Source organism: Pseudomonas sp. PDM13 (genome assembly GCF_025685765.1).
In the GTDB taxonomy this organism is placed as follows: Bacteria; Pseudomonadota; Gammaproteobacteria; order Pseudomonadales; family Pseudomonadaceae; genus Metapseudomonas; species Metapseudomonas solani.
The window spans coordinates 1-57,671 of the sequence record NZ_JAOTQU010000027.1 but is presented as its reverse complement, the minus strand read 5'-3'; the positions used below and the strand labels follow the sequence as shown (position 1 = coordinate 57,671).

34 protein-coding genes and 1 pseudogene (1 of these 35 running past the window's edge) are annotated in these 57,671 nt (G+C 65.9%); 28 read left to right on the top strand and 7 right to left on the bottom strand.

From position 1 onward, the window contains the following. Both OEJ36_RS24455 and OEJ36_RS30490 read left to right on the top strand, forming a co-directional pair. On the top strand, positions 1–6 hold the 3' portion of the coding sequence (locus OEJ36_RS24455; RefSeq protein ID WP_263403728.1) for a hypothetical protein. 867 nt of this gene lie to the left of the window's left edge; the window shows 6 of its 873 coding nt (coding positions 868–873); its start codon lies off the left edge, out of view; its stop codon occupies positions 4–6. A 1-nt stretch (position 7) separates the two neighbouring features. After that, positions 8–1,222 (top strand): annotated as a pseudogene (locus OEJ36_RS30490) (calcium-binding protein); the annotation flags it as partial. 72 nt (positions 1,223–1,294) lie between these two features. Here the strand turns inward: OEJ36_RS30490 and OEJ36_RS24445 are convergent. Continuing rightward, positions 1,295–2,119, bottom strand: a complete 825-nt coding sequence (locus OEJ36_RS24445) for a hypothetical protein (protein ID WP_263403762.1) — start codon at positions 2,117–2,119, stop codon at positions 1,295–1,297. A 57-nt stretch (positions 2,120–2,176) separates the two neighbouring features. On the opposite strand from OEJ36_RS24445, the gene OEJ36_RS24435 reads away from it, so the two are divergent. The 8 genes from OEJ36_RS24435 (at position 2,177) to OEJ36_RS24400 (ending at position 16,809) form a co-directional block, all read left to right on the top strand. Further along, entirely contained in the window at positions 2,177–8,410 is a 6,234-nt protein-coding gene (locus tag OEJ36_RS24435) for a calcium-binding protein (RefSeq protein WP_317891602.1), read from the top strand. Between the two features lie 137 nt (positions 8,411–8,547). Continuing rightward, positions 8,548–9,219: a hypothetical protein gene (locus OEJ36_RS24430; protein WP_263403727.1), complete on the top strand. Its 672-nt coding sequence runs from the start codon at positions 8,548–8,550 to the stop codon at positions 9,217–9,219. Positions 9,220–9,837: 618 nt separating this feature from the next. Further along, positions 9,838–10,467 (top strand): hypothetical protein, encoded by a 630-nt coding sequence (locus tag OEJ36_RS24425; protein ID WP_263403726.1) that lies wholly within the window; start codon positions 9,838–9,840, stop codon positions 10,465–10,467. 74 nt (positions 10,468–10,541) lie between these two features. After that, entirely contained in the window at positions 10,542–11,492 is a 951-nt protein-coding gene (locus tag OEJ36_RS24420; RefSeq protein ID WP_263403725.1) for a hypothetical protein, read from the top strand. A gap of 872 nt (positions 11,493–12,364) precedes the next feature. Continuing rightward, on the top strand, positions 12,365–13,093 hold the full coding sequence (locus OEJ36_RS24415; protein WP_263403724.1) for a hypothetical protein: 729 nt from the start codon (positions 12,365–12,367) through the stop codon (positions 13,091–13,093). Between the two features lie 58 nt (positions 13,094–13,151). Then, positions 13,152–13,556 carry a lysozyme inhibitor LprI family protein gene (locus OEJ36_RS24410; protein WP_263403723.1) on the top strand — a complete coding sequence of 135 codons (405 nt, stop codon included), beginning with the start codon at positions 13,152–13,154 and terminating at the stop codon, positions 13,554–13,556. Positions 13,557–13,726: 170 nt separating this feature from the next. Then, positions 13,727–14,512: a hypothetical protein gene (locus OEJ36_RS24405; RefSeq protein ID WP_263403722.1), complete on the top strand. Its 786-nt coding sequence runs from the start codon at positions 13,727–13,729 to the stop codon at positions 14,510–14,512. 83 nt (positions 14,513–14,595) lie between these two features. Beyond that, positions 14,596–16,809: an ankyrin repeat domain-containing protein gene (locus OEJ36_RS24400; RefSeq protein ID WP_263403721.1), complete on the top strand. Its 2,214-nt coding sequence runs from the start codon at positions 14,596–14,598 to the stop codon at positions 16,807–16,809. A gap of 5 nt (positions 16,810–16,814) precedes the next feature. On the opposite strand, the gene OEJ36_RS24395 is transcribed toward OEJ36_RS24400, so the two are convergent. Beyond that, a complete protein-coding gene (locus OEJ36_RS24395; protein WP_263403720.1) occupies positions 16,815–17,552 on the bottom strand; it encodes a substrate-binding periplasmic protein in 738 nt (245 codons plus the stop codon). 46 nt (positions 17,553–17,598) lie between these two features. Continuing rightward, positions 17,599–18,171, bottom strand: a complete 573-nt coding sequence (locus OEJ36_RS24390; protein WP_263403719.1) for a DUF4124 domain-containing protein — start codon at positions 18,169–18,171, stop codon at positions 17,599–17,601. Positions 18,172–18,356: 185 nt separating this feature from the next. Here OEJ36_RS24390 and OEJ36_RS24385 point away from each other — a divergent pair, with 185 nt between their 5' ends. The 6 genes from OEJ36_RS24385 to OEJ36_RS24360 all read left to right on the top strand — a co-directional run bounded on the left by OEJ36_RS24385 (position 18,357) and on the right by OEJ36_RS24360 (position 25,936). Further along, positions 18,357–19,397, top strand: coding sequence for a cytochrome-c peroxidase (locus tag OEJ36_RS24385; RefSeq protein ID WP_263403718.1), 1,041 nt, complete (start codon positions 18,357–18,359; stop codon positions 19,395–19,397). A gap of 126 nt (positions 19,398–19,523) precedes the next feature. Further along, positions 19,524–20,087: a sigma-70 family RNA polymerase sigma factor gene (locus tag OEJ36_RS24380; RefSeq protein WP_263403717.1), complete on the top strand. Its 564-nt coding sequence runs from the start codon at positions 19,524–19,526 to the stop codon at positions 20,085–20,087. Next, complete coding sequence (locus tag OEJ36_RS24375) at positions 20,084–21,028, top strand: FecR domain-containing protein (protein WP_263403716.1); 945 nt, start codon at positions 20,084–20,086, stop codon at positions 21,026–21,028. The genes OEJ36_RS24380 and OEJ36_RS24375 overlap by 4 nt, the downstream gene beginning before the upstream one ends. A 105-nt stretch (positions 21,029–21,133) precedes the next feature. Beyond that, positions 21,134–23,566 carry a TonB-dependent siderophore receptor gene (locus OEJ36_RS24370; RefSeq protein WP_263403715.1) on the top strand — a complete coding sequence of 811 codons (2,433 nt, stop codon included), beginning with the start codon at positions 21,134–21,136 and terminating at the stop codon, positions 23,564–23,566. A 5-nt stretch (positions 23,567–23,571) separates the two neighbouring features. After that, complete coding sequence (locus OEJ36_RS24365; RefSeq protein WP_263403714.1) at positions 23,572–25,119, top strand: alpha/beta hydrolase-fold protein; 1,548 nt, start codon at positions 23,572–23,574, stop codon at positions 25,117–25,119. Positions 25,120–25,183: 64 nt separating this feature from the next. After that, positions 25,184–25,936, top strand: a complete 753-nt coding sequence (locus OEJ36_RS24360) for an AAA family ATPase (RefSeq protein ID WP_263403713.1) — start codon at positions 25,184–25,186, stop codon at positions 25,934–25,936. Between the two features lie 36 nt (positions 25,937–25,972). Here the strand turns inward: OEJ36_RS24360 and OEJ36_RS24355 are convergent, their stop codons facing one another. Then, entirely contained in the window at positions 25,973–26,752 is a 780-nt protein-coding gene (locus OEJ36_RS24355; protein ID WP_263403712.1) for an AraC family transcriptional regulator, read from the bottom strand. 276 nt (positions 26,753–27,028) lie between these two features. Between OEJ36_RS24355 and OEJ36_RS24350 the strand changes: the two genes are divergently transcribed. The 7 genes from OEJ36_RS24350 to OEJ36_RS24320 all read left to right on the top strand — a co-directional run bounded on the left by OEJ36_RS24350 (position 27,029) and on the right by OEJ36_RS24320 (position 35,064). Continuing rightward, positions 27,029–28,657 carry an APC family permease gene (locus tag OEJ36_RS24350; protein ID WP_263403711.1) on the top strand — a complete coding sequence of 543 codons (1,629 nt, stop codon included), beginning with the start codon at positions 27,029–27,031 and terminating at the stop codon, positions 28,655–28,657. 23 nt (positions 28,658–28,680) lie between these two features. Continuing rightward, positions 28,681–29,694 carry an Ldh family oxidoreductase gene (locus OEJ36_RS24345; protein WP_263403710.1) on the top strand — a complete coding sequence of 338 codons (1,014 nt, stop codon included), beginning with the start codon at positions 28,681–28,683 and terminating at the stop codon, positions 29,692–29,694. 40 nt (positions 29,695–29,734) lie between these two features. Next, complete coding sequence (locus OEJ36_RS24340) at positions 29,735–30,661, top strand: 4-hydroxyproline epimerase (protein ID WP_263403709.1); 927 nt, start codon at positions 29,735–29,737, stop codon at positions 30,659–30,661. A gap of 44 nt (positions 30,662–30,705) precedes the next feature. Then, entirely contained in the window at positions 30,706–31,653 is a 948-nt protein-coding gene (locus OEJ36_RS24335; RefSeq protein ID WP_263403708.1) for a dihydrodipicolinate synthase family protein, read from the top strand. A 55-nt stretch (positions 31,654–31,708) separates the two neighbouring features. Then, positions 31,709–33,286, top strand: a complete 1,578-nt coding sequence (locus OEJ36_RS24330) for an aldehyde dehydrogenase (NADP(+)) (protein WP_263403707.1) — start codon at positions 31,709–31,711, stop codon at positions 33,284–33,286. Between the two features lie 4 nt (positions 33,287–33,290). Further along, complete coding sequence (locus OEJ36_RS24325) at positions 33,291–34,553, top strand: FAD-dependent oxidoreductase (protein ID WP_263403706.1); 1,263 nt, start codon at positions 33,291–33,293, stop codon at positions 34,551–34,553. Positions 34,554–34,632: 79 nt separating this feature from the next. Further along, positions 34,633–35,064, top strand: coding sequence for a hypothetical protein (locus OEJ36_RS24320; RefSeq protein ID WP_263403705.1), 432 nt, complete (start codon positions 34,633–34,635; stop codon positions 35,062–35,064). Between the two features lie 76 nt (positions 35,065–35,140). On the opposite strand, the gene OEJ36_RS24315 is transcribed toward OEJ36_RS24320, so the two are convergent. The 3 genes from OEJ36_RS24315 to OEJ36_RS24305 form a co-directional block, all read right to left on the bottom strand. Then, positions 35,141–35,935 (bottom strand): hypothetical protein, encoded by a 795-nt coding sequence (locus tag OEJ36_RS24315; protein WP_263403704.1) that lies wholly within the window; start codon positions 35,933–35,935, stop codon positions 35,141–35,143. A gap of 116 nt (positions 35,936–36,051) precedes the next feature. Continuing rightward, the gene (locus OEJ36_RS24310; protein ID WP_263403703.1) at positions 36,052–36,357 is read right to left on the bottom strand and encodes a cyclic-phosphate processing receiver domain-containing protein; all 306 of its coding nucleotides are present in this window, start codon (positions 36,355–36,357) and stop codon (positions 36,052–36,054) included. 4 nt (positions 36,358–36,361) lie between these two features. After that, a complete protein-coding gene (locus tag OEJ36_RS24305; RefSeq protein WP_263403702.1) occupies positions 36,362–36,955 on the bottom strand; it encodes a hypothetical protein in 594 nt (197 codons plus the stop codon). Between the two features lie 175 nt (positions 36,956–37,130). On the opposite strand from OEJ36_RS24305, the gene OEJ36_RS24300 reads away from it, so the two are divergent. The 5 genes from OEJ36_RS24300 to OEJ36_RS24280 form a co-directional block, all read left to right on the top strand. Further along, positions 37,131–38,522, top strand: coding sequence for an aspartate aminotransferase family protein (locus tag OEJ36_RS24300; RefSeq protein WP_263403701.1), 1,392 nt, complete (start codon positions 37,131–37,133; stop codon positions 38,520–38,522). 80 nt (positions 38,523–38,602) lie between these two features. After that, positions 38,603–38,725: a hypothetical protein gene (locus OEJ36_RS24295; protein ID WP_263403700.1), complete on the top strand. Its 123-nt coding sequence runs from the start codon at positions 38,603–38,605 to the stop codon at positions 38,723–38,725. Next, positions 38,726–39,436: a thioesterase II family protein gene (locus tag OEJ36_RS24290; RefSeq protein WP_263403699.1), complete on the top strand. Its 711-nt coding sequence runs from the start codon at positions 38,726–38,728 to the stop codon at positions 39,434–39,436. Positions 39,437–39,621: 185 nt separating this feature from the next. Beyond that, positions 39,622–52,065 (top strand): non-ribosomal peptide synthase/polyketide synthase, encoded by a 12,444-nt coding sequence (locus OEJ36_RS24285; protein WP_263403698.1) that lies wholly within the window; start codon positions 39,622–39,624, stop codon positions 52,063–52,065. A gap of 1 nt (position 52,066) precedes the next feature. Then, positions 52,067–57,671, top strand: a 5,605-nt coding sequence (locus OEJ36_RS24280; RefSeq protein WP_317891601.1) for a non-ribosomal peptide synthetase, incomplete at its 3' end; no start/stop codon positions are given.

The following is a 57,671-nucleotide window of genomic DNA, read 5'->3' as shown; positions in this document are numbered from 1 at the left end:
AACTAATATGGCGGCAGTAAATTGGCAGTCGGTGGAGAATTACATAGATGTTAAGTCTCCGCTGGTTGATAGCGTGACAGGCACGGATTGGATCAGTTTTTTTGACGCTTTGGGGTGGATGGAAAATTCTGGCGGGTATGGCGGATATGGTGGTGCTGGCAATGGTTATATAGGTATGTATCAAACCGATACTACCCAGCTAAATTACATACATTTTTTCACTACAATAGGTAGAGATCTACTGGGGGTCAGCAGTGCTGCTCAATATGAAAGCAGCCCAATAGCGCAGGATTTTTCTGCAATTATGTCTTTTGGAGGGTTACCGCGTTCATCTGCTTCTACGGCATTTGTGGGTAGATATACTGCAGTTAAGCTTGCTGCTAAGTCATATCATCAGGATTTGTATGATGGTTGGAATTCAATTGTAGGTCGCGAGATTACGATTAATTATGTGGGGGCCAACAATGTTGTTGTAGGTACTCATGTTGTTAAGTTTACAGAGGCAGCAATAAGTGTTGGCGCGCATTTGATAGGTCAGGGAGCAATGGCGACCGCCATGGCTGCGGTCTATGACGAATGCTTTGGTCAAGATGGGCAATTGGTCTCGAGTGTGGCTAATCTTAGTTCTGCTGATTATGCAGATGATAATGGTGTTGCTTTCACGGCTTTCATGCTTTTGATGCAGGATTTTGATATATCTCCCTTGATAGATGCTGGTAATTCTTTGGAGGAGTTTGAGGGTTTTGCTGGTCAGTTAATTGCTCATCGGCAGGAGAAGATAAAGAAATATATTTTAGATAATGATAGTGAAATAAAATTAATTCCGGGTGATCGATATAGGACTACAGCCGCTGCCTTGGTTTCATCACTAGGCTTTTCCTCTGAGGAAGTTTCTAATGTGAATGGTGTGGTGGTTATCACTGCTGGAGATGCTAATGAGAATACCGAGGAGTCAGATTTAATATTCACTATTGACGATGAGGGGGCGCTTCTCAGAGGTGCTGGTGGTGACGATACAATCTATGGAGGGCTCGGAGAAGATGTCATATATGGCGGAGATGGAGCTGATACTGTAAAGGCGGGAGATAAGAATGATCAGGTTTATGGCGGCGATGGGAAGAACAAGCTATTTGGTGAGGATGGATCGGACTTAGTTGTTGGAGGGGCTGATGCTGACTATCTTGATGGGGGGAAGGGAGCGGATACCCTCAAGGGCGGAGGGGGGCGCGATATTTACATTGTCGATGGTGAAGATACCGTCGAAGATGATTCGCTCGGAATGGGAGCAGTCATTCTAGGTAATAAACTCCTTACAGGGGGGAAGAGGAAGGAGGACGACCCAGAGAATGAGTATAAGGGGGGCGGAAACATCTATGTCCTGAACGGTACCACGCTGGTTATAAATGGTGGTCTCACGATCAACCAGTTCAAGAATGGTGATCTGGGCATCAATCTCGAAACCGAGCCAGAAGAGGAGGAAGAAGAGGAAGAAGTCCCCGACACCAATGAAGGCGAAACCAGAACCTCGCCTATCGTCATCGACCTGGACGGTGACGGGATCGAGACCAAGAAAGTGGGCTCGGCCTATTTCGACCTGAACAATGATGGCTTGAGTGAACGAAGCGGTTGGGTCAGTCCTGATGATGGATTGCTCGTACATGATCGCAATGGGGATGGGCGCATCAGCAATGGCGCAGAGCTGTTTGGCAACCACAGCATCCTCAACAATGGCAAGACTGCCGAGAATGGCTTCCAGGCACTGGCCGAATACGACAATAACGGCGATGGATTGATCAACTCCGATGACGCCTCGTATTCGTCGCTGCAGGTGTGGCGCGATCTGAACGGCAACGGCATCAGTGATGCGGGTGAACTGCAGAGCCTGGCCGACGCGGGTGTCGTTTCTATCAGCACTGGCTATACAGCCTCTACCCAGAAAGATGCCAACGGCCATGAGTACCGACAGATCGGCAGCGTAACCCTGGCAAATGGAGCGGCCTCCGTTGCGGCGGATGTCTGGTTCAAGGTCGATGGGGCCCGCCGTATCAACAGCGGCGATATCGTTCTGACGCCCGATATTCATTTCCTCGCCAACGCGAAAGGCTTCGGCAACGTTCATGACCTGCACCAGGCCATGGAGCTGGATCCTGCGCTCAAAGGATTGCTTGCCCAATACGTGTCGGCTACCGATGCAGCCAGCCGCGATGCACTGCTCGATAACCTTATTTACCGCTGGGCCGGTGCTGCTGATGTCGACCCTTACAGCCGTGACCCCAAGAAGGTCTACAGCCATGTGATGGATGCGCGTCAGCTCGTCACCCTGGAGAACCTGGTGGGGCGGCCCTACCTGGGCACCTGGTGCTGGGGCGAACGCGACCCGAACCCCCATGGGCAGGCGGCGCCGATCTTGGTGGCCGAGTACCTGGAGTTCAAACGCTTCACTGCTGCGCAGATTCTCGCGCAGACCGAGTACGCAAAAGAGCTGGACATCATCAAGTCGGCGTTCGGCTCCGATGCGCCAAGCATCGTTGTTGACTGGAACTCGTTGCAGGGCAAGCTCAACGGGCTGCTGGCCAATGGTGAACAGGAGCGCATTCGTGGCGTTGTAGCCATCCTTACCGATCTCGGTACCTACTCGCCCAGCTATCGCGCCAAGCGCGACGCCGCCTTCCAGGCCATTGCCGCATCCAACGTAAATCTGGCGACGTATTTCGACTTTTCCAAACGTATCGGTACCGCGGGTAATGACACGCTTTACGGTGTCGAAGCCGGGACCATCTTTTACGGGCAGGAAGGTGACGATCGCCTGTATGGCTATTCCGGCGTCGACAGCTATCACTTTGCTCGTGGTCAAGGTAACGATGCCGTTCTCGACCGTGGCGGTCTGGACCAACTGGTGTTCGGTTCGGGTATCAGCCAGAGCGACCTGGTGTTTTCTCGGAACACCACCACCGTCTGGATCAACGTCAAGAACGCGGACGGCAGCGATGCCGGCTCGGTGCGCATCGACAACTTCTTCGACTTCGATGGTTCGCTGGCCTATGGCGCCATCGAGGCGATCCGTTTCGTCGATGGCGGAGGCCTGAGCCAGCAGCAGATGCTCGACCTGCTGACCGCATCGTCGCTGACCGCTGGCAATGACCTGGTGTTCGGCACCGCCGCTGGTGACAGCATCGATGCTCTGGCCGGTAACGACAGCATCCACGGCCTGGGTGGCCACGATCAGCTCTCCGGCGGTGCCGGCGATGACGTGCTGATGGGCGACGATGGCAATGATTCCCTGGTCGGCGGTGTCGGCAACGATTCGCTTGTCGGTGGACGCGGCAACGACACCTACCTGTTCGATGTCGGCCATGGCAACGATGTGATCGATAACGCGGCCGATGCAGCCGGCGGCAAGATCGACCGGGTGGTGTTCGGCGCGGGGATCGATCCCGCCGCCGTTGGCGTGAAGCGCAATGGCAGTGACCTGCTGCTGCAGACCTCGGCCACTGACAGCGTGCGGCTCACCAATTACTTCAGCGCCGAAGGTACCAATGGCATCGCTGTCGACCGCATCGAGTTCCACAACGGCACGGTCTGGAGCATCGCGGACGTCAAGGGCCTGGTGTTGCAGGCCACTGCCGGTAACGACCTGATCGAGGGCTACGTGACCAACGATCAGCTCTCCGGTCTGGCGGGGGACGATCGACTGTTCGGTTATGCCGGCAACGACACCCTGCTGGGCGGCGAGGGGCGCGATACCCTTGACGGTGGCATCGGCGATGACCGGCTGTTCGGCGAGGCCGGTGACGACGTGCTGGAGGGTGGCGAGGGCAATGACTACCTGGATGGGGGAGAAGGCAACGATCGTATCGACGCGGGTGTCGGTGACGATACGCTGGTCGGCGGTGCCGGCAACGACTACCTCAATGGCAGCGCCGGCCGCGACACCCTGCAAGGTGGCGACGGCGACGACACTCTGGTGGGGGGCGCCGGTGATGACTTCCTGAGCGGTGGCAAGGGTAACGACCGCCTCGACGGTGGCAATGGCACCAACAACTACCTGTTCGCCCGGGGTGATGGCCAGGATGTGATCGTGGACGCCTACGAGGGGATCGTGACCATCTACCTCGCGGACCTGCCCCTGGAAACCCTGGTCTTCCGCCGTAATGGCACCAGCCTTGAGGTTTCGTTCCCGGACAGCCCGGCTGACCTGATCTCGCTTTCCGCGTTCTTCCGCGAAGAGGTGCCGCTGAGCGGTATTCGCCTGCGCTACGGCGATGGGCTGGAAACCTTCATCGCCGCTACGCAACTGCGCCAGCTCACCCTGGACGGTACTGCCGCGGGCGACCTGATCAACGCCTATTCCACCGACGACCTGATCGACGCACTTGGCGGGAACGATACGGTCTACGCGGGTGCTGGCAATGACACTCTGCGAGGCGGCGAAGGGGACGACCTCCTGGACGCCGGGGTCGGCAACGATCTCGTCGAAGGCGGCCTTGGCAATGACACCCTGTTGGCCGGTGAGGGCGATGACCTGCTGGACGGTGGGGCGGGCGACGACCAACTCGAAGGCGCCGCCGGCAATGACCAGTACCGGCTCGCGGCGCATTGGGGTCATGACCTCATCATCGACCGGAGCGGTACCGACAGCGTTCGCTTCGACGGTGTGGCACCGGAGGACCTGCTGCTGCGCCGTGACGGCGAAGACCTGGTGGTGACCCATAAGACCACGGGCGACAGCGTACGGATCCAGGGACAGTTCTCCTACCAGGCTGGGCAGCCTGGTGTGTACGCCATCGAGCAATTCGTCTTCGACGGCGGCCTGGCCTGGGACTTCGACACCCTCAAGCTCAAGGCACTGGAGGGCACCGCTCATGACGACGCCATCTACGGCCATGCCGACGACGATGTGATCGACGCGGGCCTGGGCAACGACCTCGTCCAGGCGGGCTTCGGCAACGACCAGGTGCTGGGTGGTGACGGCAACGACACCCTGCATGGCGAAGCGGGCAACGACACGCTCTTCGGCGGTGCGGGTGACGACCAGCTGTACGGCGAAGAGGGCGAGAACCAGCTCTCCGGCGGCGATGGCAACGACTCCCTGTTTGGTGGTTACCAGGCCGACTTGCTGGCCGGCGATGCGGGCGACGACCTGCTCGACGGCGGCGATGGCAACGACACCCTGCGCGGTGGCGAAGGCCATGACTCGCTGATCGGTGGCGGCGGCAATGACCAGTTGTTCGGTGACGCCGGCAACGACACCCTGCAGGGCAATGGCCTGCTCGACGGCGGCAGCGGTGACGACCTGCTGGAAGGCTACGGCGAGCTGCTGGGCGGCGATGGCAACGACACGCTCCATGGCCAGGGCTCCGACACCCTGGTTGGTGGGGCGGGCAATGACCTGATCGTCGCGCGCAACGACGCCTGGAGCGGCAACGCCAGCGTTATCGAAGGCGGCACCGGCAACGACACGCTCTACGGCTCCTTCGGTGACGACACCTACCGCTTCAACCTCGGTGACGGCCAGGACCTGTTGATCGAGCGCCGCGCCAACGAGGCCTTCAGCAACATCACGCCGAGCTTCGACACCCTGAGCTTCGGCGAGGGCATCAGCGCGGCGGACCTGGGCTTCCACCGTCGTGGCCTGGACCTGATCATTGAGCACGCCAACGGCACTGACCGCATCACCGTGCAGAACTGGTTCAAGGAGCCCACCGACCACTTCAAGCTCGACAGCCTGACCTTCGCCGATGGCAGCTCGCTGAGCCAGGCAGATGTCGAAAACCGCGTGATCCACCACGGCACCGACAACGCCGACAGCATCCTCGGTTACCGCAACCTCGCCGACACCATCCACCTGGGTGCCGGTGACGACAAGGCCTGGGGGCGTGCCGGCAACGACACCATTCTCGGCGAGGGTGGCAACGACTACCTCGAAGGCGAGGACGGCGATGACCTGATCCTCGGCGGTTCCGGCAACGACCAGCTTGACGGCGGTGCAGGCGCCGACCGCCTCATCGGCGGCACTGGCGACGACAAGTACGTCTACAGCCTGGGCGACGGTGCGGATGTCATCGACAACACCGGTGGCGGCAACGACGGCGTGTTCTTCTCCGGCGGCATCACCCAGGACCGGCTGAGCTTCCGCCGTGACGGTGACGACCTGCTGATCCTGGTGGACGGTGATGCACAGCAGTCGGTGCGTGTGCTCGGGCACTTCCTCGGTGGCGACAAGGCCATCAGCTATGTGCAGCCGGAGGGCGGTTTCATGCTCACCGCCGCGCGCATCGGCCATATGGCTGCGGCCAACGGCGTGGCCGGTGGCTACGAGGCGGTGATCGACGGCGGCACGGCGGCGGATCGCCTCTCCGGCTACGACGGTCGCGACCTGCTGCGCGGCCTGGCCGGCAACGACACCCTGTTCGGCATGGCCGGCAACGACCAGCTGGAGGGCGGTGACGGCAACGACTACCTCTCCGGCGGCAACGGCGGCAATGCGGGTTCCGGCGACGATGTGATCATCGGCGGCGCGGGCAACGACGTGCTGGACGGCGAGGACGGCAACGACCGTCTGGTGGGTGGCACCGGTGACGACAAGTACTACTACCGCGCCGGCGGCGGCAAGGACGTCATCGACAACACCGGTGGCGGCTTCGACGGCGTCTTTGTGCTCAATGGCGTGGCCCGTGCGCGCCTGAGCTTCCACCGCGACGGCAATGACCTGGTCATCCTCGTCGACAAGGACATGGCTCATCAGCTGCGCATCACCAACCACTTCCTGGGCGGTGACTCGGCCATCGACTACGTGCAGCCGGACGACGGCGGCAGCTACCTCACCACCGCGCAGATCGCCGGCATGATCACCGCCTTCCCGGACGGCACCGGCACCCCCGGCCCGGTGGACCCGGAACCGACCGACCCGGGCACGCCCACCGACCCTGGCACCGGGCAACCGCCGGTTCCCGGCCTGGGCGGTGCCGACTCGCTCACCGGCACCGCCGGCAACGACGTGCTGATCGGCGGTGCCGGCAACGACACCCTGGCCGGCGCGGCGGGCAATGACCGCCTGCTGGGCGGCGTGGGTGATGACACCTACGTCTACACCGCCGGGCTGGATGTGATCGAGGAAGCGGGCGGCGCAGCGGACACCCTGCGCTTCGCCGGTGGCATCACCTACAACCAGGTGGGCTCGGGCCTGTCCAAGTCGGGCAACGACCTGATCCTTAAGGTCAACGGCAGCACCACCAACCAGGTGACGCTGAAGGACTTCTTCCTGGGTGGCGACAACCTGGTGGAAACCTTCACCTTCGAGACCGGTGGCCAACTCACCGCCGCGCAGATCTTCGGCGCGTTCGGTATCGCCATGCCGACACCGGTAGCGGCCTTCGACAACACCGTGCAGGGCACGGCGGGCAACGACGGCGCCCTCAACGGCACCGCCCAGCGCGACCTGCTGCTCGGCTACAACGGCAACGACTCGCTGTCCGGCGGTGCCGGCAACGACCGCCTGGAAGGGGGAAATGGCAACGACACCCTCGTCGGTGGCCAGGGCAACGACACCCTGCTCGGCGGTCGCGGCGACGACACCTATGTCTTCAGCGCCGGCAGCGGGCAGGACGTCATCGACAACACCGGTGGTGGCTATGACACGCTGCGCTTCGAAGGCATCACCTACAACCAGGTGGGCAGCGGCCTGACCAAGAGCGGTAACGACCTGGTGCTCAACATCAGTGGCGGCACCGACAAGGTCACCCTGAAGAACTGGTTCCTGGGTGGCGACAGCGTCGTCGACGTGATCACCTTCGCGGCCGGCGGGCAACTGACCGCTGCCCAGGTGTTCAGCGCCTTTGGGCTCACCAACCCCGACACCGTCGGTTCGCCGAACTACCTGAACGTCCCGGACGACCGCAGCTTCGGCACCGTCCTGGCCGGCCAGGCGGGCGATCAGAACATCCTCGGCTCCTCGGACGCGGACCTGATCGACGGTGGTGCGGGCAACGACACGCTGCGTGGCGGCAAGGGCAATGACTACCTGATCGGCGGGGATGGCAACGACACCTACCGCTTCGCCGCCGGCGACGGCCAGGACGTCATCAACAACCTGTCGAACAAGCCCGCCGACAACGATGTGCTGAGCATCGAAGGCATCACCCGCGAGAACCTCTGGCTGTCCCGGCAGGGCAACAACCTGGTGGTCGACGTGCTGGGATCGGCCGACGCCATCACCGTGCAGGACTGGTACGCGGGGGCGGCGCAGAAACTGGACGCGGTGCAAGCCGGCAGCTCCACGCTCTACGCCAACCAGCTGGACAACCTGGTCAACGCCATGGCCGCCTTCGGCGCGCCCACGGGCGGGGAGATGAACCTGTCCCAGGCCCAGCGGGATCAGCTCAATGTGGTGATCGCCGCCAACTGGCAGTGAGTGTGAAGATGTAGCGACTGGAGCAGCCCGCCTTATGGCGGGCTGTTTTCATGTGGTTTTCCCGCTTATGCGGTGTGTTGTTTGATGCAGATAGCATATTTTCACTTTTTCATTGAGTCGATGCTGTAGGTAGGTTTATGCGCTATCGGTTTTTCTTGGTGCTACTGCTTTTAGGGGCGTTCTCTGAAGGCTCTATTGCTAACCAACATTCGCGCTGGGGAGTTTGCAATGATTTGCATGAGTATTCTAAGGGCGGAGGGATAACCGAAGAGAAACTCTCTCAGTGGGTGCATGGGCTGGATAGGCCTGATTCAGTTGAAATGTCTGCTGGGAGAGCGGTTCGTATTCAGGTTGAGGCATCGACTATTGGCTTGGCAGAAATTGATGAGCTTACTTGGAGTGGGGTTGATCGCTCTGTGAGTAACCTGTATTCCGGGGTTTGGCGGGCTTTTTTTATGTCCGTGGATATAGATAACGATGGAGAAAATGAACGGGTGGCGATATATCGCAAATCCGGAATTTTTGGGCAGGCTTATGCGTATGTGTTGGCTGATGGGGATGAAATAAGTCGGAGCTATTTAGGGTCGGATGGTCGCCCTCTTGCGGTGGGTGGGGAACTGTTTTTTTATGAGGGTAAGGTCTACTGGCTTCAGATTGATCCTCGTCTAGATAAAAAATATAAAGCCCATGTGAGTGGTTGGAAGAGATTCATAAGGGTTTATCGCGCTGAGAGAGGAACAGGGTTGCCGATTTTAGTTTATGGGGTTCATGGTGAGTTGTGCGAAATTAGCATTAAAGAGAGTGGGTGAGTTTGGGGTGTCAGAATGTTAATAGGGAAGAAGGTGTGTCGGTGCTGGGCGGTACGGATGCTTTCTGCCGGTTCTCCAGTTTCATGGAGTAAATTTATGCCTTATTTTTTCGAGAAAATGAATAGTGCCGATTGGGAGAAAGTGCATCTCTGATGCAAGCTGTGATCCTGTAAAGAAAGTATGGCTTGAGATAAATGGTTTTTCTAATTGGGAGAGGTCGTTCTGGGTTGTCGATAGGCATAACGATTATTACGTTTTCCCTTGCGCGAGTGGCAGGGATAGTTCGTGTGGTGCATCATTTTACGTTTATTTGAATGGGTTGATTCAAGAGGTTTATGTTGATGGCTTGTTTGGGGATTTGGTTGAGTTCAGAGGTGGGCAGTTGCTCGCAGCAGGTAAAGTAAGGTTTTTAGCTTTTCTGAAGACTGCCTTACCTGTTTTAGGTAGGTATGGAGTGGGTGCGGATAATGAATTGGATAAGATCAATCCGGTGTTCAAAGACGTATAAAGCCACCCTGGGTGTCGTATGTGGGAGGATGCCTGTCTTGATGTTGATTGTTTTGCTGAGGTGCTGAATTGTCTGTTCTGCTTTTGGGAGTGAGGTTGACCAGATTTAGAGTGAGCCTGATTGCCCTCTCGGTCATCGCTGTATTGACTGTTTTATGGGGGCGATACAATCCGCTTCCCAATGATGAATTCTACATCCGGCACTTCGAATTGAATCGTGCGGAGATTGAGGCGCTGGTCTACGAATATAGGCACCGAGTTGAGCGTGGCCGTGGTCCGTGGGTGCGACAGGATGAGAATCGCAAGCGCCTTGTTGCTGCTGGGTTAAGGCAGATTGGTGAGACCTCTCCAATGTGGACCAGTAGACCTTATTCAAGGCTGTTTTACCGGAGATTAATTCAGGATGATGCGTTTCGCGAGGCGGAGTGCGGTCAGTTACTGCAGCGGTGTCACTCTATAATTGTGGATGTCGGTGCTGAAGGGAATGAGAAAGAAGGTTTCGCTGTGATTCTCTTGGGTTCTGGTTTTTCTCTTGTTCGGAAAACGCTTGTGTACTTTCCAGTGATGCCCAAGGTTGAGGGAAGGCGCTTTCAGTTGCCCGTTCATACTTACCCTGTTGATAGGTATGCTCGGTTATTTGAATCCCTGGATGACACGCCTCCAGATTGGGAGCGGGGGGAATGTGTTTACAGAAGGATAGAGCAAAACTGGTTCATTGGATTGTGTCGCGTTGAAATTTAAAGTTGGTAGGTGCAACCCGATTGGGTTTGGCCGACGCCAGTGTGCCTTTTTGAGGCCGAGTACGTAGGAGACGTATGTTTATTGGATTTGGAAGACCCAGGCTTGCCGCTTCTTCATGGGGTCTTCTTCATTTAATGGGCCTGACATTTTTCTTGCTGGCCTCAAACGCTCTGTTTGCAGCGAAAGCTGAAAAGGTGTTGACCACTGAAGAAGTGCTCCACGGAAATGCCTTCTATTCGGACATCAGGAAAGCGGTCCTGGTGAAGGGCGGGGCGAAGATCGAGTCTCTTTTATCGACGAGGCGGCCAGCGGGTTTTTATCAACTGGCGGGTGTTCGGGACGAAGCGCTTTGTGCCGAGTTCCTGGAGGACATGAACAAAGAGGGTGTATCGGCGGGCAATCTCTTTGAGTGGCTCTCCAGCTCCAGTCGCAGGTTGGCTTTCCAGCCACTGGAAGAGTCCAGAGCGATGCCTGAATGGACGGGGGTGGAGCGCGCCTTGGAGTACGTGTCGATGGACGTGGATGGCGATGGATCGATTGAGCAGATCTACAGGAAGACCGGAATCATCCAGGAGCATGGAACTCAGCAGTTGATGATCACTGATGAGGCCCTTCATGAGAGCCCTGACAAGCTGCGTTCGTATGGCCCTGACTGCTTGAAGTGGCAAGGCAAGAGAGGCAGGTGTGGCACCGCAGCCGGGCTTATTCAGCATGTGATGAATCTACCGGCGAACAGCAGGCTGGCGGAGGAATGGGTTTCCACCAGGCAAGAGCCGATTTTACAGGTTACGGGCGATGCGAAGTCCGGGCAGTCGATATATGGGCGGCAGAGGAATCGCTTGGTTAGAAATGTGGGATTGAGCTTCAGCACCTATTGGGCGGTGTACAGCCTGCCCAAGGGGGTAGTTTTTGTATCGGTACCGACACGCACCTTTGCCCCACCTGAGCTTCTTGTATTTTCAATGCACCGAAACGGCTCGCCTGAGTTGCAGTGCATTGTCATGCCTGTTGCCTGGGAGAAGTGAGTGGGTTATCACGGCGCTGCTTAATGGCGTGCAGGTAGAGTGATCCATTTGTTCGTGTGCTCTGATGCTTGGAAGTTGTCATGGCCCCATCTTGGGTGGTTTTTTGAAATTTAGGGCAATGCATGTGTATTGATCGGGTGCGTTTATACGTTTTCCTTGCATTTTCTTTCTTTCCTCTTGTTGGTGCCGCTGTGGATGTTGGGCCTGGGCTCAGGGGGGGGGACAATAAATATGCCCCTATATATGGAGATATCAACGGGTATTCGGTTTATCTGCATTATTGTCTGCCTGATTTCTCACCCGAAGGGGAGGCAGGGTGTGGTGGGGGCTTGCCTGGAAAGAATCCGCGAGTGGTTCAGGTTGAATACAAAAATTCATTACTGGATGGGCGGCCTCTTTTGGAGGGAGGTGGATGGTTTGAGTACCCCTTTCCTGTGAACGCTGATATTCAAGGTAAAACGCTATACCCACGTCAGTATGAGGAGCGTGCACGGACTGTAGTTAGCGGGAAAAAGGTTTTTCGAGCAGCTAAAGATGGTGATGTTTTTCCCGGGCTTGCCAAGTATGAAAGTGATGCAATGCCAGAGGGGACCAGATGGTGGGTCGTAGAGGACTTGGATGCCTACAGGACCCGTCTTGGTAATCCTTATATTTTTTTGTGTAATCGCCACTCCTGTACCCTAACTCTAGATGTGGGGCGTGGTTGGGAAGCTCAATTCGAGTTTGCGGAGTCGGCTCTGTCTGACTGGCAAGGTCTTATAAGGAAAATTAACTCTTCCACAGCGGACATAGTGGGGATGATCAATTAGGTTCTGTTGAGGAAGTGGGGCGTTTTCTTAAGTATTGCGTGCTCGGGTCGAGCAGGGGGATGTATGAGTTTCAAGGTGCTCTGCGGAGGGCAGCGTCTATCGGTATCTGGGCATGGAGAGACCTATTCCGGTCTGACGATCTTGCTTGTCTGCCTTGCCCTGGTTGCATGCGGAAAGGAAAGGCCCGCGACCCATACTCCCGAGTACCGGGCGGCGCATGGGATCGTCGAGGGGGCGGCCAATACCATTGAAGTCAGCGGAGTGTCATTCCGAATACCGAACGACGTGGAGTTTGACGTGTATTCGTCTGAAGACATCCGCCCGGGCAAGGCCGATGAGTTGAGCTTGCTGCTGTTTATCGACCAGGCGGGCATTCACAAGGGAAATCCCGTCCCAACCGCTCGGAACAGCAGGGTCATGGTCGATATCCTGAAAATGGGTGATCCCAACGGAAAGACCTATTTCGAGGCGGAGAAGGAGGAAGCCGAGACACCTGTTGCCCGTCCAACACTGGGCCTTATCGAATATCCCCTGAAAGGGCCTGCCGCAGAGGCTGAATACTCAGGAGCCTATGTCTATGTGCCAGCGGATGGGCCGCGCGGGAATGGCCGGGAGTTCTTTTGCAGTGTGGCCCGGCCAAAGGATCCAGTCCTGAGAAACGGTGATTGCAACGCGTACTACTACCTGGGTTCAGGGCTGCAGGTTCGAGTTCTATTCGAGTACAGCGCGCTGGTGAACTGGCGCGTGATCATGGAGGCGGTCCGCAGGGAAGTGAGCGGTATCCAGATGTGATGCGACGTCGCGAATCCGTTTCATGACAAGAACTTGCACATTGAGGAGCTCCAAACGAATGGATATGCGCACGACGTTGATCACTCTTGTATTCGCGGTTTGCGGGAGCGCGCAGGCCGAGGAAGCCGGGGGTGAGGTTGCGGGTTGCTTTAACCTGAGCAGTGATCAGGTGGTGATGTGCGTCGAGCCTCTTTATCAACGCTCAGAAGATGAACTCAATGCGACAGTGCAAGGTATTCGCACTCGTTTGAAGGTGGACCTCCAGTTGTTTGATGCGGCCCAACATGCCTGGCTGGAGTTCCGCCGCCGCGAATGTGCTGTCCAGTCAGTGGGGGCTCGGGGTTTTCGTGACCCGGAGAGCCAGCATGCGCTGTTTCTAAAGGCTTGCCAGGTGGAGTTGAATGACACGCGCATTCAGGGGCTCAGGCGGATCCAGCTGTCCTGTGATAACTGCCTCCACTAGGTCGATGAGCCTGGTGCAATCGGGTCAGGCGGCTCATGAAGGAAGTTCGTCGGGAAGTGGAAAGCATCGAGCGATAGATCTTCGGTATCCACCTGTCTCGGCTGTTGCCACAGGACCGGTTTCGATGTGCTGGCAGGAGCCGGCGCTTTACATGCAGTCAAGGATGATCAATGTCAGTTTCAAACAACCGATTCGGAAAGCGATTACTTGCGGCTGTACTGGCCGTTGCGCTGGTGCCGTTGCTGTCACTTGCCGTCTATTCCTTGTATCGAGTCCAGCGCCTCGATGGGGGTATCTGCATGGCGCTGGATCGTGCCCTTAGCCCCGAGGAGCATCGCCAGGCCTTGCTGCGCAGCCTGGTGCGCCTGGCAATGGAGAACAGCCGCACCCATGACGAGTACCTGGGCGGGCAGAAGCTCAAGACCGGTGTCATCCGCAATCCGCCACGCTATGACTTCCCGACGCTCATGGAGGCGTTCTCGCACAACGACCGCTCGTTCGAGGCGAACTTCTCCATCGAGCCGATTGCGCCGCGGCGCCCCGGCTTCGACCCGCGCAGCCTGCATGAACCCTACGTGCTGGTGAGCTACCGGAAAGATGACTCAGGCGGCGCCAGCCTCCTGGATACCCGCCGAGTAGAAAGGCTCGATTCGGTCGCCACGGCGAAGCTGGACTACAGCCCGAGCCTTTATGAACGGTTCCGTGGCTTCGGTCGGCACTTCTATCGCGTGAGCTACACCTTCCTCGATACGGAATGCTGCGACAGTGCGCATGCCGGCGAGCCGCACCCGGACTACCTGGCGAGAAAGCGCCGCGAATACTGGGAATGGCGGGAGTCCTTCGACCGTGGCCTGGTCGACCACCAGTGGAGCGTTGCGGCCTCGAACTGTGGTGAGGTGCTGACCGAGGAGGATGAGACGGGAGCCGGAACGCGTGATGCCAGACGGCTGTTCTGATTCATTGCCGGCCCGGGGTTTAAAGCGCTATACAGCGGCCCTGATTTACTTCTGCACTCGAACGCTCGATACAAGGATGTTCCATGCGCTTCATGCCGTTGCTTTGTCTTCCCCTGATGCTTTTGCTCGGCGCCACACAGGCCGCCGAAGAGCCAGCACGCCCGGCGCTGGTAAGGCCCTGGTTCACCCCGGTGCTGGTCGAAGGCAAGGGTGCGCTCTGCGATGAGGCCATCAAGGCTGCCAAGGCCCATTTCCTGTCGCCGAAGCGCTGGGCGTCGTTCGAGCTGCCTGGGGCGGAGCAAGTGCAGCCTTGGGGCGATGATCTTGCCAATGCGAAGGGGCCGATCCACGTTCAGGTGTATACCCATAGCGGTTGTGGCAGCGCATGCGAACGCTATCAGTACGTGGCAAGCCGAGGGCCTGAGCCGAGCCGGGAGCAGTTGGAGGCGATGGCGAAAGGCTCACCCGCCCCAGCTGCCGACATCGCGCTGTTCAAGGGCGCGGATAAACGACTCTTCAGCATTGCCAGCGGTATCGATGGAAAGTCCGACACGGTCGAGATCAACCAACTCAACGATGATCTGACCTGGACGGCATGCAGGATCAGCACGGCTCCAGCGGTGGACAGGGTGGCGGATATCGTTCCTGCCGAGCTGCGTGCATCGGTCCGCGAGCTGAGCGCCCGCACATCGAATATGAGGCAAGGGGCGGGAAACTGGTGCGGCAGCCTGCGGACCCATGAGCGCTGGAGCGAGCGTATCGGGGCCAGGCTGCAGGAGGTCTATTACCGGCCCTGGGCGGTACGGGACGATGTCGGTGACGGCTCCTATGAGCAGGATCTGAGCAACCTGCAGCTCTGGGCGGCCACGGGTGTTGCCGAGTACAAGGCATACCGGGTCTTTCTACAGCAGATGACCAGCAGCCAGACGGTGATGGCGGCGTTCTACCAGCGGCGCTTCGGCTGGAGCGACGGGCAGGCCCGTACCATGGCTCGCCAGGCACTGGAGGGAGCGATCAGCAGCGGCATCCGCTTCTACATGTATGAACCCTTTCCCAAGGACGAAACCGCCCTGCGCAACGCCATCCTCGCCCATCGCCCCATGGACGAGATCCGTGCCATCGAAGGCCAGGTCAGCGATCTGTCCATCGCCATCGAGTACCCTGCGGCGCTCGAGTACCTGATCGAGCGGGGCGCCGACGTCAACCAGGCCAACGCCTTCGGCAAGACGGCGCTGATGTACGCCGCGCACTACGACCAGCCCGAATCCGCGCGCATCCTGCTGGAGCAGGGTGCCAACCCCAATGCGGTGACCGTCATCCCCGAGGACGACTGCTACTACAGCATCACCACCCGCAATATGACCGCGCTGCACTATGCGGCGCGCTACGCCTCGCCAGCGCTGGTGCGGCTGCTGGTGGACAACGGTGCCGAGCCTTTCATCCAGGCGCATCGGCCGGACGAGGAAGGGCGTACGCCCCTGGATTGGCTGCACCAGTACACCGCCGCGAATGCCGAGGAGCCGAACCCGAACATTTCCCCGGCCCAGGTGGCGGAGGTGGGGGCGCTGCTCAAGCCACCTTCGGACGAGGCCTTGCAGGCGCGTGCCAAGCGGCTGGTGCTGGAGGGCGAGAAGGCCTATGGCGCAGGCGACCTGAAGCTGGCGCTGCGCAAGCTGACCCTGGCGATCAATATCCAGCCTCACAACGAGCGGGCCTTGAGCGACCTGTCACTGGTGGCGCTGCGCGATGGCGAGCTCGGCGTGTCGCTGCAGGCCGGGCAGGCGCTGATCGACAGCAGCAAGGACGCCAAGCTGGTGGCCAATGCCTGGTTCAACCAGGGGCTGGCCTGTGACGCGTCGGGCAGTTCCTGGCCGTTCTACAACGGCACTTATTACTGCCGGGCGGGCGCGGTGTATGCCTATTACCAGGCATTGAAGGCCCACAGGACGGAAGCACGGGCGGCCAAGCTGTTGCAGGCGGTGCAAGCCGTCCCGGGAGCGACGGTGCACGGGCTGCAGTTCGATGGCGTTGAGGTGCGCATGGTGCAGAAGGACGGGCCGGATTACGCGTCCCGCTACCTCTACCTGCTGCACCCCCGCAGCCTGGTGATTCCCGCCGAACGTATCGGCTGGACGCTTTCCAGCCAGAACGAGGGGACAAGGACTATCACCCCGTCACCCGCCGGGCGTGAGGAGCTGGAGGGTGATTGGACGCTGACGGTGCTGCAGAGCAAGGAGAGCGTCGATTTCAAGACCCTGTTCATCCGCCCGGCACAGACCGGCAGCGCAACCCTGTAGGAGGGCTACCTCGGCCCACCCAGCCACTTCCGCTCCAGCTTCACCAGCCGCCCATCTGCGCGCACCTTCTCCAGCGACTGCTGCCAGCGGGCGACGATGTGGGCATCGGTCTGCCGGGAGAAGGCGATGTAGCTGCCCTGGTGCATCACCGGCGCCACGTAGCGCAGTTGCTGCGGGGCGAGGCCTTCCTCGCGGGCCAGGGTGGCGACGCTGAGGGTGTCGGCGGCCACCAGTTCGGTACGGCCCAGCCGTAGCAGGCGCATCATCTGTTCGGGGGTGTCGACGCCGTAGAGGTTGGTGAAGCCCATTTCCTGCAGTCGGCGGTAGACCAGCCATTTGCGCGGCATGGCGATGTGCTGCACCTTGCGCGCGTTGTCCAGGCCGGCGATGGCGGGGGTGTGGTCGGCGAGGGCGTAGAGCGCGGTTTCCACCTCCAGCACCGGGCCCACCAGTCGGTAGTCGGCCTCGCGTTCCGGGGTGCGCAGGATGGTGAAGACGGCCACGTCCGGACCTTCGCGGGCGATCACCAGGGCACGCAGCAGTGGCAGACGCTCCAGCTGGATGCTGTCACCGGTCTCCCGGGCGAGTTCGCGCACCAGGTCGACGGCGAAGCCCACCAGCTCGCCATCGCGCTCGAAATGCAGGGGCGGGTGGTTGTCGGTGAGCAGGCGCAGTTCGGTGGCGCCAGCGGCCTGGATGGCGAGCGCGGCGCTGAGCAGCAAGCGGGTGAAAAGCCCTTTCATGAGGCGGTCTCGAAAACTCTTGGGTTCAGCGTAGCCGGGCGATGCGCTACCTGACGCGATAGAGCACCACGGAGCCGAAGTCGATCAGCCGGCCAGGTTCGTAGCGCTCGATCACGACCTTCTCTTCCCAGCGCTTATTGCGGAAGGAATCGGGCTCATGAATGTAGGTCAGCAGATTGCCCTTGAGCCTGAAGCGGACGGTGATCTTCACGCGATCACGGATTTCCATGCCCTTGCGGTCCATGCGCACGGTGCTGGAGCCGAACACCCAATAGCCGCGCAGGGGCGAGTCGAAGTCCAGGTCCGACCAGGTGCCCTGCAGGTCGGCCAGGGTCAGCAGCGGCGGGTTGGCCTGCTCGGCCGCCGTGTAGCTCGCCTGGATATCGTCCAGCGGCAAGGTGGCCTTGCCGGTTTGCCCCGTGCTGCTGGGAGCTGGCGGTGCGGGGTTCTCGTGGGCGATCTCTTCCTGGTTTTCCGGACTTCCGCAGGGGCGGTCGGAGAACTGGGTGGCGCCATTGGCGGCCTTGCATTTGAAGATGGCGGCGGAGGCCGGGGCCAGGGGCGCGAGGAGCAGGGCGCAGGCGAGCAGGGCCGGGGTGAGGCTGAGGGGGGAGCGCATCGAACATCCTTGTGCTGGGGCCGCAATGGTCGAGGAGTCTATCCACTGGCCCGGGGTGGTGACAGCCCCCGCTGCGACAATCGCACCGCTGCGCTTGCGGCGGCCTCTTGATGCAAATCAAGAAGCGCGGTGGCTGGCTGAACTCTCCTGAGGCAAACCAGAAGAAAGCCTGAGGAGTCACTCCTATGCGCCCTATACAGATGTTAGTGCTCGGTGGTCTTACGTTCGCAGCAGCATTGCCCTGGGAGGCCACGGCGGATCCCCTGCGCGACAGGGCCACTGCGCTGTTCAAACCGGTGCCGGCCACGGTCTCGCAGACCCAGGGGCGCACGCTCACCGAGGCGCAGATCGCCCTCGGCAAGCAGCTGTTCTTCGAGCCGCGCCTCTCCCGCAGCCACATCATCAGCTGCAACACCTGCCACAACATCGGCACCGGCGGCGCGGATAACGTGCCCACCTCGGTGGGCCACGGCTGGCAGAAAGGGCCGCGGAACTCGCCAACGGTGTTCAATGCGGTGTTCAACGCCGCGCAGTTCTGGGACGGCCGCGCCGAAGACCTGCAAGCCCAGGCCAAGGGCCCGATCCAGGCCAGCGTGGAGATGAACAACACCCCCGAGCGTGTCGAGCAGACCCTGGCCAGCATCCCCGAGTACGTGGCGGCCTTCTCCGCAGCCTTCCCCAAGGCGGAGAAACCGGTGAGCTTCGACAACATGGCCCTGGCCATCGAGGCCTTCGAAGCGACCCTGACCACCCCGGACTCGCCCTTCGACCGCTACCTGGCGGGGGATGACAAGGCCCTGGACGCCCAGCAGAAGGAAGGCTTGGCGCTGTTCATCGACACCGGCTGCAGCGCCTGCCACAACGGCGTCAACGTCGGCGGCCAGGCGTACTTCCCCTTCGGCCTGGTGCGCAAGCCCACCGAAGACATCCTGCCCATCGGCGACAAGGGCCGCTTCGCGGTGACCAAGACCTCCAGCGACGCCTACGTATTCCGCGCCGCGCCCCTGCGCAACATCGCCCTCACCGCGCCGTACTTCCACAGCGGCCAGGTCTGGGAGCTGAAGGAGGCGGTGGCGATCATGGGCAACAGCCAGCTGGGCCGCGAACTCAAGGACAAGGAAGTGGCCGCGATCACCGCCTTCCTCCACGGGCTATCGGGGCGCCAGCCGGATGTCAGCTACCCGATCCTGCCGGCCAGCACAGCGAGTACGCCACGGCCTGAATAGCCCGTTGCAGAGCCCCAGGAGAACCACCGCCCCCAACCTGGGCGGTGGTGTTAACGCGTCGCCGGGCGTGACCCATTGCCGCCTTTCGCCGAACACCTCTTGGATCTAGATGATAATTATTATTAAATGCGACGCTTCTCATTTGCCTGGGTCGCCATCGTGCCCACCGCCAATTCCTCTTCCGCGTCCAACGACCTCGGTACCTTCTACCGCCAGCACCACAACTGGCTCTGCGGCTGGCTGACCTTCCGCATGGGCGACACCTGGCAGGCCGCCGACCTGGCGCAGGACACCTTCGTCAAGGTGCTGCTGGCCGTGGGGCAGCGCGAGCAGGCGCTGCAGCTGGGCACCCTGCAGGAGCCGCGCGCCTACCTCACCACTGTGGCCAAGCGGGTGCTGCTCAACCACTACCGCCGGCAATCCCTGGAGCGCGCCTGGCAGCAGGCCCTGGCCCTGCTGCCGGAAGCCGAGGCGCCGTCCCCCGAGCAGCAACTGCTGCTGGTGGAGGTGCTGCACGAGGTGGATGCATTGCTCGATGGCCTGCCGGCGCGGGTGCGCGAGGCCTTCCTGCTGGCGCAGCTGGAAGGGCTGACCTATGGCGAGATCGCCGCGCGCATGGACGTCTGCGAGCGCAGCATCAAGCGCTACATCGCCCAGGCGCTGGCCCACTGCATGCTGGCGCTGCCATGAGCGGCACCCTCGACCCCCGGGTGGTGCACGAGGCGGCCGAATGGTTCGTGCAGCTGCAGTCCCCGGAAGCCGGCAGCGCCGACCACGAGGCCTGCGCTCGCTGGCGGGCCAGCCACGCGGACCACGAGGCGGCCTGGCAGAAGGCCCTGTACATCGCCCAGCGCTTCGGCCAGTTGCCGTCCTCCCTGGGCATGCCGGCGCTGGGGCGCAGCCGCCTCGTGGCCCGGCGCGAGGTGCTCAAATCCCTGCTTGTGCTGGCCGGCGCCGCGCCCCTCGGCTGGGGCGGCTATCACGCGGCCACGGCCCAGGGCTGGCTGGCGGACCTGCGCACCGCGCGGGGCGAACGGCGGCGCTTCGAACTGGCCGATGGCAGCTCGCTGGAGCTCAACAGCGCCAGTGCGGTGGACCTGGACTTCAGCGCCGAGTGCCGGCGCCTGGTGCTGCGCCAGGGCGAGATGCTGCTGCACGCCGTTACCGAGGCGCGACCGCTGGTGGTGCGCAGCGCCGACGGCTGCATGCGTGCCCAGGGCGGGCGCTTCAACGTGCGCCAGGAGGGCGGCGTGACCCGCGTGGCGGTGCTCGATGGCGTGCTGGAAGTGCGCCCCGGCGGTGAAGCCGATGCAGCGCTGCAGGTACACGCGGGGCAGCAGCTCAGCTTCGAGCGGGGCGGCGCCCGGGCGATCACGCCGCTGGCGGCCCAGGTGGACGCCTGGACCCGTGGCCTGCTGGTGGCCGACGGCATGCGCCTGGCCGATTTCGCCGCCGAGCTGCAGCGTTATCGGGCTGGCTTCGTCAGTTGCGCCGATGCGGTGGCCGAGTTGCGCCTCTCCGGTGCCTTCCAACTGGCCAACACCACGCCGGTGCTGGACAGCCTGGCCCAGGTGCTGCCCGTGCGGGTGGTCTACCGCACCCGTTACTGGGCGTCGATCCAGCCCGTCTGATGCGGGTTGGAAATTTTTTCATCGCGCCTGTCCCCTTTCTTCGATTCGCGTGTCAAGGCGGCAGAAAAACACTCACTGCCCACTGACAAGAGTCCGAACACACCCATGAACCACAGCTTCCCGACTTCGCTGCGCCCCAGTGTCCGCGCGGTACGCCACGGCCTGCTGGCCATGTTGCTGGTTTCCGGCGCGCCCCTGGTGGCGCTGCCCGCCGTCGCCCTCGCAGCCAGCGAGGCCCAGCAGGGCTTCAATGTGCCCGCCGGCAGTCTCTCCGCTGCCCTGGCGGCCTTTGCCGAGCAGGCCGGCGTCAGCGTCGCCATGCCCCCGGCGCTGGCCGCCGGCAAGCAGAGCCCCGGCCTCAGCGGCAACTGGTCGGTGCTCGAAGGCCTGCAGCGGCTGATGCGCGGCACCGGCCTGGAAGCGGTGCCGGGCGGCGAGGGCGTCTACCTGGTGCGGCCGCTGCCGGAAGCCGGCGCTGGCGTCGAGCTGGGCGCCACCAGCATCATCGGCAACCGCCAGGACGTTAGTGGCCCGCTGCGTGGCTACGTGGCCGAGCGCAGCGCTGCCGGCACCAAGACCGACACGCCGCTGATCCGCACCGCGCAGTCGGTATCGGTGGTCACCCGCGACCAGATGGACGATCAGGGCGTCACCAGCGTGGCCCAGGCGCTGCGCTATGCCGGCGGTACCTTTGCTGAATACCGGGGCTCCTCGCACCGCGTGGACGAGGTGTTCTCTCGCGGCTTCGGCTACACGCCCACCTACCTCGATGGCCTCAGCTTCGGCGGCGAGTCACGCTCCCAGGTCGACCCCTGGATGCTCGAGCGGGTCGAGCTGATCCACGGCCCGGCCTCGGTGCTCTACGGCCAGGCCAGCCCGGGCGGGCTGCTGGCGATGACCAGCAAGCGGCCGTCCCAGGACGCCAGGAACGCCCTGCAGCTGGGCGTGGGCAGCGACTCGCTGCGCCGTGGCGCCTTCGACCTCAACGGCCAGCTGGACGAAGCCGGTACGCTGCTCTATCGCCTCAACGGCGTGCTCAGCAAAGGCCAGGCGGAGGTGGACCACGTGGACGAGGAACGCCACGCCCTGGCGCCTGCGCTCACCTGGCAGCCCGACGAGGACACCCGCCTGACCCTGCTCGGCTACTACCAGCACGATCCGGAAGCCGGCTACCGCAACTTCTGGCCCACCGAGGGCGTCGCCAACTCCGGGCGCTTCGGTCGCCTGTCGCGCCACTTCGACGTGGGCGACCCGGACTTCTACAAGTCCGAGCGCGAGCAATCCTCCCTCGGCTACCAGTTCGAACACCGCTTCAACGACCTGCTGACCTTCCGCCAGAACCTGCGCTACCTGCAGGAGGATGCCGACTACCGGCAGATGGTGTTCATGACCATGACCGCCGACGGCCGCTACCTGCGCCGCGCGCCCTCGGCCTCCCGCGAGGAGCTGAAACAGTGGGTGGTGGACAACCAGCTGCAGTTCGACTTCCAGACCGGCCCGCTGGCCCACACCCTGCTGGCCGGCGTCGACTACAAGCGCACGCGCCTGGACACCGACACCGCCCGCGACCTGAACTGGTTCGACAACTACCTGCTGGATTCGCAGAACCCCGTCTACCACGTGCCGGTGGGCCCCCTCACCACCATCGACGACAACAGCCAGCGTGCCGAGCAACTGGGTGCCTACCTGCAGGACCAGATCGAGTGGGGCGGCTGGAACCTGATGATCGGCGGTCGCCAGGACCGCTCGGAAGTGGAGACCGACAACCACCTCGCCGACACCCGCGTGACCGTCAAGGACGACAAGTTCACCGGCCGCGTGGGCCTGCTCTACGCCTTCGAAAACGGCATCTCGCCCTACGCCAGCTACAGCACCTCCTTCGAGCCGGAGCTGAGCAGCGGCGCGCCGGGCAGTTCGCCCTTCAAGCCCACCACCGGCAAGCAGACCGAGGTCGGTGTGAAGTACCAACCGTTGGGCACCGAGGCGCTGTTCACCCTGGCCTGGTTCGACCTGACCCAGCGCAACGTCGTCGCCTGGGACAGCAACCTCGGCTACAACGTGCAGAACGGCGAGGTGCACGCCCGTGGCCTGGAGTTCGAGGCGCGCGGCAACCTGGGCGAGAACCTGGAACTGGTGGGTTCCTTCACCTACCTCAAGCCCGAGGTCACCGAGTCCGCGCAGGCCGGTGTCGAGGGCATGCAGCCGGCGCGCCAGCCCAACCACCTGGCCTCGCTCTGGGGCACCTACCAGCTGGCCGCCCTCGGCGTGCCGGGGCTCTCGGTCGGTGCCGGCGCGCGCTACGTCGGCTCCAGCTACGGCGACGCGCGCAACACCTACAAGGTGGCCTCGGTGACTCTGTTCGACGCCATGCTCGGCTACGAGCTGAAGTTCCTGGCGCCAGAGCTGGACGGCGCCTCGGTGCAGCTCAACGCCAGCAACCTCACCGACAAGGTCTACGCGGCGTCCTGCGCGGGTTCCGATTCCTGCTTCTACGGCGCCAGCCGCACCCTCACCGCCAACCTCAACTACGCCTGGTGACCGGCATGACGCGACTGATCGTGCTGGCGCTGCTGGCCGGCCTGGGCCTTACCGCCCAGGCCGGCGAGGCGCGCACCTACGAGGAGCGGCTGGACGAAGCAGGCCGGCACCGCATCGAACTGCCCCTGGTGGCGGGCGACTACCTCGGCGGCCAGCTGCCGTCGGCGGGTGTCACCCTCGACCTGCAAGGCGCCGACGGCACGCACCTGCGCCGCCTGGTGGCCGGGGACGCCGGCCGCCGCGCCTTTCTCATGGTGGCGCCGGGCACCGGCGGCTATCGCCTGGCGCTGCAGGGCGCGCCGGGTGCCGGCTACCGCCTGGAACTGGCCGCGCCCATCCCCCTGGCCGAGCAACGCGCCCCGCGCGAGCCGCTGCAGAGTCCGCGCCTGCGGGCCCTGCAGCAGCGCCTGGAGGAGGGCGGCGACAGCGACGCTTTCTGGGGTGAAATGGCCGAGCGCCGCACGCCCCTGGTGGAGCCGCTGGACGAGGCGGATGCCCTGGTGACCTTCCTCTGGCGCGGCGCCCGGCACAACGTGCGCCTGTTCGGCGGGCCGGGCTACGACCATGCCCATCTCGCCCGCCTGGGGGATTCGGACGTCTGGTTCGTGACCTTCCGCCTACCCCGGGAGACGCGGCTGTCCTATCAACTGGCGCCGGACGTGCCCGAGCTGGACGCCGATGCCGGCACCCGCCGTCGCGCCATCCTCGCCACCGCCCAGGCCGATCCGCTCAACCCTGGCGCCTACCCCGAGCGCGGCATCGACCCCTTCCAGTACGACTCGGTGCTGGAGCTGGACCGCGCGCCGCCGCAACCCTGGATCGCCCCGCGCGCCGGGGTGCCCAGGGGCACGCTGGAGCGCTTCGAGCTGGCCAGTACCGTCCTCGGCAACCGCCGCGCCGTGCACCTGTACCGGCCCGCCGGCTACCGCCCGGGCGCGGCGGACAATCACCTGCTCTACCTGTTCGATGCCGAGGCCTACCTGGGCAAGGTGCCCACGCCCCGGGTGCTGGACAACCTGATCGCCGCCGGCGCCATCCCGCCCATGGCCGCCGTGCTGATCGACAACCCCAGCCCCGAGGCGCGTGGCGCCGAGCTGCCACCCAATCCGGATTTCGCCCGCTTCCTTGCCGAGGAACTGCAGCCCTGGGTCCGTGCCCACGGCCTGGACGCCCCGGCGGCGCGTACGGTGATCGCCGGCTCCAGCTATGGTGGTCTGGCTTCCAGCTACGCCGCGCTGAAGCACCCGGAGATCTTCGGCAATGTACTCAGCCAGTCCGGCTCCTACTGGTGGGCACCACCGGGTGAGGAGCCCGAGTGGCTGACCCGCGAGTACGCCCGCACGGCGAAGCTGCCGGTGCGCTTCTACCTGGAGGCAGGGCAGTTCGAGCGCGGCGAAGGGCAGAGCGGCATCTTCGAAACCACCCGCCACCTGCGCGATGTGCTGCAGGCCAGGGGCTACCCGGTGGTCCACCGCGAATGGGCCAGCGGCCACGATTACCTGAACTGGCGCGGCACCCTGGCGGAGGGGCTGATCGCCCTGTTCGGGCGATGAGCTGACGCTGGTGCTCCGGGGCGACCCCCTCTAGGATGGTCGCCCCGGAGCAAGGACCCCGCCGATGGACACGCGTTACCTGATCGAGATGCTGCTGAAGCGGGACAAAGTGGATTCCTTCTCCCGCTACCCCTACGTCCTGCCGGCGGTGCGCAGCCTGGAGCGCCTGGAGTTCCACCCCAAGGTGACCTTCCTGGTGGGTGAGAACGGCTCGGGCAAGTCCACCTTGATGGAGGCCCTGGCGGTGGCCCTGGGCTTCAACCCCGAAGGCGGCACGCGCAACTTCAACTTCGGCACCCGCGCCTCCCATTCCGAGCTGCACCGCGCGTTGCGCGTCAGCCGGGGCGTGCGCCGTGCGCGGGATGGCTTCTTCCTGCGTGCCGAGAGCTTCTTCAACCTGGCCACCGAGATCGAGCACCTGGACGCCGAGCCGGCTCCGGCGCCGCCGGTGATCGACTCCTACGGCGGGCGCTCGCTGCACGAGCAGTCCCATGGCGAATCCTTCCTCGCGCTGCTGATGAACCGTTTCGGCGGCAAGGGCCTGTACCTGCTCGACGAACCCGAGGCGGCGCTCTCGCCCCAGCGCCAACTGGCCATGCTGGCGCGCATCCACGACCTGGTGAAGGACGATTCGCAATTCGTCATCGCCACCCATTCGCCCATCCTCATGGCCTACCCGGACGCCTGGATCTACCAGTGCGGGCCGGAGGGCTTCAGGCTCACCGCCTACGACGACACCGAGCACGTGCAGGTCAGCCGTGGCTTCCTCGCCAACCCGGCGCGCACCCTGCGCACCTTGCTGGGGGAGGAGGGCTGAGGCCCGCCGCCTTCGGTACAGCCAGCGGCGGCGTTCTCAGGTGCCGCCACCCATCGCCTGCCGGTATTGCCGGGGCGTGAAGCCCGTGAGTTGCTTGAATTGGCGGCTGAAGGCGCTGTGGTCGGTGTAGCCGCATTGCAGGGCGACATCGGTGATGGGTAACTCCGTCTGCAGCAGGCGATGGGCGTGCTCGAGGCGCGCCTTGGTGATCATCTGCCGTGGCGTCAGTTGGAACGCGCGGGTGCAGTAGCGCTCCAGCTGAGCGACCGAAAGCCCGGCGATACGGGTCAGGGTGTCCAGGGTGATGGGCTCGTGGAAGTGCTGGCGGATGTACTCGTCCACTTCCGCGAGGCGCGCGTAGGCGGGGTGGGCGGTGGCGGCCGACTGCAAGTCCACCGAGATGCCCACCAGGCCGATGATGGCGTCGCTGCGGTTCAGCAGTGGGCGCTTGTGGGTCAGGCACCAGCCGGGTTCGCGGCTGCCATAGAGGTGCAGTTCGAGCTGGTCCTCCAGCACCTGGCCTTTCTCCAGGACGCGGCGGTCCTGTTCGGTGTAGCCGGGGCCGAGCTGGGCGGGGAAGACCTCTGCACTGGTCCTGCCCAGCAGCGGCTGCAATTGCTTGAGGCCGCAACGCTGCACCAGGGTACGGTTGGCCAGGACGTAACGGGCCTGGGTGTCCTTGATGAAGATCGCCGCATTGGGAATCGCATCCAGCACCGGCAACAGCAACTCGGCGCTGGCCAGCAGTTCGTCCAGGGATGCCGGACGGCGCTGGGGCTCTATCGCGGCCAGTGCCGCCAGTGCTCTTCGCACCATGCCTTCCACCTCGCTCGAAGCCTGACCGGCAGGAGAGTGCCGCAGCCCGGAGTGGCTGTCGAGCGGCCTCGTACCGTCCCGCTCCATTGTGCTGATTTCGTCATCGGAGCTGGGGAAAAGCATCAAGCCCCGCACCACCTGGCCAGTCCACTCTATGGCTATCGCATGCGGCGTGGCGCCGGCGGACGAAGGGCCGGGAGTGCCCGGATCGTCTTCCGCAGCGGCGCCGCAGCGTGATCTTCCAGCCCATCCAATAACGCACAAGAAGGCTACGCCATGTCTGGGAAGTTCAAGAAACAGCTGTCGCTGACCGACCTGACCTTTATCGGTCTGGGCGCCATATTCGGCTCCGGCTGGCTGTTCGCCGCCAGCCACGTCTCCGTCATCGCCGGCCCGGCGGGGATCATCTCCTGGTTCATCGGCGGCTTCGCCGTGCTGCTGCTCGGCATCATCTACTGCGAACTGGGCGCGGCGCTGCCCCGCGCCGGTGGCGTGGTGCGCTACCCGGTGTTCTCCCACGGCCCGCTGCTGGGCTACCTGATGGGCTTCATCACCCTGATCGCCTTCTCCAGCCTGGTGGCCATCGAGGTGGTCGCCTCCCGCCAGTATGCGGCGGCCTGGTTCCCGGGGCTGACCGAGGCCGGTTCGAGCAACCCGACACTCAGCGGCTGGCTGGTGCAGTTCGGCCTGCTGTGCCTGTTCTTCTGGCTCAACTACCGCAGCGTGAAGACCTTCGCCCGGGCCAACAACCTGGTCAGCGTGTTCAAGTTCATCGTGCCGCTGCTGGTCATCGGCGTGCTCTTCGCCTTCTTCAAGCCGGAGAACTTCCAGGCCCAGGGCTTCGCCCCCTTCGGCCTCTCGGGCATCGAGATGGCGGTCTCCGCCGGCGGCATCATCTTCGCCTACCTGGGGCTTACGCCGATCATCTCGGTGGCCAGCGAGGTGAAGAACCCGCAGCGCACCATCCCCATCGCGCTGATCCTCTCGGTGCTGCTCTCCACCGCCATCTACGTGCTGCTGCAACTGGCCTTCCTCGGCGCGGTGCCGACGGAAATGCTCGCCAACGGCTGGGCCGGTATCTCCAAGGAGTTCGCCCTGCCGTACCGGGACATCGCCCTGGTCCTCGGCATCGGCTGGCTGGCCTACCTGGTGGTGGCCGATGCGGTGGTCTCCCCCAGCGGCTGCGGCAACATCTATATGAACGCCACGCCCCGGGTCGTCTACGGTTGGGCACAGACCGGCACCTTCTTCCGCATCTTCACCCGCATCGATGAAAAGTCCGGCATCCCGCGCCCGGCGCTGTGGCTGACCTTCGGCCTGTCGGTGTTCTGGACCCTGCCGTTCCCCTCCTGGGAGGCGCTGATCAACGTCGTTTCGGCAGCGTTGATCCTCAGCTACGCCGTGGCCCCGGTCACCGTCGCCGCACTGCGGCGCAACGCCCCCGGCATGCCGCGGCCGTTCCGCGTCCGGGGCATGGCGGTGATGGGGCCGCTGTCCTTCGTCATCGCCGCGCTGATCGTCTACTGGTCGGGCTGGAACACCGTGTCCTGGCTGCTCAGCCTGCAGATCCTGATGTTCGTCATCTACCTGCTGTGCCGCCGCTTCGTGCCCACCGAGCACCTGAGCCTGGCCCAGCAGGTGCGCTCGTCCGCCTGGCTGATCGGCTTCTACGCCGTGACCCTGCTGCTCTCCTGGCTCGGCAGCTTCGGCGGCCTTGGCCTGCTGGCCCACCCCTTCGACACCCTTGCCGTGGCGGCCTGCGCCACCGCGATCTACTACTGGGGCGCGGCCACGGGCGTGCCGGCCGAGCTGATCATCCTCAGTGGCGAGGATGAAAGCGAGGAGGCTGCCGACACCGAGCAGGGCCTGCAACCGGCCGCGGCCCCCAGCCAGGCCCTGTCCTGATAGCCGCAAGAAGGAGTACGGATATGAGCGAGCTCATCAACCTCAGCCTCGAGCAGGTCCATGACCTGGCCCTGCGCACGCTGATCGGCAATGGCATGGGCGAGGATCACGCCCGGGCCATCGCCGACACCATCACCCAGGGTCAGCGCGACGAGTGCCACTCCCATGGCCTCTATCGCGTGCTGGTGTGCGTGCATTCGCTGCGCTCCGGCAAGGTCGATCCCAACGCCCGGCCGACCCTGAGCCGGCCGGCACCGGCCATCGTCAGCGTCGATGCCCACCGCGGCTACTCGCTGCTGGCCCTGCAGACCGGGCTGCCGCTGCTGGTGGAGCAGGCCCGCGAGCTGGGCGTCGCCGCCCTGGTGATCCGCAACTGCTTCCACTTCTCCGCGCTCTGGCCGGAGGTGGAAGCCATCGCCGCTGAAGGGCTGGTGGGCCTGGCCATGACCCCCAGCCACGCCTGGGTGGCGCCGGAGGGCGGCAGCCAGGGCGTGTTCGGCACCAACCCGCTGGCCTTCGCCTGGCCGCGCGCGGGGCGCGAACCCTTCGTCTTCGACTTCGCCACCAGTGCCATCGCCCGGGGCGACATCGAGCTGCACGCCCGCCAGGGCAAACCCATCCCCCTGGGCTGGGGCCTGGACGCCGCAGGCGTGCCCAGCACCGACGCCCGCGCCGTGCTGGAGGGCGCCATGCAGACCTTCGGCGGGCACAAGGGCTCGGCCCTCGCCGCGATGATCGAACTCATGGCCGGGGCGCTGATCGGCGACCTCACCAGCGCCGAATCGCTCGCCTTCGATGCCGGCGCCGGGGCCACGCCCTGCCACGGCGAACTGCTGCTGGCTTTCGACCCGGCGCGCTTCCTCGGCGACGCCCTGGAGGAGGGGCAGCGCCGCGCCGAGCAGCTGTTCGCCGCCATCACCGGGCAGGGCGCACGCCTGCCTTCGCAACGCCGCTTCGACGCCCGCCAGCGCAGCGCGCGTGACGGCGTCTGGGTGGCGAAAACCCTGCTGGACGATATCGAGCGGCTGGCGGCCTAGCGCCCCGGCCACCCACCTGTCTCCCTGAATGGAACCGCCCATGAAGCGCATACATGTGATCGACTCCCACACCGGCGGCGAACCCACCCGCCTGGTGATGCAAGGTTTCCCCGAGCTGGCCGGCGACACCCTGGCCGAGCAGCGCGACCTGCTGCGCGAGCGGCATGACCACTGGCGCCGCGCCTGCCTGCTGGAGCCGCGCGGCAACGATGTGCTGGTGGGGGCGCTGCACTGCCCGCCGCTGTCGCCCGGCGCCACCTGCGGGGTGATCTTCTTCAACAACGCCGGCTACCTCGGCATGTGCGGGCACGGCACCATCGGCCTGGTCGTCTCCCTGCACCACCAGGGGCTGATCGACCCGGGCGAGCACCGCATCGACACCCCGGTGGGCACCGTCAGCGCCACCCTCCACGACGACGGCCGCGTGACCATCGGCAACGTGCCGTCCTATCGCTACCGCACCCAGGTGCCGGTGGAAGTGCCCGGCCACGGCACCTTCCTGGGCGATATCGCCTGGGGCGGCAACTGGTTCTTCCTTGTGGCCGAGCACGGCCAGCGCCTGCAGCTGGACAACGTCGAAGCCCTGACCGCCTTCACCTGGGCGATGCTCAGGGCCCTGGAGGCGCAAGGCATCCAGGGCGAGGGCGGCGCACTGATCGACCATGTGGAGCTGTTCGCCGAGGACGAGCACGGCGACAGCCGCAACTTCGTCATGTGCCCGGGCAAGGCCTACGACCGTTCCCCCTGCGGCACCGGCACCAGCGCCAAGCTGGCGTGCCTGGCGGCCGACGGCAAGCTCGCCCCGGGCGAGACCTGGGTCCAGGCCGGCATCACCGGCAGCCGCTTCGAGGGTCGCTACGAATGGGAGGGCGACCGCATCCGCCCCTTCATCACCGGGCGCGCCCATATCACCGCCGACTGCGTCCTGCTCATCGACGAACAGGACCCCTTCGCGTGGGGCATCTGAGCCCACGCGCGCCTCTCCATTCCCCTGCACCAAGGAGCAGAACCATGAATCACGACATCTTCACCGGTTGCATCCCCGCCCTGATGACGCCTTGCACCGCCGCCCGCCAGCCGGACTTCGACGCCCTGGTCGCCAAGGGCCGCGAGCTGGTCGAACTGGGCATGAGCGGGGTGGTGTACTGCGGCTCCATGGGTGACTGGCCGCTGCTCAGCGAGTCCCAGCGCCAGGAGGGCGTGGCGCGCCTGGTAAAGGCCGGCGTGCCCACGGTGGTCGGCACCGGCGCGGTCAACACCCGCGAGGCGGTCGCCCACGCCGCGCACGCCGCCAAGGTGGGCGCCCAGGGCCTGATGGTGATCCCGCGCCTGCTTTCCCGCGCCGCTTCGCCCGCCGCACAGAAGGCGCACTTCGCCGCCGTGCTCGGTGCCGCACCGCAGTTGCCCTCGGTGATCTACAACAGCCCCTACTACAGCTTCTCCACCCGCGCTGAGCTGTTCTTCGACCTGCGCAGCCAGTTCTCCAACCTGATCGGTTTCAAGGAGTTCGGTGGCGCCGAGGCCATGCGTTACGCCGCCGAACACATCACCTCCCGCGACGACGAGGTCATCCTCGTCGCCGGCGTCGACACCCAGGTGTTCCACGGCTACGTCCACTGCAATGCCGCCGGCACCATCACCGGCATCGGCAACGTGCTGCCCCGCGAAGTGCTGCAGCTGGTGGCCCTGAGCCGCCAGGCCGCTGCAGGCGACACCCGTGCGCGGCGCCTGGCCCTGGAGCTGAGCGAGGCACTGGACGTGCTCTCGTCCTTCGACGAGGGCTGCGACCTGGTGCTGTTCTACAAGTACCTGATGGTGCTCAACGGCGACCGCGAATACAGCCTGCACTTCAACGAGAGCGACGCCCTCAGCGACGCCCAGCGTCGCTACGCCGAGCAGCAGTACGCGCTGTTCCGCCAGTGGTATGCCAGCTGGTCGGTGGAACAGAACCTCGTCTGACCCAGGCGCCGCTACGCAGCCCTGCGTAGCGGCGCCCCGCACAACAGGAAGCACCATGACACTCACAGGCAACATGCTGATCGGCCGCCAGACCGTGGCCGGTCGCGGCGCGGCCATCCGTGCCATCGACCCCGCCACCGGCGCCGTGCTGGAGCCCGCCTACCCGGGCGGCAGCCCGGCACAGGTGAAACAGGCCTGCGCATTGGCCCGGGAAGCCTTCACCGCTTACCGGGAAACCTCTCCAGCGGCACGCGCGGCGTTTCTCGACACCATCGCCGAAGAGATCGAGGCGCTGGGGGATGCGCTGATCGAGCGCGCCGTGGCCGAAACCGGCCTGCCCCTGGCACGCATCCAGGGCGAGCGTGGCCGCACCTGCCAGCAGCTGCGCACCTTCGCCCGCACCCTGCGCGCCGGTGAATGGCTGGACGTGCGGATCGACAGCGCCCAGCCGCAACGCCAGCCCCTGCCGCGCCCGGACCTGCGCCAGCGTCAGGTGGCCCTGGGGCCGGTGGCGGTGTTCGGCTCCAGCAACTTCCCCCTGGCCTTCTCCGTGGCCGGTGGTGATACCGCCTCGGCGCTGGCGGCCGGCTGCCCGGTGGTGGTCAAGGCCCACGGCGCCCACCCGGGCACCAGCGAGTGGGTGGGGCGGGCGGTGGCCCGCGCGGTAGAGCGCTGCGCGCTGCCCGAGGGCGTGTTCTCGCTGCTGTTCGGCGCCGGCCACGAGGTGGGCATCGCCCTGGTCAGCGACCCGCGCATCAAGGCCGTCGGCTTCACCGGCTCGCGCAGCGGTGGCCTGGCCCTGTGCCAGGCGGCCCAGGCACGGCCGGAGCCGATCCCGGTGTATGCGGAAATGAGCGCGATCAACCCGGTGTTCCTGTTCCCCGCGGCCCTGCACGCTCGCGGCGAGGCGTTGGCCGAAGGCTTCGTCGCTTCGCTGACCCAGGGCGCCGGGCAGTTCTGCACCAATCCGGGCCTGCTCATCGCCCAGCAGGGCGGGGCGCTGGATGCCTTTATCGCCGCTGCCGCCGGGCAGCTGGAGAAGAGCCCGGCGCAGGCCATGCTGACGCCGGGCATTTTCGATGCCTTCGCGTCCGGCGTCGGCGCCTTGGCCCGACACGCCAAGGTGCGCCGGGTGGCCAGCGGGCAGCCGGGTGATGGCCCCAACCGCTGCCAGGCGCAGTTGTTCGTCACCGAAGCCGACGCCTTCCTCGCCGACCCGGCGCTGCAGGCGGAAATCTTCGGTGCCGCCGGGCTTATCGTGCAGTGCCGGGATGCGGGGCAGGTGCAGGCCATCGCCGAGCACCTCGAAGGCCAGCTCACCGCCACCCTGCACCTGGACGAAGCGGACCACGACGCCGCCCGGGCCCTGCTGCCGACCCTGGAGCTGAAGGCCGGCCGCGTGCTGGTCAACGGCTGGCCCACCGGTGTCGAGGTGTGCGATGCCATGGTTCACGGCGGCCCCTTCCCGGCCACCTCCGATGCCCGCAGCACCTCGGTGGGCACTGCCGCCATCCAGCGCTTCCTGCGCCCGGTCTGCTACCAGGGCTTCCCGGATGCGCTGCTGCCCACTGCGCTCCGGCAGGGCAACCCGCTGCAGCTGCGCCGCCTGCTCGATGGCCAGCGGGAGGCGTAGCGCCATGGGCAATCATCCCGCTCAGGACGCGATCGATATCGCAGTGGTCGGCGCCGGCATCATCGGCGTCGCCTGCGCCCTGCAACTGGCGCGGCAGGGCAAGCGCGTGCGGGTCCTGGACCCACAGGAGCCGGGGCAGGGCGCCTCGTTCGGCAACGCCGGGCACCTGGCCACCGAACAGGTCTTCCCCATCGCCGACCTGTCGATCCTCACCCGCCTGCCGGCCATGCTCATGGACCCGATGGGCCCGCTGCGCCTCGATTGGAAGTACCTGCCCCAGGCGCTGCCCTGGTTCCTGCGCCTGTTGCTCAACCTGCACACTGCGCCTTTCCAGCGCACCGTGGCCGGCCTGCGCGGGCTCAATGAGGCCAGCCTGGAGGCCTGGCAACGGCTGCTGGCCAGCATCCAGCGTCCCGACCTGCTCAAGGTGGACGGTTCGTTGCTGGTGTACGAGCGCGAGGAATCGCGCCAGGCGCTGCAGCAGGTGCAGGCGCGCATGGCCGGGCAGGGCGTGCCGCTGGAATTCTGGGAGGGCGCCGCCGTGTACGCGGCGGCGCCACAGTTGAGCGAGCGCATACAGGGCGGGCTGTTCTTCCCTCGCACCGGGCACTTCATCGACCCGCATCGGGTGGTCCGCGAACTGGCGGCCGCCGCCGAAGGGCTGGGCGTGCGCTTCGTGCGTCAGCGGGTGCACGGTGGCCATCTTCTTGCGGATGGCGTGGCGCTGAGCACCGATGCAGGCAGTGTGCAGGCCCGCCAGGTGCTGGTGGCCTGCGGCGCCCACTCGGCTCCGCTGACCGCCAGCCTGACCGGCAAGCAGGTACCCCTGGACACCGAGCGCGGCTACCACCTGATGCTGCCCCACGAGCACGGCCGGCTGCCCTTCGCCGTCACTTCGTTCGAGCGCCGCTTCATCATGACGCCCCTGGCCGACGGCCTGCGCCTGGCCGGCACCGTGGAGTTCGCCGGCCTGGAGCGCCCCGCCAACATGGAGCGTGCCTGGCAACTGCACCGCCTCAGCCAGGGCCTCTTTCGCCGCGACCTGAACACCGAGGCCGCGACCCCCTGGATGGGCTTCCGCCCCTCGTTGCCGGACTCGCTGCCGATCATCGACCGGGTGTGTGACGGCCGGGTGCTGCTCGCCTTCGGCCACCAGCACCTGGGGCTGACCCAGGCGGCGATCACTGCCGAGTACATTGGTCAACTGGCCCGGAGGCAGACGTTGGCGGACCTTGAGGCGTACCGCCTGGGGCGGTTCGTGCGCTAGTGGGCCCGGGCATGGATGGTTGCTGGCGCAAGGGGTTGCGAGCATCCAGAATGGCGGGCTTGAGCACAGGAGCTTCACCATGGATGACCTCTTCCCCAACCCTTTCCTCCTGGCCGGTGGTGCCCTTAGCGCCATTGCCGCGCTGCTGCACCTGGGCTGTATCCGCTATGGCGCGCCCTGGTACCGCTTCTTCGGTGCCGGCGAGCGCATGGCACGCCTGGCTGAAGCCGGCAGTCCGGTGGCCACGCTCGTCACCCTGGGCATCAGTGCCGTGCTGGGGCTCTGGGCACTCTACGCACTGTTGGCCGGCCTCGGCCTGCCACTCCCTCTTGCGCAGCCGGTGTTGTGTCTGGTCACGGCGGTGTACCTGCTGCGCGGTCTCGGCGGGCTGCTGCTGGTCAAGCGTGGCCTGGGCCGCAGCACGGGGTTCTGGCTGTGGAGTTCGGCCATCTGCCTGACGCTGGGTGGCCTGCACCTGGTGGGATTGGCGCAGGTGTGGGGCCAGCTCTAGGCGAAAGCGAAGTACGGGCTCCCATACCCAGGGAGCGCACCCTGGGTACCGTGCCGAGTCGTCTCTCGAGCTGCAGTCAGATATCCGTCAGGGACACCAGTACTTCCAGCCGGGCGGCCGGGGCACTGTAAGTGGCTATCTGCATCCGGTTGAGCCAGTCGAGCGTCGCTTCCGTGTTGTCGCGCATCGCTTTGGAGGAAAGGTCGTAGGTCACCGAATGTCGCAGTGAATGCAGCAGCTCCCAGAGCTGGCAGGGGGCCAGGCTCGCGTTGATGATCTTGAGTATCTCGCTATTGATCTCGCTGACGCGGCTGTGGATCAGGCTGCTGGTGTTGCCCGTGGGGAACAGCTGCTTGGCCTTGAGCTGGATGGCACTCATGCGCTGCTTATGCAGGCTCGGGTCGTCCTTGGTGTCTTTGTAGGTCGTGCTGTCCTGCAGGTACTTCTCGAACTGGTCGATGCACTTGCGGACGATCTCGATGGCCTTGTTGATGTCCGCCCTGTCCGGCACCAGGTTGGCCGGTGTGCTGTTCAAGCGCTTGGCGATCATCAGCATCACCCCATCCGGGGTACTGGGGATACGCTTCCACTTCCTGGATATCAAGGGGGCCGTCAGGTTCCGGTAGAAGTCCTTTGTCGATATGGAGTCTTTCTTCAGCGCATTGAAGGTGGCTTCGGCCAGTTTGCGGATGACCTGGCTCCAATGGAGCATGTGACGCCTATCCTCCACATGGCCCTTCTTGGCGTTCTGGTTGACCTTCACCTTGGTCGCCTGGGTGGTCCAGGCGGGCCGCCCCTTGATCCTGATCTTCCGTGTGATTGGATCCGATTCGATCCGGAGCCGGTTGGTCTTCCTGGGGCCGCGTGGCATTGGGTGTTCCTCCCTGAACTGGGTGCAGAAACAGACTAGACCAGATCGAGGTTCCTGCCGGCGTCCGCGGCAGGAGGCAGGGGATGCAGCGTTGGGCTCCCGGGCTGAAGCCCGGGCTACGCCTCGCGGTTGCGCCGTGCCAGGGCTTCGATGGCGCGGACCCCGGCCTGCATCTTCAACACCGCCGAGGAGTTGGCCGAATGCACGCGGATGCGTGGCGGCACGAAGCCGTGCAGGGCGACGGCTTCCTCGATCCACAGGATCACGTCGTAGCCGGTGCCGCGTTCGTCGTCGCCCAGGTCGTGGTCCAGGCTCAGCTCGCTGACACTGCCCGTCTTCAACAGCTCGATCACCTCGTCCGGCCACCAGGTGCGGACCCAGCCGTCGGGGGTGGTGCGTTCGTCGTCCAGATAGACCTTCATCGCCTCAGGCTCCTGTTGCCCAGCTGTAGAGCAGCCAGGTGTCGCGGGTTTCGCAGAAATAGAGCTTCTCGTTCCAGTTGTCCTGCAACGCCAGTGCCGGCGCGATCAACGGTTCGGGGAGGATGGGGGTGTCCAGCGGTTGCGGCTGGCCGTCGCGGAAGATGCCCCAGCGGTCACAGTGATAAGGGCGTCCGGTATCGGCATGCCGCGCCAGGATGGCGCTGCGGATGGTGTCCCCCAGGCTGGTGATCTCCAGGGTCGCCTTGTCGATGTCGACGCCAGTGGGCCGGGCGTTGGCCAGCTCCGGGAGCAGCCAGCGGTGCAGCAGGTCGTCGATATGCGCTGGAGTCGTCTCCTCCAGCGCCCACTCTTCCACCTGGTGCAGCTCGCGATTGAGCAGTGCGATCAGGCCCTCGGCGGGCGTTGCGGCCTGCGCCTTGCCACAGTGATAGAGCCTGGCGTCACAGAGGCCCTCATCCCGGGTGCAGAATTCCAGCACCTCCACAGGGGTGGTCAAGGCGCGCAGAAGGTGTTGGCGCATCAGGCCGGGCGCGGCCAGCAGTTCCTCCACCAGGGAGCGGTCCAGATTCGATTCCATTCAGCGTGCAGCCAGCCGGGAGTGTGCGGGGCTGCGAAGTTTATCTTGCGCTGCATCCCGCTTCACGCATTGCGTCTAAATCCCCACCGTCGCCCATCGTCTCCTCTGCACAAGGCCGAGAAGCGCCACAAGCGCACGGCCCGGAGCTTGATGCCACTTTATCGAGGGTCGAAGGATGCAAGCCGCTACCAGCCTGCCGCTGTCCGCCGCAGAAGAAGAGACGCTCTACCAGTTCGAGGAGACGCCGCTGCTGGCCCGCCAGAAGCAGCAGGAGTCCAATGCCCGCAGCTATCCCCGGCGCATCCCCCTGGCGCTCAAGCGCGCGCGCGGGCTCTATGTCGAGGACGTGGAAGGCCGCACCTTCATCGATTGCCTCGCCGGTGCCGGCACCCTGGCCCTGGGTCACAACCACCCGGTGGTGATCGACGCCATCCGCCAGGTGCTCGCCGACGAGCTGCCCCTGCACACCCTGGACCTCACTACCCCGGTGAAGGATCAGTTCGTCCAGGACCTCTTCGGCCTGCTGCCCGAGGGCCTGGCCCGCGAGGCGAAGATCCAGTTCTGCGGCCCCACCGGCACCGACGCCGTGGAAGCCGCGCTGAAGCTGGTGCGCACCGCCACCGGGCGCAGCACCATCCTCTCGTTCCAGGGCGGTTACCACGGCATGAGCCAGGGCGCCCTGGGGCTGATGGGCAACCTGGGGCCGAAGAAGGCCCTGGGCGCGGTGCTCGGCAACGGCGTGCAGTTCGCCCCCTATCCCTACGATTACCGCTGCCCCTTCGGCATCGGTGGCGAAGCCGGCGTGCGCGCCAATCTGCACTACCTGGAAAACCTGCTCAGTGACCCGGAGGCCGGCGTATTGCTGCCCGCAGCCGTGATCGTCGAAGCGGTGCAGGGCGAGGGCGGCGTGGTGCCGGCGGACATCGAGTGGCTGCGCGGCCTGCGTCGCATCACCGAGAAAGCCGGTGTGGCGCTGATCGTCGACGAGATCCAGAGCGGCTTCGGCCGCACCGGCAAGATGTTCGCCTTCGAGCACGCCGGCATCATCCCCGACGTGGTGGTGTTGTCCAAGGCCATCGGTGGCAGCCTGCCGCTGGCGGTGATGGTTTACCGCGAATGGCTTGACGTCTGGGGCCCGGGCGCCCACGCCGGCACCTTCCGTGGCAACCAGATGGCCATGGCCGCCGGCTCGGCTGTGTTGCGCTACCTCAAGGAGCACGACATCCCCGGTCACGCCGCCGCCATGGGCGAGCGCCTGGTGGGCCACCTGCGCGAGCTGCAGCGCGACTACCCGCAGCTGGGCGATATCCGTGGCCGCGGGCTGATGCTCGGCGTCGAGCTGGTGGACCCGTCCGGCCCGCGCGACGCCCTCGGCCACCCCCCGACCTTCAACGCCCTGGCCTCGCGCCTGCAGGCGCAATGCCTGAAGCGCGGGCTGATCCTCGAACTGGGCGGTCGCCACGGCAGCGTGGTGCGCTTCCTGCCGCCGCTGATCATCACCGCCGAGCAGGTGGACGAAGTCGCCCGCCGCTTCGGTCGGGCACTGGCGGCCGCGCTGCGGGATTGAGTCGCCCATCCCGCCGCTGAAGCGTCCGTCTTCCCCGAGGCGCCCAGTCATGGGCGCCTCATTCATTTCGAGCAGACCCCATGGCATTCGTATTCGATCGTGACGATCGGCTGTTCCTGGTAGGGCACCGCGCCTTCTGGCGCGCCCGCAAGGCGATTCCCGTCGGTCGGTACCTCACCGGCAAGGGCCGCCTGGCGGGCTGAATGGCGCCTTCTTCGTTGCGGCTGATATGCCTGCCGTTCTGTGGCGCCAGCGCGCAGGTCTATCTGCGATGGCAGCGGCACCTGCCAGCCTGGCTGGAGCTTCACCCGCTGGAGCTGCCGGGTCGTGGCGAGCGTGCGGAAGAGCCCGCGCAGACCGATATCGTCGGGCTGGCGCGGCAACTGGCCCGGGAGCTGGAGCCGACGTTGCGCCATGGGCGCTATGCGGTGTTCGGGCACGGGCTCGGGGCCTTGCTCGCTTGCGAGTTGCTGCATGTTCTGAGGGCGCGGGGGCTGCCGATGCCCCGCTGCCTCTTCGTCTCGGGAGCGGCTGCGCCCGCGCGTCGGGATGAGTGTGGTGCCAGCCTGTTCCACCTGGGGCATGACCTGGCCCCTGTCACCGGCATCAGCGGGTCGATGGCGCTGCCGCTCCTGCGTGCCGACTACCTGCTTTGCGTCGGCCACCGGCCCAGGCCGCGCACGCCGCTGGATTGCCCGATCCATGTGCTCTCGGGGGCCGATGACCGGATCACCCGCGCCCAGCTCCGCGCCTGGGGCGATGAGACCTCCGCCACCCTCGAACTGCGCCAGTTCGAGGGTGGCCATTTCTATTTCCACACCCTGGAAGCGGAGGTGCTGGGCTACCTGCGCAACGTCCTCGCCGCCAGGGTCGAGCGGCGACGTTCAGGGGCCGGTCGCGCCCTGTCCTGGTAAGCCTCCCGCAGCGGGAGCGCGCAAAGATGCCCCTGGGCGGCCAATTGCTTGATGCATATGGAAATCCGCCCGTCCCGCGCCTTTGCCTGCGGGGCTGGCAGCGCTAATTTTCCGAGCCTTCCATCCGTTTTCCATGGACGACCGAGCCTTGAACGCTCGTTGCCCACGTGCACGGAAGAAGACCGATGAATGCAGAAGACTCCCTGAAACTCGCGCGCCGCTTTATCGAGCTGCCCCTGGAGAAACGCAGGATTTTCCTCGCCAGCCTGCGCCAGGAAGGCATCGATTTCTCGGTGTTCCCGATTCCGTCGGGGGTGGAGTCCGTTGAGCGCGACAAGCTGTCCTATGCCCAGCAGCGCATGTGGTTCCTCTGGCACCTGGACCCGCAAAGCGGTGCCTACAACCTGCCGGCGGCCGTGCGCCTGACCGGGCCGCTGGACGAGGCCGCCCTGGAAGCCGCCTTCGCCAGCCTGGTGGCGCGCCACGAGACGCTGCGCACGGTCTTCCGGCCAACCGAGGATGACAGCCTGCGCCTGGTCGCCTTCGACGCCCCGCTGGTCATCGAGCGTGACGATCTCAGTGCGCTGCCCAGCGCCGAGCGCGAGGTGGAGGTCGCCCGACAGGCGCAGGAGCAATCCCTGCAACCCTTCGATCTGGCCAATGGACCGCTGCTGCGGGTGCGCCTGCTGCGGCTGGCGGAGCGTGAACACGTCCTGCTGCTGACCCTGCACCACATCGTCTCCGATGGCTGGTCGATGGGCGTGCTGATCGAGGAATTCTGCCGGCTCTACGACGCTCACGAGCAGGGGCGGGAGCCCGAGCTGGCGCCGCTGCCGGTGCAGTACCGCGACTATGCGCTGTGGCAACGGCAATGGCTGGAGGCGGGCGAGCAGGAGCGCCAGCTCGGCTACTGGCTCGCGCAGCTGGGCGACGAGCACCCGGTGATGGAGCTGCCCACCGACCATCCACGCCCGGCGCTGCCGAGCTACCAGGGGCTGCGCCATGAGCTGGCCCTGGAGCCGGCGCTGTCGGAGCAGCTGCGCGAGCTGGCCAGGCAGCACGGGGTGACACTGTTCATGCTGCTGCTGGGCAGCTTCAACGTCCTCTTGCACCGCTACACCGGGCAGACCGACCTGCGCATCGGCGTGCCCATCGCCAACCGCAACCGCAGCGAGATCGAAGGGCTGATCGGCTTCTTCGTCAACACCCAGGTGCTGCGCATCCGCCTGGACGGCCGCACCTCCCTGGGAGACCTGCTGCGCGACATCAAGGAGACCGCTCTCGGCGCCCAGGCCCACCAGGACCTGCCTTTCGAGCGCCTGGTGGAGGCGCTGAAGCTGGAACGCAGCCTCAGCTACAACCCGCTGTTCCAGGTCATGTACAACCACCAGCCCGACGTGGCGGATGTCACCACCCTCAAGGTGGGAAGCGGACTGGAACTGGGCGTGATCGACTGGGAGAGCCGGACCACCCAGTTCGACCTGAGCCTGGACACCTTCGAGAAGGCGGGCCGCCTGCATGCCTCCTTCACCTACGCGAGCGACCTGTTCGACGCCTCCACCATCGAGCGCCTTGCGCAGCATTGGGCCAACCTGCTGCACGGCATGGTGCGGAACCCGCAACAGAGCGTCGGCGAGCTGCCGTTGCTGGCCGAGCCCGAGTACCGCCAACTGGTGGAGGGCTGGGGGTGCCACGAGCAGGCCCAGCCCGTCACGCAGTGCGTCCATGGGCTGTTCGAGGTACAGGCCGCCCGTGATCCGGAGGCGCTGGCGCTGGTCTGCGAGGGCCAGCGGCTGACCTACGGCCAGCTGAACAACCGTGCCAACCGCCTGGCCCATGTGCTGGTGGAGCGGGGCGTAGGGCCCGAAGTACTGGTCGGTGTCGCGGTGGACCGCAGCCTGGAGCTGGTGGTCGCGATTCTTGCCGTGCTCAAGGCCGGCGGCGGCTATGTACCGCTGGACCCGCAATACCCCCGCGAGCGCCTGGCCGCCATGATCGAGGACAGCGGCTGCCGGCTGCTGTTGACCCAGGCCGCACTGCTCGAGCGCCTGCCGATCCCCGATACGCTGCCGACCCTGTGCCTGGACCACGAAGACGCCGGGGCACATGCCGCCGGCGACAACCTCCCGCCGCGTGCGAGCCTCGGCAACCTGGCCTACGTGATGTTCACCTCGGGCTCCACCGGCCGGCCCAAAGGCGTGGCCATCAGCCACGGCGCCCTGGCCGGGCACGCCCATGCGGCGGTGCACTACTACCGCCTGGAACGCGGCGACTGCGTGCTGCAGTTCGCCACCTTCAACTTCGACGCCTTCGCCGAGCAGCTGTACGGGCCGCTGATCCATGGTGCATCGGTGGTCATGCGAGGCACCGAGGTGTGGGACAGCGAGACGCTGTACCGGCAGATCCTCGAACAGCGCATCGCCGTCATGGACCTGACCACTGCCTACTGGAACATGATGGCCAAGGAGTTCGCCGCAGCCGGGCCGCGCGACTACGGCGTGCTGCGCCAGGTGCACAGCGGCGGTGAAGCCATGCCGCCGGAAGGGGTGCAGGCCTGGCGCCAGGCCGGGCTCGAACAGGTACGGCTGCTCAACACCTACGGGCCGACCGAGGCGACCGTCACCGCCACCACCTTCGACTGCAGCGACTATGTCGAGGGCCGCCAGGCGCTGCCGCTGGTCCTGCCGATCGGTCGCGCCTTGCCCGGGCGCAGCACCTACCTGTTGGATGGCAACGGCCAGCCGGTACCCGTGGGTGTGGTGGGCGAACTGATGATCGGGGGCGAGCTGCTCGCCCGAGGTTACTTCCAGCGCCCCGGCCTCACCGCCGAGCGCTTCATCCCCGACCCGTTCTCCACCACCGGTGGCCGTCTGTACCGCACCGGTGACCTGGCGCGCTTCAACGAGGCCGGCGTCATCGAGTACGTCGGCCGTGTCGACCATCAGGTGAAGATCCGTGGCTTCCGCATCGAACTGGGCGAGATCGAGGCGCGCCTGCTGGAGCTGGACACCGTCGGCGATGCCACGGTACAGGCCGTGCAGGGCGAATCGGCGCTGCAACTGGTGGCCTATGTCGTGGCGGCGGACAAGGCCCTGGCCCAGGCGCCTGGCGATGCCCAGCACGACGTGCGCGAGGGCATCCGGGAGCAGCTGCGCGGCAGCCTGCCGGACTACATGGTGCCGGCGCATATCCTGTTCCTCGATGCGCTGCCCCTGAGCCCCAACGGCAAGCTGGACCGCAAGGCCCTGCCGCTGCCGGATGCGAGCCAGCTGCAACAGGCCTACGTGGCACCGCGCAGCGAGCTGGAGCAGCGCATCGCCGGTCTCTGGCAGGACGTGCTCAAGCTGGAGCGGGTCGGCCTGACCGACAACTTCTTCGAGCTGGGCGGCGACTCGATCGTCTCCATCCAGCTGGTCAACCGGGCCCGCCAGGCCGGTATCGCATTCACCTCGCGCGATCTGTTCCAGCACCAGACCGTCCAGGCCCTGGCCGCCGTGGCCCGCCTCGGCGAGGCCGGGCAGGGCATCGACCAGGGGCCGGTCACCGGTGAGCTGCCCTTGCTGCCGATCCAGCACGGGTTCTTCGACGAGGCCATCCCCGACCGGCACCACTGGAACCAGGCGCTGCTGCTGCGCCCGCTCGAGCCGCTGCAGGCTGCCGCGCTGGAGCAGGCGCTGCACGCCGTGGTCGTGCATCACGATGCGCTGCGCACGCGCTTCGAACAGCGCGGCGAGGCCTGGCGGGCGGAACTGGCCGGCCTTGCTGCCGGCCTGCCGACCCTGCTCTGGGTGCGTGGCGACGTGGCGGATGACGACCTGCAAGCGCTGTGCACCGATGCACAGCGCAGCCTCGACCTGCGTGACGGGCCGCTGCTCCGCGCGGTGCTGGCCACCCTGCAGGACGGCACCCAGCGCCTGTTGCTCGCCGTGCACCACCTGGTGGTCGACGGCGTGTCCTGGCGCATCCTGCTGGAAGACCTGCAGCGGGCCTACCAGCAAAGTGCCCAGGGCGAGCGACCGTCCCTGCCGGCCAAGACCAGCGCCTACAAGAGCTGGGCCGAGCAGCTGCAGGGTTACGCCCAGAGCGAGACGGCCAGGCGCGAGCTGGGGTACTGGACCGCCCAGTTCGAGGGTGTGACCACCGAACTGCCGTGCCGCAACCCGGAAGGCGGCCTGCAAAGCCGCCACGCGCGGGTGGTACGCAGCCGGCTGGACCGGACGCGCACCCGGCAGCTGCTGCAGCAGGCCCCCGCGGCCTACCGCACCCAGGTCAACGACCTGCTGCTCACCGCCCTGGCCAGGGTCGTGGGCCAATGGGCGGGGCAGGAGCATGTCCTGATCCAGCTGGAAGGGCATGGCCGCGAAGACCTGTTCGACGGCATCGACCTCAGCCGCAGCGTCGGCTGGTTCACCAGCCTGTTCCCGGTACGCCTGAGCCCGGTTCCGGGCCTTGCGGACACCCTCAAGCGGGTCAAGGAGCAGCTGCGGGCCATCCCCAACAAGGGCATCGGCTTCGGCATCCTGCGTCATCTCGGGCAGGCGGCGGACCGCGAGGCGCTGGCACGGTTGCCGCAGCCGCGCATCACCTTCAACTACCTGGGACAGTTCGACGGCAGCTTCGACAGCCGCGAGGGCGCGCTGCTGGTGCCCGCCGGCGAGCGTGCCGGGGCCGAACAGAGCGCGGATGCGCCCCTGGACAACTGGCTGGGCGTGGAAGGGCAGGTCTACGACGGCGAGCTCGAACTGCGCTGGACCTTCAGCCAGGACATGTTCGACGAAACCGACATCCGCCAACTGGCGGACGGCTACGGCCTGGAGCTGCAAGCCCTGGTCGAGCACTGCTGCCAGGCAGACGCAGCGGGCCTCACGCCCTCGGATGTCCCCCTGGCCGGCCTGGACCAGGCCCAGCTGGACTCGCTCGGGCTGCCCGCCCAGGCGGTGGAAGACATCTACCCGCTGTCGCCCATGCAGCAGGGCCTGCTGTTCCACAGCCTCTACGAGCAGGGGGATGGCACCTACATCAACCAGTTGAGCGTGGACGTCGACGGGCTGGACCCGCAGCGCTTCCGCGACGCCTGGCAGGCGGCAGTGGACAGCCACGACATCCTGCGCACGTCCTTCCTCTGGCAGGGCGACCTGCCCCATCAGCTGCAGGTGCTCCACCGCCAGGTGAGCCTGCCTTTCTTGGAGCTGGACTGGCGTGGCCGTCGCGATATCGACGTGGCGCTGGCGCGTTTCCTCGAAGAGGACCGGGCACGTGGCTTCGACCTGGCGCAACCGGGCCTGCTGCGCCTGGCGCTGATCCGCACGAGCGACGAGCGCCACCACCTGGTGTTCACCAACCATCACATCCTGCTGGACGGCTGGAGCAGCTCGCAGCTGCTCGGTGAGGTCCTGCAGCGCTACAGCGGAGAGGCGCCTGCCCCCGTCGTCGGCCGTTACCGTGACTACATCCGCTGGCTGCAACAGCAGGATGCGGTGCGTGACGAAGGCTTCTGGAAGCAGCAGGTCGCCGAGCTGCAGGAGCCCACCTTGCTCGCCCAGGCCAGTGTCCAGCCCCAGGACCTGCTGGAGGCGGGCGGGCACCGCCTGCTCGATGTCGCGCTGGACCCGCAGCGCACCCAGCGCCTGAACGCGTTCGCCCGCCAGCAGAAGGTCACGGTCAACACCCTGGTGCAGGCCGCCTGGCTGTTGCTGCTGCAGCGCCACACCGGCGCCGAGTCGGTGGCCTTCGGTACCACGGTGGCCGGGCGCCCGGCCGAGGTGGCAGGCATCGAGCAGCAGGTCGGCCTGTTCATCAACACCCTGCCGGTGGTCGCCGGCTCCCGGCCGGACCAGCGCGTGGCCGACTGGCTGCAAGCGGTGCAGGAGAAGAACCTCGCGTTGCGGGAGTTCGAGCACACGCCGCTGGCCAGCATCCAGCGCTGGGCCGGGCAGGGCGGTGAGGCCCTGTTCGACAACATCCTGGTCTTCGAGAACTACCCGATCGCCGAAGCACTCCGCCAGGGCGGGACGCTCGGGGTGCGTTTCGGCGCAGTCGGCAACTTCGACCAGACCCACTACCCCCTGAGCGTCGGTGTGACCCTGGGAGAAACACTGGCCCTGCACTGCAGTTATGCGCCCGCCCGTTTCTCCGAGGCGGCCGTCGCCCGCGTTGCCGGGCAACTGCTGCACCTGCTGCAGGAATTCTGCGTATCGGCCGAGCGCCGGCTGGGCGAAATCGCCCTGGTCACCCCTGAGCAACGGGCGCGGCTGCAGCAGCAGAACCTGCCGCAACCCTATGCGGTCGAGACGCCGGTGCACCGGCGTTTCGCCGAGCTCGCCGCAACGCAGGGGCAACGTACCGCGGTGATCTTCGCCGGGCAGCGCTTCAGCTACGCCGAGGTGGAGGGCCGCGCCAACCAGCTGGCCCACGAGCTGGTGGCCCAGGGCATCGGGCCGGAAGTCCGGGTCGGCGTCGCGCTGCCCCGTGGCGATGGCCTGATCGTCGCCCTGCTGGCGGTGCTCAAGGCCGGGGGCGCCTACGTGCCGCTGGACAGCAGCTACCCGCGCGAGCGGCTGGCCTACCTGATGAAGGATTCCGGGCTCGCGTTGCTGCTGAGCGACTCGCAGCTGCTGCCCGCGCTGCCCGTGGACGCCGACCTCAAGGTGCTGGAACTCGACCGCCTCGACCTATCGCGGCACCCGCGCCAGGCCCCGGAGGTACAGGTCGACCCGCACCACCTGGCCTACGTGATCTACACCTCCGGCTCCACCGGCCAGCCGAAGGGCGTATGCGTCGCCCATGGCCCGCTGAGCATGCACTGCCAGGCGATCGGCGAGCGTTACGAGATGCGCGCCGACGACTGCGAATTCCACTTCATGTCCTTCGCCTTCGACGGCGCGCACGAGCGCTGGCTCACCAGCCTGACCCACGGCGGCTCGCTGCTGATCCGCGATGACAGCCTCTGGACCCCGGAGCAGACCTACCGCGCGATGCAGGCCGAAGGCGTGACCGTGGCGGCATTCCCGCCCGTGTACCTGCAGCAACTGGCCGAGCACGCCGAGCGCGAGGGCAACCCGCCCCGGGTGAGGATCTACTGCTTCGGCGGCGACGCGGTGCCCAATGCCAGCTTCGAGCGGGTGAAACGGGCGCTGGACCCCGATTTCATCATCAACGGCTATGGCCCGACCGAAACCGTGGTCACCCCGCTGATCTGGAAGGCCGGGCGGGACCAGCAATGCGGCGCGGCCTATGCCCCCATCGGCAGCCGCATCGGCGATCGCAGCACCTATGTGCTGGACGCCGACCTCAACCCCGTGCCCCAGGGCATGACCGGCGAGCTCTACCTGGGTGGTAGCGGCCTGGCGCGCGGCTACCTGAACCGCCCGGGCCTGACCGCCGAGCGCTTCGTCGCCGACCCCTTCGGCAGCGCGGGCGGCCTGCTCTACCGCACCGGCGACCGGGTGCGCCAGCGTGCCGATGGCACCTTCGACTACCTGGAACGCATCGACAACCAGGTGAAGATCCGCGGCTTCCGCATCGAGCTGGGCGAGATCGAGGCGAGCCTGCAGGCCCTGGAGGGCGTGCGCGAGGCGGTGGTGGTGGCCCAGGAAGGCGAGGCCGGAAGCGGCAAGCGCCTGGTGGGCTACGTCGTCGCCAGCGACGACGCGGCCGGCTTCATCGAGGGCCTGCGCGAGCAGCTCAAGGCCAGCCTGCCGGCGCATATGGTGCCGTCCCACCTGATGCGCCTGGAGCGCCTGCCGCTGACACCCAACGGCAAGCTCGACCGGAAGAACCTGCCACGCCCGGACATCAGCCAGCTGCAGCAGGCCTACGTGGCCCCGCAGAGCGAGCTGCAACGGCAGCTGGCGCGGATCTGGGAAGAGGTGCTCAAGCTGGAGCAGGTCGGCCTGAACGACAACTTCTTCGAGCTCGGCGGTGATTCGATCATCTCCATCCAGGTGGTCAGCCGCGCGCGTCAGCTGGGCATCCGCCTTACCCCGAAAGACCTGTTCCAGCACCAGACCATCCAGGCGCTCGCCGGCGTGGCGCGCCAGGGCGAAGCGACCCTGACCATCGACCAGGGGCCGGTGCGCGGCGAGTCGCCGTTGCTGCCGGTGCAGCGGATGTTCTTCGACAACGACATCCCCCAGCGCCATCACTGGAACCAGTCGGTGATGCTCAAGCCGACCCGCCCGCTGCAGCCGGAGGCGCTCGAGCAGGCCCTGCAACGCCTGGTGGAGCACCATGACGGGCTGCGCCTGTCCTTCAGCGAAACCGAGGCGGGCTGGACGGCCCGCTACCAGGAGCCGCAGGCCCAGGGCGAAGCGCTGCTGCAGCAGGCCCGGGTCGCCGACGCCCAGGCGCTGCATGAACTGGGCAACGCCGTGCAGCGCAGCCTGAGCCTGCAACAGGGCCCCTTGCTGCGTGCACTCCTGGCCACCCTCGATGACGGCAGCCAGCGCCTGCTGCTGGTCATCCATCACCTGGTGGTGGACGGCGTGTCGTGGCGCATCCTGTTCGAAGACCTGCAGCTCGCCTATCGCCGCATCGAAGGTGGCCAGGCGGTCGCGCTGCCGGCCAAGACCAGCTCCACCAGGGACTGGGCCGAGCAGTTGCAGGCCCATGCCCGGAGCACCGCCATGCAGGCGGAACTGGGTTACTGGCAGGCGCAGCTGCAGGGCGCCTCCGTGTCCCTGCCGTGCGACCACCCGCAAGGGGCCCTGACCCACCGCAGCGCCGTGGCGGTCCGTCGCCGCCTGGATGCCGGGCTGACCCGCCGCCTGCTGCAGGAGGCCCCGGCGGCCTATCGCACCCAGGTCAACGACCTGCTGCTGACGGCGCTGGCCCGTACCATCGCCCGCTGGACCGGTGAAGCGAACGTACTGGTCCAGCTCGAAGGGCACGGACGTGAGGACCTGTTCGACGCCATCGACCTGACCCGTACCCTAGGCTGGTTCACCAGCGTGTTCCCGGCCCGGCTGAGCGCCGAGGGGGACCTCGGGGCCGCGCTCAAGGGCATCAAGGAACAGCTGCGGGCGATTCCCAACAAGGGCATCGGCTTCGGCGTGCTGGCCCACCTGGGAGAGCCCCAGGCCCGCGCCGCGCTGGGCCAGTTGCCCGTGCCGCGCTTGACCTTCAACTACCTGGGGCAGTTCGACGGCAGCTTCGATGAGGCCGATGCCGCCCTGTTCGCCCCGACCGCGGAGTCGGGTGGCGAGGAAGTCGACCTGGAGGGGCCGCTGGGCAACCAGCTGGCCCTGGACAGCCAGGTATTCGGCGGCGAGCTGGACCTCAGCTGGACCTTCAGCAGCGCGCTGTTCGAGGTCGCCACCATCGAGCGCCTGGCCGATGACTACCAGAGCGAGCTGCGTGCGCTGATCGAGCATTGCTGCAGCGCCGCGAACCAGGGCGTGACCCCGTCCGACTTCCCCCTGGCCCGTCTGACCCAGGCCCAGCTCGACGCGCTGCCGGTGGCCGCTGCGGCCATCGACGACCTCTACCCGCTGTCACCGATGCAGCAGGGCATGCTGTTCCACTCGCTGTTCGAGCAGGCCCGCGGCAACTACGTCAACCAGACCCGCCTCGACATCGAGGGGCTGGAGCCTGCGCGCTTCCGTGCGGCCTGGCAGGCAGTACTGGACCGTCACGACATCCTGCGCACCGGGTTCTTCTGGCAGGGCGATCTCGAACAGCCGGTGCAGCTGGTCTACCGCCAGCTCGACATCCCCTTCAGCCTGCTGGACTGGCGTGACCAGGCCGGCATGGAGGTGGCGCTCGATACCCTGGCCGAGGAAGAGCGCGCCCGTGGCTTCGAGCTGGACCAGGCGCCGCTGATGCGCCTGGTCCTAGTGCGCAGCGGCGATGATCGCCACCACCTGATCTACACCAACCATCACATCCTCATGGACGGCTGGAGCAGCGCCCAGCTGTTCGCCGAGGTGCTGCAGCACTACGGCCAGGGCACGCTGCCTTCGGTCCCGGGCCGCTACGGCGACTACATCGCCTGGCTGCAGCGCCAGGACGCGGCCGCTGCAGAAGCCTTCTGGAGCCGCCAACTGAGCGTGCTGGACGAGCCCGTGCGCCTGGCATCGGTCTTCCCGAGGCCGGATGCCCACGACGCGACGGCCGCCCATGGCTTGCATGGCATCCAGCTGGATGCCGGGCAGACCCGCCAGCTCGGCGCGTTTGCGCGGGCCGCCAAGGTCACCGTCAACACCCTGGTACAGGCCGCCTGGCTGCTGCTCCTGCAGCGCCATACCGGCAAGGCGGGCGTGGTCTTCGGCGCCACCGTCGCCGGCCGCCCGGCGGACCTGCCCGGCAGCGAGCAGCAGATCGGCCTGTTCATCAACACCCTGCCGGTTGTCGCCAGCCCGCGCGGCGAACAGCGGCTGGTCGACTGGCTGCAGGCGCTGCAGGCCCAGAACCTGGCGCTGCGCGAGTTCGAGCACACCCCGCTGTTCGATATCCAGCGCTGGGCCGGGCAGGGCGGCGAAGCCCTGTTCGACAACATCCTGGTGTTCGAGAACTACCCGATCGCCGAGGCCCTGGAGCAGAGCGCTGCCCATGGGGTGCGTTTCGGCGCCGTGGACAGCCAGGAGCAGACCAACTACCCGCTGACCCTGATGGTCAGCCTCGGCGAATGCCTCTCGGTGCAGTTCAGCTACCAGCGCGAAGCCTTCGCCCATGACGCCATCGAGCAACTGGGTCGCCACCTGGGCCGCCTGCTGCAGCAGATGCCCGACGCCGCCGAACAGCCGCTGGGCGAGCTGAGGCTGCTGGATGCGGCCGCGCACGAGCGTGTGGTCAGCGCGTGGAACGCCACCGCCGCCGACTACCCGCAGGCGCCCTGCATGCACCAGCTGTTCGAGGCCCGGGCTCGCGCCACGCCTGACGCCATCGCCCTGCACTTCGACGGGCAGGCACTGAGCTACGGCCAGCTCAACCGCCAGGCCAACCACCTCGCACACCGGCTCATCGGGCTCGGCGTGCTGCCGGACCAACTCGTCGGCATCGCCCTGGAGCGTGGCGTCGAGATGGTGATCGGCCTGCTGGCCATCCTCAAGGCCGGCGGCGCCTACGTGCCGCTCGACCCGCAATATCCCCAGGACCGCCTCGCGCACATGGTGGAGGACAGCGGCCTGCAACTGCTGCTGACCCAGCCGGCCCTGGCCGGGCAGTTCGCCCTGCCGGCCGGCGTGCGCACGCTGCTGGTGGAGCCGGCGGCCAGCCTGGAGGAAAGCCAGGTCGACCCGCAGGTCGCGGTCGGTGGCGAGCACCTGTGCTACGCCATCTACACCTCCGGCTCCACCGGCAAGCCCAAGGGCGTGATGGTGCGCCACCAGGCCCTGGTCAACTTCGTCGCCAGCATGGTGCTGGAGCCCGGCATCGAGGCGGCCGATCGCGTGCTATCGCTGACCACCTTCTCCTTCGACATCTTCGGGCTGGAACTCTATGGCCCGCTGTTCCAGGGCGCCTGCGTGGTGCTGGCGGACCGGCACAGCGCCCATGACCCGGAGCGCCTGTTGCAGCTCATCGAGCAGCAGCGGGTCAGCGTCATCCAGGCCACGCCGTCCACCTGGCGCATGCTGCTGGACCACCCCCGCGCCGCGATCCTGGCCGGCCGCACCTTCCTCTGCGGAGGCGAAGCCCTGGCCGATGACCTGGCCCAGCGCATGCTGGCCCTGGGCGCTGCCGTGTGGAACCTCTATGGCCCCACCGAGACCACCATCTGGTCGGCGGTCCACCGGCTGGCCCCGGAGCAGCCGCAACCCTGGCTGGGGCGGCCGATCGCCAACACTTCGCTGTTCATTCTCGACGGTGATTTCGCGCCGAACCCGGCGGGGGTGATCGGCGAGCTGTACATCGGTGGCGATGGCCTGGCCCGTGGCTACCATGACCGCCCGGCGCTGACCGCCGAACGCTTCCTGCCGGACCCGTTCGGCAACGGCACCCGCCTGTACCGCACCGGGGACCTGGCCAGGCACCGGACCGACGGCGTGATCGAGTACCTCGGCCGCGTCGACCACCAGGTGAAGATCCGTGGCTTCCGCATCGAGCTGGGCGAGATCGAGGCGCAACTGCTCGCCCACCCGCTGATCCGCGAGGCGGCGGTCGTCGCCCAGGAAGGCCCCCTGGGCAGCCAGCTGGTGGCCTACCTGGTGCCCCACGAGGCTCTGGAGGTGGCGGAGCTGCGCAGCCAGCTCAAGGCGGCCCTGGCGTCGGCGCTGCCCGACTACATGATCCCCGCCCATTGGCTGGTGCTCGAACGCTTCCCCCTCACGCCCAACGGCAAGCTCGACCGCAAGAGCCTGCCCAGGCCGGACGGCAACCAGCTGCTACGAGCCTACGTGGCGCCCGAGGGCGAGCTGGAGCTGCGCGTGGCCGACATCTGGCGGGACGTGCTCAAGCTGGAGCGCGTCGGCCGCGACGACAACTTCTTCGAACTCGGTGGGCATTCACTGTTGGCGACCCAAGCGACCGCACGGCTACAGATGGAGCAGGGGGCTGCCGTGCCCCTCGACCTGCTTTTCAGAACCTCATCCCTGTCCGAATACGCGCAGCAGCTGGCGGAACACCTGACGCCTCACTCCAGCGACGACCTGAATGAGATGCACGACTTTCTCGCTGACCTGGAGGCCCTCTGACATGACCCCGCTCGACAACCTCTCCCTGGTCCAGCGTTTCATCCGCCTGCCGCTGGCACAGCGCCAGGCCTTCCTGGACAAACTGCGCAGCAAGAACATGAGCTTCTCGGCGCTGCCGATACCGGTGACGCGCCACGAGTTCCCCTCGCTGGAGCTGTCCTACGCCCAGGAGCGCCAATGGTTCCTCTGGCGCCTGGACCCCGAGAGCGCCGCCTACAACATGCCCACCGCCCTGAGGCTGCGGGGTGCCCTGGATATCGAGGCGCTGCAACGCAGCGTCGACGGCCTGCTCGAGCGCCACGAGGTCCTGCGCACGGTGTTCGTCGAGGACGGGCAGGGCCTGCGCCAGGTGGTGGTCGAGGCCGGCAGCCTGGCGATCGAGGTCCAGGCCCTCGAAGGCGCTGTCGACGAGGGGGCGATCAAGGCGTTCGTCGATGACGAAGTCGCCCGCCCGTTCGACCTGCAGCGGGGCCCGCTGGTGCGGCTGAAGCTGCTGAGGCTGGCCCAGGACGACCATGTACTGGTCCTCACCCTGCACCACATCGTTTCCGACGGCGCCTCCTCGCAGGTGATGGTCGAGGACCTGATCGAGCTCTATCTCGCCCATGCCAGCGGTCGAGCGGCGGCGCTGGCGCCGCTGCCGATCCAGTATGCGGACTACGCGATCTGGCAGCGGAAGTGGATGGAAGCCGGCGAGCAGCAACGCCAGCTGGCTTACTGGACCGAACGGCTGGGCGATGCCGGCAGCGTGCTGTCGCTGCCCGCCGACCGTGCCCGGCCGCTGGTCCAGAGCCACCGCGGTGCACGCCTGGACCTGCAGCTGGAAACCGTGCTGGCCTCGGCGTTGCGCGAACTGGCCCAGCGCCAGGGGCTGACCCTGTTCATGGTGCTGCTGGCATCGTTCCAGGCCCTGCTGCACCGCTACAGCGGGCAGGCGGACATCCGCGTCGGCGTGCCGATCGCCAACCGCAACCGCGTGGAGACCGAACGCCTGATCGGCTTCTTCGTCAACACCCAGGTGCTGGATGCGGATATCCGCGGCGACATGCCCTTCACCGATCTGCTGGCGCAGGTCAAACAGGCCGCCCTGGGTGCGCAGGCGCATCAGGACCTGCCGTTCGAACAGGTGGTGCAGGCCCTGGCCCCCGAGCGTCAGCTCAGCCATGGCCCGTTGTTCCAGGTGATGTTCAACCACCAGACCGATGCGGCGGGCCAAGCCCTGCAACTGCCGGGGCTGCGGGTGGAGAGCCTGGACTGGAGCTCCCACACCGCCCAGTTCGACCTGACCCTGGACACCCTGGAAGCAGCTGGAGAACTCACCGCCTCGCTGACCTACGCCACCGACCTGTTCGATGCGGGTACCGTCTCGCGCCTGGCCGACCATTGGCTCAACCTGCTGCGCGGCATCGTTGCCGACCCGCAGTGCCGCGTTGGCGAACTGCCCCTGCTCGATGCCGAGGAGCGCCAGGCGAACCTGCAGCAGTGGAACCCGGCGGCCCGTGATTTCGACGTGACCCAATGCGCCCACCAGCGCATCGCCGAGCAGGCGCGCCTGCGCCCGGAGGCCATCGCCCTGCGCTTCGAGGCGCAGACCCTGAGCTATGGCGAACTCGATACCTGGGCCAACCGCCTGGCTCACCAGTTGATCGAGCGCGGCGTCGGCCCAGATGTGCGGGTGGGCTTGGCCACCGAGCGTGGCCTGGAAATGGTGGTGGGCCTGCTGGCGATCCTCAAGGCCGGTGGCGCCTATGTGCCCCTGGACCCGAGCTACCCCGAGGACCGCCTGGCCTACATGATCGAGGACAGCGGCATCCGCCTGCTGCTGACCCAGCCAGCCTTGCTGCAAAGCCTGCCGATCCCGGCGGCGGTGGCTGCGCTGATGCTGGATGGCGCGACGGGCTACCCCGAGCACGATCCGCAGGTGACGATGTCGCCGGCCAACCTGGCCTATGTGATCTACACCTCCGGCTCCACCGGCAAGCCGAAAGGCACGTTGCTGCCCCACAGCAACATCATGCGGCTGTTCCAGGCCACTGAAGGCTGGTTCGACTTCGGCCCCCAGGACGTCTGGTCGCTGTTCCATTCCTATGCCTTCGATTTCTCGGTGTGGGAGATCTTCGGCGCGCTGCTCTACGGCGGCGAGCTGGTAATCGTGCCCCACGACGTGAGCCGTTCGCCGCAGGACTTCCATGCCCTGCTGGTGAACACCGGTGTCACCGTGCTCAACCAGACGCCCTCGGCCTTCAAGCCGCTGATGCAGGTGGCGTGCGCCGATTCGCGCCCCTTGGCACTGCGCTATGTGGTGTTCGGTGGCGAGGCCCTGGACGTTCACAGCCTGCGCCCCTGGTTCGAACGCTTCGGCGACACCGCGCCGCAGCTGATCAACATGTACGGCATCACCGAGACCACGGTGCACGTCACCTACCGACCGCTGTCCCTGGCGGACCTGAAACATGACGCCAGCAGCCCCATCGGCGAGCCGATCCCGGACCTGTCCTGGTACCTGCTCGACGGCGAACTCAACCCCGTGCCCCGTGGCTGCATCGGTGAGCTCTACGTGGGCCGTGCCGGCCTGGCGCGGGGCTACCTGAACCGGGGCGACCTGACCGCACAGCGTTTCATCCCCGATCCCTTCGGCGAGCCGGGTGCGCGCCTGTACCGCACCGGCGACCTGGCCCAGTACCGCAGCGACGGCGTCATCCAGTACGTGGGGCGCATCGATCACCAGGTGAAGATCCGTGGTTTCCGTATCGAGCTGGGCGAGATCGAGGCGCGCCTTGCCGCACTGGATGCCGTGCGCGAGGCCGTGGTGCTGGCCCATGAAGGGCCGACCGGCACCCAGCTGGTGGGCTACGTGTTGCCAACGGACCTCGTGGAGGATGTCGCAGCACTGCGTGACGCCCTGAAAACCGAGCTGAAGGCCGAGCTGCCGGACTACATGGTGCCGACGCACCTGCTGTTCGTGGAGCACTGGCCGCTGACCGCCAACGGCAAGTTGGACCGCAAGGCGCTGCCGCAACCGGACGCGAGCCAGGTGCAGCAGCACTACGTGGCGCCGCAGAGCGAGCTGGAGCAGCGCCTGGCGGTGATCTGGCAGGACGTGCTGAAGCTGGAGCGGGTAGGGCTCAACGACAACTTCTTCGAGCTGGGCGGGCACTCGTTGCTGGCCACCCAGATGGTGTCGCGGATTCGCCAGGAGCTGGGGCTCGACCTGCAGCTTCGCCAGCTGTTCGAGAATGCCGACTTCAAGGCCTGCGTGAAGGTGCTGGAGCAATCCGCAGGTGTGCAGACCCTGTCCATTCCACGGGTGGATCGCGGGCAGAGCCTGCCGCTGTCCTATGCCCAGCAGCGCCAGTGGTTCCTCTGGCAGATGGAGCCGGGCAGCGCCGCCTACCACATTCCTGCAGCGCTACGGATCGAGGGCGAGCTCGACATCGAGGCATTGCAATGGGCCTTCGCGGGCCTGGTGCAGCGTCACGAAAGCCTGCGCACCACCTTCGTCCAGAGCGATGGGCAGGCCCGTCAACTGATCCACCCTGACCTGCCGCTGGTGCTGTCGCCCGACGTGGAAGAGGGCGCGGACGAGGCGTACATCCGCGCCTTCGTGCAGAAGCAGGTCAGCGAACCCTTCGACCTCGAGAAGGGCCCGCTGCTGCGGGTCGGCCTGCTGCGCATAGCACCGCAGGAGCATGTGATGGTGCTGACCCAGCACCACATCGTCTCCGATGGCTGGTCGATGCAGCTGCTGGTGCAGGAGCTGATGGAAGGCTATGGGGCCCATGGCCAGGGCCTGGCAGTGCGTCAGGACGCCTTGCCCATCCAGTACGCGGACTATGCCGCCTGGCAACGCCAGTGGATGGAGGCGGGCGAGCGCGAACGCCAGCTGGCCTACTGGACCGCCGCCCTGGGCGACGAGCACCCGTTGCTGGAGCTGCCCACCGACCGCCCACGCCCGGCCCAGCAGAGTTTTGCCGGTGCCCGCCTGGCCATCGAGCTGCCGCCGGCATTGGCCGGGCAACTCGCCCAGCTGGCGCAGCGCGAGGGCGTGACCCTGTTCATGGTGCTGCTGGCATCGTTCCAGGCGCTGCTGCACCGCTACAGCGGGCAGGCGGACATCCGCGTCGGCGTGCCGATCGCCAACCGCAACCGCGTGGAGACCGAACGCCTGATCGGTTTCTTCGTCAACACCCAGGTGCTCAGGGCCCAGGTCGATGGGCAATCGCGCTTCGCCGATCTGCTCGGGCAGGCCCGGGATGCGGCGCTGGGCGCGGAAGCGCACCAGGACCTGCCCTTCGAACAGCTGGTGGATGCCCTGCGCCCGGAGCGCAGCCTGAGCCACAGCCCACTGTTCCAGGTGCTCTACAACCACCAGAGCGCCGGTCGTGAGGCGCTGCCGTCCCTTCCCGGGTTGACGCTGAAAGCGCAGGACTGGGACAGCCACACCGCCCAGTTCGACCTGACCCTGGACACCCTGGAAGCAGCCGGCGAACTCACCGCCTCGCTGACCTACGCCACCGACCTGTTCGATGCGGGCACCGTCTCGCGCCTGGCCGACCATTGGCTCAACCTGCTGCGCGGCATCGTTGCCGACCCGCAGTGCCGCGTTGGCGAACTGCCCCTGCTCGATGCCGAGGAGCGCCAGGCGAACCTGCAGCAGTGGAACCCGGCGGCCCGTGATTTCGACGTCACCCAGTGCGCCCACCAGTGCATCGCCGAGCAGGCACGCCTGCGCCCGGAGGCCATTGCCCTGCGCTTCGAGGCACAGACCCTGAGCTATGGCGAGCTCGATGCCTGGGCCAACCGCCTGGCTCACCAACTGATCGAGCGCGGCGTGGGCCCGGATGTGCGAGTGGGCCTCGCTGTCGAACGCAGCCTGGAGATGGTGGTGGGCCTGTTGGCGATCCTCAAGGCCGGTGGCGCCTACGTGCCCCTGGACCCGAGCTACCCCGAGGACCGCCTGGCCTACATGATCGAGGACAGCGGCATCCGCCTGCTGCTGACCCAGCCAGCCTTGCTGCAAAGCCTGCCGATCCCGGCGGCGGTGGCTGCGCTGATGCTGGATGGCGCGACGGGCTACCCCGAGCACGATCCGCAGGTGACGATGTCGCCGGCCAACCTGGCCTATGTGATCTACACCTCCGGCTCCACCGGCAAGCCGAAAGGCACGTTGCTGCCCCACAGCAACATCATGCGGCTGTTCCAGGCCACTGAAGGCTGGTTCGACTTCGGCCCCCAGGACGTCTGGTCGCTGTTCCATTCCTATGCCTTCGATTTCTCGGTCTGGGAAATCTTTGGCGCGCTGCTGTACGGCGGCGAGCTGGTAATCGTGCCCCACGATGTGAGCCGCTCGCCGCAGGACTTCCACGCGCTGCTGGTGAGCACCGGCGTCACCGTGCTGAACCAGACGCCTTCAGCCTTCAAGTCGCTGATGCAGACCGCCTGCGCCGCCCAGGATGAGCTGGCGCTGCGTTACGTGGTGTTCGGTGGCGAGGCCCTGGACGTGCACAGCCTGCGCCTCTGGTTCGAACGTTTCGGAGATACCGCGCCGCAACTGATCAACATGTACGGCATCACCGAGACCACGGTGCACGTCACCTACCGACCGC

Excerpts from the sequence above, each read along its gene's own strand:
- OEJ36_RS24325 (WP_263403706.1), top strand. The coding sequence starts at position 33,291 with ATGGGCAATCATCCCGCTCAGGACGCGATCGATATCGCAGTGGTCGGC.
- OEJ36_RS24370 (WP_263403715.1), top strand. The coding sequence starts at position 21,134 with ATGAACCACAGCTTCCCGACTTCGCTGCGCCCCAGTGTCCGCGCGGTA.
- OEJ36_RS24445 (WP_263403762.1), bottom strand. The coding sequence starts at position 2,119 with ATGAACGTTGCCGAAGCCTTTCGCGTTGGCGAGGAAATGAATATCGGG.
- OEJ36_RS24305 (WP_263403702.1), bottom strand. The coding sequence starts at position 36,955 with ATGGAATCGAATCTGGACCGCTCCCTGGTGGAGGAACTGCTGGCCGCG.
- OEJ36_RS24345 (WP_263403710.1), top strand. The coding sequence starts at position 28,681 with ATGAGCGAGCTCATCAACCTCAGCCTCGAGCAGGTCCATGACCTGGCC.
- OEJ36_RS24365 (WP_263403714.1), top strand. The coding sequence starts at position 23,572 with ATGACGCGACTGATCGTGCTGGCGCTGCTGGCCGGCCTGGGCCTTACC.
- OEJ36_RS24390 (WP_263403719.1), bottom strand. The coding sequence starts at position 18,171 with ATGCGCTCCCCCCTCAGCCTCACCCCGGCCCTGCTCGCCTGCGCCCTG.
- OEJ36_RS24355 (WP_263403712.1), bottom strand. The coding sequence starts at position 26,752 with ATGGTGCGAAGAGCACTGGCGGCACTGGCCGCGATAGAGCCCCAGCGC.
- OEJ36_RS24415 (WP_263403724.1), top strand. The coding sequence starts at position 12,365 with ATGAGTTTCAAGGTGCTCTGCGGAGGGCAGCGTCTATCGGTATCTGGG.
- OEJ36_RS24315 (WP_263403704.1), bottom strand. The coding sequence starts at position 35,935 with ATGCCACGCGGCCCCAGGAAGACCAACCGGCTCCGGATCGAATCGGAT.
- OEJ36_RS24410 (WP_263403723.1), top strand. The coding sequence starts at position 13,152 with ATGGATATGCGCACGACGTTGATCACTCTTGTATTCGCGGTTTGCGGG.
- OEJ36_RS24335 (WP_263403708.1), top strand. The coding sequence starts at position 30,706 with ATGAATCACGACATCTTCACCGGTTGCATCCCCGCCCTGATGACGCCT.
- OEJ36_RS24430 (WP_263403727.1), top strand. The coding sequence starts at position 8,548 with ATGCGCTATCGGTTTTTCTTGGTGCTACTGCTTTTAGGGGCGTTCTCT.
- OEJ36_RS24400 (WP_263403721.1), top strand. The coding sequence starts at position 14,596 with ATGCGCTTCATGCCGTTGCTTTGTCTTCCCCTGATGCTTTTGCTCGGC.
- OEJ36_RS24360 (WP_263403713.1), top strand. The coding sequence starts at position 25,184 with ATGGACACGCGTTACCTGATCGAGATGCTGCTGAAGCGGGACAAAGTG.
- OEJ36_RS24310 (WP_263403703.1), bottom strand. The coding sequence starts at position 36,357 with ATGAAGGTCTATCTGGACGACGAACGCACCACCCCCGACGGCTGGGTC.
- OEJ36_RS24320 (WP_263403705.1), top strand. The coding sequence starts at position 34,633 with ATGGATGACCTCTTCCCCAACCCTTTCCTCCTGGCCGGTGGTGCCCTT.
- OEJ36_RS24290 (WP_263403699.1), top strand. The coding sequence starts at position 38,726 with ATGGCGCCTTCTTCGTTGCGGCTGATATGCCTGCCGTTCTGTGGCGCC.
- OEJ36_RS24340 (WP_263403709.1), top strand. The coding sequence starts at position 29,735 with ATGAAGCGCATACATGTGATCGACTCCCACACCGGCGGCGAACCCACC.
- OEJ36_RS24330 (WP_263403707.1), top strand. The coding sequence starts at position 31,709 with ATGACACTCACAGGCAACATGCTGATCGGCCGCCAGACCGTGGCCGGT.
- OEJ36_RS24380 (WP_263403717.1), top strand. The coding sequence starts at position 19,524 with ATGCGACGCTTCTCATTTGCCTGGGTCGCCATCGTGCCCACCGCCAAT.
- OEJ36_RS24405 (WP_263403722.1), top strand. The coding sequence starts at position 13,727 with ATGTCAGTTTCAAACAACCGATTCGGAAAGCGATTACTTGCGGCTGTA.
- OEJ36_RS24395 (WP_263403720.1), bottom strand. The coding sequence starts at position 17,552 with ATGAAAGGGCTTTTCACCCGCTTGCTGCTCAGCGCCGCGCTCGCCATC.
- OEJ36_RS24295 (WP_263403700.1), top strand. The coding sequence starts at position 38,603 with ATGGCATTCGTATTCGATCGTGACGATCGGCTGTTCCTGGTAGGGCAC.
- OEJ36_RS24350 (WP_263403711.1), top strand. The coding sequence starts at position 27,029 with ATGTCTGGGAAGTTCAAGAAACAGCTGTCGCTGACCGACCTGACCTTT.
- OEJ36_RS24375 (WP_263403716.1), top strand. The coding sequence starts at position 20,084 with ATGAGCGGCACCCTCGACCCCCGGGTGGTGCACGAGGCGGCCGAATGG.
- OEJ36_RS24300 (WP_263403701.1), top strand. The coding sequence starts at position 37,131 with ATGCAAGCCGCTACCAGCCTGCCGCTGTCCGCCGCAGAAGAAGAGACG.
- OEJ36_RS24385 (WP_263403718.1), top strand. The coding sequence starts at position 18,357 with ATGCGCCCTATACAGATGTTAGTGCTCGGTGGTCTTACGTTCGCAGCA.
- OEJ36_RS24420 (WP_263403725.1), top strand. The coding sequence starts at position 10,542 with ATGTTTATTGGATTTGGAAGACCCAGGCTTGCCGCTTCTTCATGGGGT.
- OEJ36_RS24285 (WP_263403698.1), top strand. The coding sequence starts at position 39,622 with ATGAATGCAGAAGACTCCCTGAAACTCGCGCGCCGCTTTATCGAGCTG.